General features: G+C 67.2%; 50 protein-coding genes and 1 pseudogene (2 of these 51 cut by a window edge). 12 read left to right on the top strand and 39 right to left on the bottom strand.

Going from position 1 to position 57,298, the window contains the following annotated elements:
* From BMX16_RS06825 to BMX16_RS17935, 21 genes and pseudogenes are all read right to left on the bottom strand, one after another.
* Positions 1–754: the start of an ABC transporter substrate-binding protein gene (locus BMX16_RS06825; protein ID WP_089900666.1), read on the bottom strand. Its footprint begins 863 nt before the window's first position; only the first 754 of its 1,617 coding nucleotides appear in the window; the start codon lies at positions 752–754; its stop codon lies beyond the left edge, outside the window.
* 21 nt (positions 755–775) lie between these two features.
* The gene (locus BMX16_RS06820; RefSeq protein WP_089900662.1) at positions 776–1,696 is read right to left on the bottom strand and encodes an ABC transporter permease; all 921 of its coding nucleotides are present in this window, start codon (positions 1,694–1,696) and stop codon (positions 776–778) included.
* Entirely contained in the window at positions 1,696–2,574 is an 879-nt protein-coding gene (locus BMX16_RS06815; RefSeq protein ID WP_089900659.1) for an ABC transporter permease, read from the bottom strand. The genes BMX16_RS06820 and BMX16_RS06815 overlap by 1 nt, the downstream gene beginning before the upstream one ends.
* Positions 2,571–3,164 carry an ANTAR domain-containing response regulator gene (locus tag BMX16_RS06810; protein ID WP_089900657.1) on the bottom strand — a complete coding sequence of 198 codons (594 nt, stop codon included), beginning with the start codon at positions 3,162–3,164 and terminating at the stop codon, positions 2,571–2,573. Before BMX16_RS06810 ends, BMX16_RS06815 begins: the two co-directional genes overlap by 4 nt.
* A complete protein-coding gene (locus BMX16_RS06805; protein WP_089900654.1) occupies positions 3,161–4,240 on the bottom strand; it encodes a transporter substrate-binding protein in 1,080 nt (359 codons plus the stop codon). Before BMX16_RS06805 ends, BMX16_RS06810 begins: the two co-directional genes overlap by 4 nt.
* Positions 4,241–4,988: 748 nt before the next feature.
* Positions 4,989–5,678: a phosphate regulon transcriptional regulator PhoB gene (phoB, locus tag BMX16_RS06800; protein ID WP_089900652.1), complete on the bottom strand. Its 690-nt coding sequence runs from the start codon at positions 5,676–5,678 to the stop codon at positions 4,989–4,991.
* Entirely contained in the window at positions 5,678–6,391 is a 714-nt protein-coding gene (phoU, locus tag BMX16_RS06795) for a phosphate signaling complex protein PhoU (RefSeq protein ID WP_089900747.1), read from the bottom strand. Before phoU ends, phoB begins: the two co-directional genes overlap by 1 nt.
* A gap of 5 nt (positions 6,392–6,396) precedes the next feature.
* Positions 6,397–7,191: a phosphate ABC transporter ATP-binding protein PstB gene (gene pstB / locus BMX16_RS06790; RefSeq protein WP_089900650.1), complete on the bottom strand. Its 795-nt coding sequence runs from the start codon at positions 7,189–7,191 to the stop codon at positions 6,397–6,399.
* Positions 7,192–7,203: 12 nt separating this feature from the next.
* Positions 7,204–8,559 carry a phosphate ABC transporter permease PstA gene (gene pstA, locus BMX16_RS06785; protein ID WP_089900647.1) on the bottom strand — a complete coding sequence of 452 codons (1,356 nt, stop codon included), beginning with the start codon at positions 8,557–8,559 and terminating at the stop codon, positions 7,204–7,206.
* Positions 8,556–10,016 (bottom strand): phosphate ABC transporter permease subunit PstC, encoded by a 1,461-nt coding sequence (gene pstC, locus BMX16_RS06780; RefSeq protein ID WP_089900644.1) that lies wholly within the window; start codon positions 10,014–10,016, stop codon positions 8,556–8,558. Before pstC ends, pstA begins: the two co-directional genes overlap by 4 nt.
* A 61-nt stretch (positions 10,017–10,077) precedes the next feature.
* Entirely contained in the window at positions 10,078–11,121 is a 1,044-nt protein-coding gene (locus BMX16_RS06775) for a PstS family phosphate ABC transporter substrate-binding protein (RefSeq protein ID WP_089900641.1), read from the bottom strand.
* Between the two features lie 280 nt (positions 11,122–11,401).
* Positions 11,402–12,963: pseudogene (locus tag BMX16_RS06770) on the bottom strand (GMC family oxidoreductase).
* Between the two features lie 12 nt (positions 12,964–12,975).
* Positions 12,976–13,200: a hypothetical protein gene (locus BMX16_RS18285; protein WP_342707812.1), complete on the bottom strand. Its 225-nt coding sequence runs from the start codon at positions 13,198–13,200 to the stop codon at positions 12,976–12,978.
* A 58-nt stretch (positions 13,201–13,258) separates the two neighbouring features.
* Entirely contained in the window at positions 13,259–13,471 is a 213-nt protein-coding gene (locus tag BMX16_RS18280) for a hypothetical protein (protein WP_342707811.1), read from the bottom strand.
* 123 nt (positions 13,472–13,594) lie between these two features.
* Positions 13,595–13,951, bottom strand: coding sequence for a VOC family protein (locus BMX16_RS06760; RefSeq protein ID WP_089900638.1), 357 nt, complete (start codon positions 13,949–13,951; stop codon positions 13,595–13,597).
* A gap of 140 nt (positions 13,952–14,091) precedes the next feature.
* Positions 14,092–14,337 (bottom strand): ribbon-helix-helix domain-containing protein, encoded by a 246-nt coding sequence (locus BMX16_RS06755; RefSeq protein WP_089900635.1) that lies wholly within the window; start codon positions 14,335–14,337, stop codon positions 14,092–14,094.
* A 195-nt stretch (positions 14,338–14,532) separates the two neighbouring features.
* A complete protein-coding gene (locus BMX16_RS06750) occupies positions 14,533–16,155 on the bottom strand; it encodes an ABC transporter ATP-binding protein (protein ID WP_089900632.1) in 1,623 nt (540 codons plus the stop codon).
* Positions 16,148–17,092, bottom strand: a complete 945-nt coding sequence (locus tag BMX16_RS06745; RefSeq protein WP_245731396.1) for an ABC transporter permease — start codon at positions 17,090–17,092, stop codon at positions 16,148–16,150. Before BMX16_RS06745 ends, BMX16_RS06750 begins: the two co-directional genes overlap by 8 nt.
* 11 nt (positions 17,093–17,103) lie before the next feature.
* Positions 17,104–18,009 (bottom strand): ABC transporter permease, encoded by a 906-nt coding sequence (locus BMX16_RS06740; protein ID WP_089900740.1) that lies wholly within the window; start codon positions 18,007–18,009, stop codon positions 17,104–17,106.
* Positions 18,010–18,089: 80 nt separating this feature from the next.
* The gene (locus BMX16_RS06735; protein WP_245731395.1) at positions 18,090–19,307 is read right to left on the bottom strand and encodes an ABC transporter substrate-binding protein; all 1,218 of its coding nucleotides are present in this window, start codon (positions 19,305–19,307) and stop codon (positions 18,090–18,092) included.
* Entirely contained in the window at positions 19,304–19,600 is a 297-nt protein-coding gene (locus BMX16_RS17935; protein WP_245731394.1) for a hypothetical protein, read from the bottom strand. Before BMX16_RS17935 ends, BMX16_RS06735 begins: the two co-directional genes overlap by 4 nt.
* A gap of 318 nt (positions 19,601–19,918) precedes the next feature.
* On the opposite strand from BMX16_RS17935, the gene BMX16_RS06730 reads away from it, so the two are divergent.
* Both BMX16_RS06730 and BMX16_RS06725 read left to right on the top strand, forming a co-directional pair.
* On the top strand, positions 19,919–21,121 hold the full coding sequence (locus BMX16_RS06730; RefSeq protein ID WP_089900629.1) for a sialidase family protein: 1,203 nt from the start codon (positions 19,919–19,921) through the stop codon (positions 21,119–21,121).
* Positions 21,118–22,239: an iron-containing alcohol dehydrogenase gene (locus tag BMX16_RS06725; RefSeq protein ID WP_089900624.1), complete on the top strand. Its 1,122-nt coding sequence runs from the start codon at positions 21,118–21,120 to the stop codon at positions 22,237–22,239. Before BMX16_RS06730 ends, BMX16_RS06725 begins: the two co-directional genes overlap by 4 nt.
* A gap of 12 nt (positions 22,240–22,251) precedes the next feature.
* Here BMX16_RS06725 and BMX16_RS06720 read toward each other — a convergent pair whose 3' ends face one another.
* Positions 22,252–22,992: a FadR/GntR family transcriptional regulator gene (locus tag BMX16_RS06720; RefSeq protein ID WP_089900620.1), complete on the bottom strand. Its 741-nt coding sequence runs from the start codon at positions 22,990–22,992 to the stop codon at positions 22,252–22,254.
* Positions 22,989–24,020: a four-carbon acid sugar kinase family protein gene (locus tag BMX16_RS06715; protein WP_089900617.1), complete on the bottom strand. Its 1,032-nt coding sequence runs from the start codon at positions 24,018–24,020 to the stop codon at positions 22,989–22,991. The genes BMX16_RS06720 and BMX16_RS06715 overlap by 4 nt, the downstream gene beginning before the upstream one ends.
* 175 nt (positions 24,021–24,195) lie before the next feature.
* Between BMX16_RS06715 and pdxA the strand changes: the two genes are divergently transcribed.
* The gene (gene pdxA / locus BMX16_RS06710; RefSeq protein ID WP_089900615.1) at positions 24,196–25,170 is read left to right on the top strand and encodes a 4-hydroxythreonine-4-phosphate dehydrogenase PdxA; all 975 of its coding nucleotides are present in this window, start codon (positions 24,196–24,198) and stop codon (positions 25,168–25,170) included.
* A gap of 5 nt (positions 25,171–25,175) precedes the next feature.
* On the top strand, positions 25,176–26,060 hold the full coding sequence (locus tag BMX16_RS06705; protein ID WP_089900737.1) for a dihydrodipicolinate synthase family protein: 885 nt from the start codon (positions 25,176–25,178) through the stop codon (positions 26,058–26,060).
* A 23-nt stretch (positions 26,061–26,083) separates the two neighbouring features.
* On the opposite strand, the gene BMX16_RS06700 is transcribed toward BMX16_RS06705, so the two are convergent.
* From BMX16_RS06700 to BMX16_RS06670, 7 genes are all read right to left on the bottom strand, one after another.
* Entirely contained in the window at positions 26,084–27,211 is a 1,128-nt protein-coding gene (locus BMX16_RS06700; RefSeq protein ID WP_089900613.1) for a hybrid sensor histidine kinase/response regulator, read from the bottom strand.
* A complete protein-coding gene (locus BMX16_RS06695) occupies positions 27,208–27,783 on the bottom strand; it encodes a chemotaxis protein CheB (RefSeq protein ID WP_089900610.1) in 576 nt (191 codons plus the stop codon). Before BMX16_RS06695 ends, BMX16_RS06700 begins: the two co-directional genes overlap by 4 nt.
* Entirely contained in the window at positions 27,780–28,613 is an 834-nt protein-coding gene (locus BMX16_RS06690; RefSeq protein WP_089900607.1) for a CheR family methyltransferase, read from the bottom strand. The genes BMX16_RS06695 and BMX16_RS06690 overlap by 4 nt, the downstream gene beginning before the upstream one ends.
* Positions 28,610–32,056 carry a response regulator gene (locus BMX16_RS06685; protein ID WP_218139842.1) on the bottom strand — a complete coding sequence of 1,149 codons (3,447 nt, stop codon included), beginning with the start codon at positions 32,054–32,056 and terminating at the stop codon, positions 28,610–28,612. The genes BMX16_RS06690 and BMX16_RS06685 overlap by 4 nt, the downstream gene beginning before the upstream one ends.
* Positions 32,057–32,190: 134 nt before the next feature.
* The gene (locus BMX16_RS06680; RefSeq protein WP_245731393.1) at positions 32,191–33,756 is read right to left on the bottom strand and encodes a CRTAC1 family protein; all 1,566 of its coding nucleotides are present in this window, start codon (positions 33,754–33,756) and stop codon (positions 32,191–32,193) included.
* Positions 33,757–33,764: 8 nt separating this feature from the next.
* Positions 33,765–35,108, bottom strand: a complete 1,344-nt coding sequence (locus BMX16_RS06675) for a vanadium-dependent haloperoxidase (protein ID WP_218139841.1) — start codon at positions 35,106–35,108, stop codon at positions 33,765–33,767.
* 137 nt (positions 35,109–35,245) lie between these two features.
* Positions 35,246–35,632 carry a metallopeptidase family protein gene (locus BMX16_RS06670; RefSeq protein ID WP_089900597.1) on the bottom strand — a complete coding sequence of 129 codons (387 nt, stop codon included), beginning with the start codon at positions 35,630–35,632 and terminating at the stop codon, positions 35,246–35,248.
* A 253-nt stretch (positions 35,633–35,885) separates the two neighbouring features.
* Between BMX16_RS06670 and BMX16_RS06665 the strand changes: the two genes are divergently transcribed.
* Complete coding sequence (locus tag BMX16_RS06665; protein ID WP_177174590.1) at positions 35,886–37,709, top strand: GMC family oxidoreductase; 1,824 nt, start codon at positions 35,886–35,888, stop codon at positions 37,707–37,709.
* A 133-nt stretch (positions 37,710–37,842) separates the two neighbouring features.
* On the opposite strand, the gene BMX16_RS06660 is transcribed toward BMX16_RS06665, so the two are convergent.
* A complete protein-coding gene (locus tag BMX16_RS06660) occupies positions 37,843–38,406 on the bottom strand; it encodes a TetR/AcrR family transcriptional regulator (RefSeq protein WP_089900591.1) in 564 nt (187 codons plus the stop codon).
* Positions 38,407–38,576: 170 nt separating this feature from the next.
* Here BMX16_RS06660 and BMX16_RS06655 point away from each other — a divergent pair, with 170 nt between their 5' ends.
* The 3 genes from BMX16_RS06655 to BMX16_RS06640 are packed head-to-tail and all read left to right on the top strand — an operon-like array spanning position 38,577 to position 44,392.
* Entirely contained in the window at positions 38,577–39,920 is a 1,344-nt protein-coding gene (locus tag BMX16_RS06655) for an efflux RND transporter periplasmic adaptor subunit (RefSeq protein WP_245731392.1), read from the top strand.
* Positions 39,921–39,926: 6 nt separating this feature from the next.
* Complete coding sequence (locus BMX16_RS06645) at positions 39,927–43,034, top strand: efflux RND transporter permease subunit (RefSeq protein WP_089900582.1); 3,108 nt, start codon at positions 39,927–39,929, stop codon at positions 43,032–43,034.
* Positions 43,031–44,392 carry an efflux transporter outer membrane subunit gene (locus tag BMX16_RS06640; RefSeq protein WP_089900579.1) on the top strand — a complete coding sequence of 454 codons (1,362 nt, stop codon included), beginning with the start codon at positions 43,031–43,033 and terminating at the stop codon, positions 44,390–44,392. The genes BMX16_RS06645 and BMX16_RS06640 overlap by 4 nt, the downstream gene beginning before the upstream one ends.
* A 59-nt stretch (positions 44,393–44,451) precedes the next feature.
* On the opposite strand, the gene iolB is transcribed toward BMX16_RS06640, so the two are convergent.
* The 8 genes from iolB to BMX16_RS06600 form a co-directional block, all read right to left on the bottom strand.
* Complete coding sequence (gene iolB, locus BMX16_RS06635) at positions 44,452–45,279, bottom strand: 5-deoxy-glucuronate isomerase (RefSeq protein WP_089900576.1); 828 nt, start codon at positions 45,277–45,279, stop codon at positions 44,452–44,454.
* Positions 45,280–45,338: 59 nt separating this feature from the next.
* The gene (gene iolE / locus BMX16_RS06630) at positions 45,339–46,241 is read right to left on the bottom strand and encodes a myo-inosose-2 dehydratase (RefSeq protein ID WP_089900573.1); all 903 of its coding nucleotides are present in this window, start codon (positions 46,239–46,241) and stop codon (positions 45,339–45,341) included.
* A 25-nt stretch (positions 46,242–46,266) separates the two neighbouring features.
* Positions 46,267–48,093 (bottom strand): 3D-(3,5/4)-trihydroxycyclohexane-1,2-dione acylhydrolase (decyclizing), encoded by a 1,827-nt coding sequence (iolD, locus tag BMX16_RS06625; RefSeq protein ID WP_089900570.1) that lies wholly within the window; start codon positions 48,091–48,093, stop codon positions 46,267–46,269.
* A complete protein-coding gene (locus BMX16_RS06620) occupies positions 48,090–50,015 on the bottom strand; it encodes a bifunctional 5-dehydro-2-deoxygluconokinase/5-dehydro-2-deoxyphosphogluconate aldolase (RefSeq protein ID WP_089900567.1) in 1,926 nt (641 codons plus the stop codon). The genes iolD and BMX16_RS06620 overlap by 4 nt, the downstream gene beginning before the upstream one ends.
* The gene (locus BMX16_RS06615) at positions 50,012–50,821 is read right to left on the bottom strand and encodes an ATP-binding cassette domain-containing protein (RefSeq protein WP_245731391.1); all 810 of its coding nucleotides are present in this window, start codon (positions 50,819–50,821) and stop codon (positions 50,012–50,014) included. The genes BMX16_RS06620 and BMX16_RS06615 overlap by 4 nt, the downstream gene beginning before the upstream one ends.
* Positions 50,821–51,927, bottom strand: a complete 1,107-nt coding sequence (locus tag BMX16_RS06610; protein ID WP_089900564.1) for an ABC transporter permease — start codon at positions 51,925–51,927, stop codon at positions 50,821–50,823. The genes BMX16_RS06615 and BMX16_RS06610 overlap by 1 nt, the downstream gene beginning before the upstream one ends.
* Before the next feature lie 85 nt (positions 51,928–52,012).
* Positions 52,013–52,939, bottom strand: a complete 927-nt coding sequence (locus BMX16_RS06605) for a sugar ABC transporter substrate-binding protein (protein WP_089900562.1) — start codon at positions 52,937–52,939, stop codon at positions 52,013–52,015.
* Positions 52,940–53,135: 196 nt separating this feature from the next.
* On the bottom strand, positions 53,136–53,996 hold the full coding sequence (locus BMX16_RS06600) for a MurR/RpiR family transcriptional regulator (RefSeq protein ID WP_089900558.1): 861 nt from the start codon (positions 53,994–53,996) through the stop codon (positions 53,136–53,138).
* Between the two features lie 90 nt (positions 53,997–54,086).
* Between BMX16_RS06600 and BMX16_RS06595 the strand changes: the two genes are divergently transcribed.
* The 4 genes from BMX16_RS06595 to BMX16_RS06580 all read left to right on the top strand — a co-directional run.
* Positions 54,087–55,244 (top strand): Gfo/Idh/MocA family protein, encoded by a 1,158-nt coding sequence (locus BMX16_RS06595; protein ID WP_089900555.1) that lies wholly within the window; start codon positions 54,087–54,089, stop codon positions 55,242–55,244.
* On the top strand, positions 55,241–56,245 hold the full coding sequence (gene iolG / locus BMX16_RS06590; RefSeq protein WP_177174589.1) for an inositol 2-dehydrogenase: 1,005 nt from the start codon (positions 55,241–55,243) through the stop codon (positions 56,243–56,245). Before BMX16_RS06595 ends, iolG begins: the two co-directional genes overlap by 4 nt.
* Before the next feature lie 4 nt (positions 56,246–56,249).
* Positions 56,250–57,050 carry a sugar phosphate isomerase/epimerase family protein gene (locus BMX16_RS06585; protein ID WP_089900552.1) on the top strand — a complete coding sequence of 267 codons (801 nt, stop codon included), beginning with the start codon at positions 56,250–56,252 and terminating at the stop codon, positions 57,048–57,050.
* An 82-nt stretch (positions 57,051–57,132) separates the two neighbouring features.
* Positions 57,133–57,298: the beginning of a beta-glucosidase gene (locus BMX16_RS06580; RefSeq protein ID WP_089900549.1), read on the top strand. 2,276 nt of this gene lie beyond the right edge of the window; the window shows 166 of its 2,442 coding nt (coding positions 1–166); the start codon lies at positions 57,133–57,135; its stop codon lies off the right edge, out of view.

Raw genomic sequence — 57,298 nt, 5'->3', positions numbered from 1 at the left:
GGCGCAGCAGGGCGACGATGGGCTCCTGACCGACCTCGAACGTCACGGTGTCAAGGTACGGCAGCCCCGCGCGCCAGTAATCGGCATTCTTCTCGAACAGCAGCGACTGGCCCACGGTCCAGTCCGCCAGCTTGAAGGCACCCGTGCCCACGGGCATGCGCCCGAAATCACCGGCCGCTTCCTCGACCGCTTCCTGCGGGACGACGGACGCGAAGTTCAGCGCCATGACGTGCAGGAACGTGGCATCGGGGCGCGACAGGGTGATCTGCACGGTCAGCGGGTCCACCACCGTGACGCCTTCCAGCGTCGTGGCCTCACCGCTCGCCATGGCGTCATAGCCAGCGATGGCGGCAAAGAATCCCGCCCCCGGCGATGCGGTTTCCGGCAGCGTCACGCGGTCGAGCGAGTATTTCACGTCCTCCGCCGTCATCTCGCGTCCGTTGTGGAACACGACACCGGGGCGCAGGGCAAAGGTAAAGGTGAGGCCGTCCTCGGACACCTCGTAGCTTTCGGCCAGACCGGGACGCAGCGTGGTGGTGCCGGGCTCATAGTCCATCAGCCCGTCGAACAGCGACTTGATCATCGACCAGTTCTGCCAGTCGTAACCGATGGCCGGGTCCAGTGTGGCCACGTCGTCCTTGTAGGTGACGGTGATGTTGCCGCCGGGCGTGGCGTTGGGATCCAGCGTCTCTTGCGCCATGGCGGGCAGCGACAGCGATGCGATCAGGGCGGTGGAGGCAAGCAGTTTCTTCATGGTTCAACTCTCCTGTTGGGGTTAGCGGATACGGATACGGGGGTCGATGAGGGGCGCCACCAGATCGGCCAGCAGGTTGCCGATCACGATGGCGCAGGCGGACACGAGTGTGACGCCCATGATGATTGGTATGTCGACGCGCTGGATCGCCTGCCATGCGAGCTGGCCGATCCCGGGCCAGCCGAACACGCTTTCGACCACCACGATGCCGCCCATGAAGATGCCGATGTCGATGCCGATCATGGCGATGACGGGCAGGATCGCGTTGGGCAGCGCATGGCGCAGGATGACGCGGCCACGGGTCAGCCCCTTGGCCCGCGCGGTGCGGACGAAATCGGCGCGCAGCACCTCGACCATGCTGGACCGCATCATGCGGGCATACCAGCCGGACCCAAGGATGCCGAGCGTCAGCGCAGGCAGCACCAGATGCGCGGGCGTGCCGTAGCCGCCGATGGGAAACCACCCCAGCTGCACCGCAAAGACGTAGAGGAGCAGCAGGGCGACCACGAACTGCGGGGCCGACACGGTGACGAAACTGGTCATCATCAGCCCGTTGTCGATCGTGCGCCCGCGCCACAGGGCGGCGACCACACCCATGGTCAGGCCGATCACCAGCTCTGCCCCGATGCCCGCCACCATCAGCAACAGCGATGCGGGCAGCCGCGCCCAGATCAGCGACGCCACATCGGTCCGCTGGAGGTAGCTACGCCCCATGTCGCCCTGCAGCAACGCCCACAGGTAGCGCCCGTATTGCACGAAGAAGGGCTGATCGAGGCCCAGTTGCGCGCGGATGCTGGCGATGTTCTGCGGCGTGGCGGACCGCCCCGCGATCTGCCGCACCGGATCGGCAGGCAGCACATAGAGCAGCAGGAACGTGATGAACGACACGCCCAACAGGATCAGGGCCGACTGGAACAGGCGGCGGATCAGATAAGCGGCCATCAGTCGGACCCCCGCAACGCCGGGTCCAGCACGTCGCGCAGCGCGTCGCCCACAAGGTTGAACGCCAGCGCCAGCACCACGATGGCAAGCCCCGGCCAGAACACCAGCCACGGGGCCGACTGGAAATAGGTCTGGTTCTCGAAGATGATGTTGCCCCAGCTTGGCATCGGGGGCTGCACGCCGACGCCGAGATAGCTCAAGGTTGCCTCCAGCAGCACGGTGGTGGAAATGCCCAACGTCCCCCAGACGATGATCATCGGCACCAAATGCGGCAGGATGTGGCGGAACAGGATGCGGCCCGTCCCCGCCCCCAGCGTGCGCTGTGCCGCAATGAAATCGCGTGCGGCGAGTGCCGTGGTTTCGGTATAGATCACCCGCGCGGTCTGCACCCAGTTCACCATGGCGATCACAAAAGCCACGATCCACAGCGACGGTTGCAGCACGGCAGCGAGACAGATCGCCAGCAGCAGCGCGGGAAACGCCATCATCAGATCGGTGAACCGCATCAACACGGTGCCGATCCAGCCTTGAAAAAACCCCGCCGTCAGCCCGATGACCGTGCCGATCAGCAGGGCCGCGCCATTCGCCACCACCCCGATGATCAGCGACGTGCGCGCGCCGTACAGCAGGCGGCTGAACAGGTCGCGGCCCAGCAGGTCAGTGCCCAGCAGGAACGCGCCCCCCGGCGGCAGCGGTTCACCATAAAGCGTCAGCCCGTCGAAATGCTGCTCGAACGGGTCATAGGGCGCGATCCACGGGGCCAGTAGTGCCGCCAGAACGATGGTTGCCACCAGCGCCATGCCAATCAGTGCCAGCGGCCTGCGCCGCAGCCTGCGCCAGACGCCATCGGTCACGCGGGTGGCGGTCATGGCGGTCATGCCGTGCCCCCTGTGGGGCGCAGGCCGCGGGCCAGCACGCGCTCTGCCGCCTCCTCGATCCCGATGCGGGCGTCCATCGCCATGCGGCGCAGGGCGGCATAGGCCGCATCCTCCGACCCTGCGGTGCGGGACAGCTGGATCACCGCCAGAACGACGCTTTGGCGCGCGTCCAGACGGCGGCGCAGATCATCCGCCTCTGCGGCCAACGCACGCCGCGTCGCGAACCCGTGGCGCGCGATCAGCAGCGCGGAATAGACGCCGCTGTCGCCCACGGGTTTCAGGATCTGCGCATCAGCGCCGGTGGACAGCGCCCAGTCGATGCGGCCCGGTGCCTCCGACCCGATCAAGGCGATCAGGGGCATGGGGGCCGCGCCCTTGGGCCACGGGAACTGCTCGTCGAACCCCATGTCCGCGTCGAAAAAGACGAAATCCGCGGCAAGCGCTGCAACGGGCAGATCCGGCCACTGCGTGTCCGCGCGCAGACCGACCGCCTGCAACTGCCGCGTCAGGGCCGTGACGGCGGGATGGGGGCGGTGCAGGATCACCGCCAGCATCCCGCCCAGATCCGCGTGGCGGACAGCCCCGCTCATGACACCACCCGCAGGGGGGGGCGCAGACGCGCATCCCGTGGCCCGGTCAGATACGGATCGCCCGCCCGCACACCCGCGTCGTGGGAGGTGACGAAACCGCCGTCCCGCACCTGCGCGATCAGCGCGGCTTGCATCATGTGATGGGTCTGCGCGTCGATCCCGCTGGCGCGCCCGGCGGGTGTCGCAAGCAAGGTGGCGATGCTGTCGTCGGCGGCGGACGGGGACTGTTCCAGCAGGCATGCCAGCGTCATCACCGCGCGGTGCGCCGCCGCCTCGTGGCTGCTGCCGAACCGGCTGTCGGCAGGGCTGCGGAAATAGGGACCGGCGGCGATCAGACCCTCTGACGCAGATCCGATGTCGGGCAGTTCGCATTCGGTCAGGTTGCACGACAGCACCGGACAGCGATCCGGCCGGAACCGCGCATCTGCGATGCCCAGCGCCGCAAACGCCCGCAGGAAGGCATAGGACGACGGCCCGATCAGCGAGTTGAGGACGAAATCGGGCGCGGTCGCGCGGATCTCCTCGATCATGCGGTCGATGTCGATGGAGCCGACAGGTAGATACCGTTCGCCCAGCACCTGACCATCCGCCGCCATGATCCGGTCGCGGGCGATGCGGTTCATCTCCCACCCCCAGATATAGTTCGATCCGACCAGATAGGCGCGTCCGCCATGGGTCGGGATCACCCAGTCCAGCAGCGGCAGCAGGTGCTGGTTCGGGCTGGCGTGCAGATAGACCACACGGTCGGACGCCTCGAACCCTTCGTAGGGCACCGGATACCACAGGGTGCCGTCGCACTTCTCCAGCGTCGGGATGACCTCCTTGCGGCTGGAGGACGTGACGCAACCGACGATGTGGCGGGCGGGGGTGTTGCGCAGGATTTCGGCGCACAGCGGGGCATAAAGGTCGACGTTGCCCGCGGGGTCGCGGTCGACGGCCGCCAACGTGATCGTGCGGTCCGGATCGGCATTGATCGCAGCGATGGCGTTCAACGCCCCGGTGCGGCAGGCCTGCCCGATGCGGGCATAGGCCCCGCTGCGCGAGAACAGGATTCCGATGGCGATGGTGCGTCTCACTGGGTTCCCAAAACGAAAAAGCCCCGCAACCGATCCAGCACTCGGGGTGATGGTCGGAACGGGGCGCGCATGCCGGTCGGCGTTCAGCCGGATTTGCACTCACGTTGTCCCGCGCCTTGCGCTACGTCAAGACGCTGACCGCGACGACAGGCGGCGCGGCGTGAAAACAGGCGTTTTGTAGGGGTATCCGACCCGCCTCGAACGGGTGGGGGTTCGCTGGCGCCTTGTATATGCTGAGTTTTTCAAAAAGGTGTCGGCGGTGAACGAAATTTAGGCAGATGATGCGCGGCCCCGTCTGAAACCGCCCGGCCCCGTCACGATACGGCGCAACGTCGGCTGCGTCGCCCGCACAGGCGTGTGCGCGGCGGTCTACCACGAGTCGACCGCACACATCGCACCCACGCCGGCGCATTGGGCGACACGGCGTGTCATGGCACAATCTGCGCGCTAAGGGGGGCCACCCCCCGCGTCCGCCCGGCGGACCCTGCCCGGTCAGCGACGATCCTGTCCAACCTGCGGGTCCCGATGCGATCAGCAGCACGGTCAGGACCGACGATTAAATGGTCTTTACCGAGCTGCAAGCCGCTATGTGACCACCCGCGTCCTGCGTAAACATTCCGGACGCGGATCACCACCAGACACGCCTGTCGCTGGCGCGATGTCAGCCATCCGGCACAACGTGCCCACCGTCGCCGCACACGCGCCTCCGCCCGGGCCGGGTCGTCATGACGCGCCCGCAGACGGTCCGTCAGCCCAACGCATACCCCGCGCCACGCACGGTGCGGATCGGATCGTCGCCGCCGTGGCTGGCCAGCGCCTTGCGCAGGCGACCGACATGGACATCGACGGTGCGGGTATCCACATAGATGTCGCGGCCCCAGACCCGGTCCAGCAGCTGTTCCCGGTTCCAGACCCGGCCCGGCTTTTCCATCAGGGTCGTCAGCAGACGAAACTCGGTCGGACCCAGCTTCACCTCCTTGTCGGACCGGAACACCCGGTGGGTTTCCGGGTCGAGGATCATGTCGTCGAACACCAGCCGCTCGCCCACGCTGGCAGGGCGCGAGCGGCGCAACTGACCCTTGGCGCGCGCGATCAGCTCTGCGACGGAATAGGGCTTGGAGATGTAGTCGTCCGCCCCGGTTTCCAGACCGCGCACCTTTTCGTCGTCCTCCGAGCGGGCCGAGATCATGATGATCGGGATGCCGCGCAAGCTGGGCTGCATCTTGACTTGACGGCAGATCTCGATGCCGCTGGTGCCCGGCAGCATCCAGTCCAGCAGGATCAAGTCCGGCATCTCTTCGGCGATCATCATCAACGCCTCGGACCCGTCGGCGGTGGACACCACGCGGAACCCCTGCGCCTCCAGGTTGAAGGTCAGGATCTCGCGCTGGGCAGGCTCATCCTCGACGATCAGGACGGTGGGCTGCAGATCGTTCATCAGCTCTGGGTGTCCTGCAGCAGTGTGGTGCGGTCCATCTTGGGCCGTTCGTCATCGGGGCGGCTGCCTGTCACGAGGTAGATCGTCTGTTCTGCGATCCCGGTGGCATGGTCACCGACGCGTTCGATGTTCTTGGCGATGAAATGCAACTGCATCCCCACGGTGATGTTGCGGTGATCCTCCATCATGTGGGTCAGCAGCGACCGGAAGACCGTGTTGTACATCTCGTCCGCCTCTTCGTCCCGGCGGATGATCTCGGCCGCGACGCCGGCGTCCCGCTTGATGAAGGCATCCAGCGCATCGCCAACCATGATCAGCACGAAATCCGCCATGCGCCGCAGTGATCCCAGCACGGCACCCGCCGCATCGCCTTCGGCAGTGGCCACGGTGCGCTTGGCGATGTTCTTGGCGTAGTCACCGCAGCGTTCCAGATGGGCGCTGATCTCCATCACGGCCAGCACCAGTCGCAGATCGGTCGCGGTGGGCGCGCGCAAGGCCAGCAGCCGGGCGGTGTCCGTCTTGATCTTCAACTCCAGCGCGTCGATGTCGTGGTCGCCAGCGACGACGCGGTGCGCCAGATCCGTATCACGCTCCACCAGCGCCTTGATGGCGGTCTTCAGCGCGGCCTCGACCATGCCGCCCATCTTGACAACGTCGATCTGCACGCCTTCCAGTTCCCGGTCGAAGGACGTGACGATGTGTTTGTCCTGCATGGCCATCATCCGATCCGTCCGCTGATATAGCTTTCAGTCCGCGGGTCCTGCGGGCTGGTAAAGATCTTGTCCGTGTCGTTGAACTCCACCAGATTGCCGAGGTGGAAGAACGCGGTCTTCTGGCTGACGCGCGCCGCCTGCTGCATGGAGTGCGTGACGATCACGACTGAAAAACGCGACCGCAGATCGTCGATCAGCTCTTCGACCTGTGCGGTGGCGATGGGATCGAGGGCCGAGCACGGCTCGTCCATCAACAACACCTCTGGCGAGGTGGCGACGGCGCGGGCGATGCACAGGCGTTGCTGCTGGCCGCCAGACAGGCCGGTGCCCGGTTCCGTCAGACGGTCCTTGACCTCGTTCCACAGGGCGGCCCCGCGCAGCGAGGTTTCCACGATCTCGTCCAGCTCCGCCTTGTTGCCCGCCATGCCGTGGATGCGCGGGCCGTAGGCCACGTTGTCGTAGATCGACTTGGGGAACGGGTTGGGCTTCTGGAACACCATGCCGACCTTGGCGCGCAACTGAACCGGATCGACCTTGGGGTCATAGATGTCCTCGCCTTCCAGCAGGATCTTGCCGGTGACGCGGGCGCTGGCGACGGTGTCGTTCATCCGGTTCAGACACCGCAGAAAGGTGGACTTGCCGCAGCCCGACGGACCGATGAAGGCCGTGACCATCTTGTCGCGGATGTCCACGTCCACATCCTTCAGCGCGTGGTTGGTGCCGTAATGCACCTGCACGCCGCGGGCGGTGATCTTGTTGTCGGTGGTCATCATGGTCTGATCTACTCGCATATCGTTCATGGCGGGGGCCCCTTACCAGCGGCGTTCGAAACGGCGGCGCAGGATGATCGCGACGGCGTTCATGACAACGAGGAAGGCCAGCAACACGATGATGGCCCCCGATGAGCGTTCGAGGAACGCGGGGTCGGACCGGGAGGCCCAGGAATACACCTGCACCGGCAGCGCCGTCGCCGGATCGAGGAACCCGCCGTCCAGCGGCGGCGCCGGATAGGAGTTGACGAAGGCCACCATGCCGATCAGCAGCAGCGGTGCGGTTTCCCCCAGCGCCGTGGCCAGACCCAGGATCGTGCCCGTCAGGATGCCGGGCATCGCCAGCGGCAGGACGTGGTGGAACACCGTCTGCATCTTCGACGCACCGACACCCAGTGCTGCATCGCGGATCGACGGCGGCACGGCGCGCAGGCTGGCCCGCGTCGCGATGATGATCGTCGGCAGCGTCATCAGCGTCAGCACCAGCGCACCCACCAGCGTCGAGGATGCGGGCATGCCCGCGAAGTTGATGAACAGCGCCAGCCCGAGGATGCCGAACACGATGGACGGCACGGCGGCGAGGTTCGAGATGTTCACCTCGATGATATCGGTGAACCAGTTCTTCGGCGCGAATTCCTCGAGGTAGATCGACGCGGCCACGCCGATCGGCAGCGTCATGATCAGCACGAGGAACATCATGTAGAGCGAGCCGATGATCGCCACGCCCAGTCCCGCCGCCTCTGGCCGCTGGTCGGAGGCGTCCGGCAGCGTCAGGAAACCCGGGTTGAAGGCGGTCGTCATGATGCCCGCCTCGCTCAGCCGGTCGGCCAGCTGCAGCTGTTCGGGCGAGATGTTGCTGTCCAGCAGCGCCGTCTCCATCGTCACCCGCCCCTTGAGATAGCCGTCCAGACGGCTGGTCGCGAGCGTCTGAAGCTCGATCGTCTGACCGATCAGGTCGGGGTCCGCCAGCACCTGATCGCGCAGCTGCGCCGGGCCGTCGCGGGAAATCAGCGCGCCCACGTCCGCCTCGCTGACACCGCCCAGATCGATGCCTTCGGCATTCAGGTGCTGGATCAGCGCGGCGCGCAGCAGGTTGCCGTAGCCGATGGTCGTGACACCGGCCAGTTCGGCCGGATCGCGGTTGCCGTTCTCGTCCAGTGCTTCGGCGTCCAGCGTGACCGGAAACGTCAGGCTGGCCTGAAAGAACGCGGTATAGCCGTCGCGAAAGATCGTGAACAGCATGACGAACAGCACCAGAAGGCTGATCGTGATCGCCCCCAGACCATACATCTTGAACCGCCGCTCGGACCGGTTGCGTTTGCGCGTCAGCGCATCCTCGATCAGGATCGAACGGCGCGGACCGGCCGCTGGAATGCCCGTGGCGATGGCGTCGGTCATTCGTATTGCTCCCGATAGCGGCGCACGATCAGCAGCGCCACGATGTTGAGGACGAGGGTAAAGGCGAACAGCGTCAGGCCCAGCGCGAAGGCCACCAGCGTCTCTGGCGAATTGAACTCGGTGTCGCCTGTCAGCTGGCTGACGATCTTGACGGTGATGGTTGTCATCGCCTCGAACGGATTAAGGTCCAGTCGTGCGGCGGCCCCGGCCCCCAGCGTCACGATCATCGTCTCCCCGATGGCGCGGCTCGTGGCCATCAGGATCGCGCCGACGATCCCCGGCAGGGCGGCGGGCAGCACGACCTGACGGATCGTCTCCGACTTCGTCGCACCCAGACCCAGGCTGCCGTCGCGCATCGACTGCGGCACGGCGTTGATGATGTCGTCGGACAATGACGAGATGAATGGGATGTTCAGGATACCAATCACGATGCCTGCGGTCATCACGGACGAACCTGAGTTGCCAAGCCCCAGCGGCTGCGCGAAGTAGTCGCGCAGGAACGGACCCACTGTCACCAGGGCGAACAGGCCGAATACCACCGTGGGGATGCCCGCGATGATCTCGATCAGCGGTTTCAGCACCGACCGCGCCCGGGGCGAGGCGTATTCAGCCAGATAGATCGCGGCGAACACACCCAGCGGCACCGCCACCAGCATGGCGATGAAGCTGATGTAGAGCGTGCCCCACAGCAGCGGCAGCAGGCCAAGCTGGCTGTTGCCGCGGAAATTGGGCGACCACGTCAGACCGAAGAAGAAGTCCCCGACCGGATAGAAGGTAAAGAAGCGCAGCGATTCGCTGAGCAGCGACGCGACGATGCCCACGGTGGTCATGATCGCAATGATCGATGCCAGCATCAGCAGGCCCAGCGTCACGCGTTCGACCCGGTTGCGGGCGCGGAAATCCTTGTGCGTCGCCCGCACCGCATAGGCAAATCCCGCCAGCGCCAGAACGAAGACGAGGATACTGCGCCCGATGGCGCCGGTCGCGGCAGAGGCACGGTAATCCTTGGCGGCGGCCAGCACCTGCGGCGTCACCTGCGACCCCAGCGCCACGCCGACGCTGCTGAGTTCCGCGCGGATGTCGGATCTGCCGCTGTCCAGCGCCGCCACCTCGGCCTCGGTCAGCGCACCCCGTGCGACCGCGACGTCGATGCCGCCGGCGACGCGGCGCACGTCGCCCATCAACAGCGTCATCGCGGCGGGGTTCTCGACCTCGGCCGCGGGAAAGTAGTTCTGCAACTGCCGCTCGATCAGCATCGGCTGCACCAGCAGCCAGATCGCCAGACCGAACATGGCCGGGACGGCTGCCATGATGGCGCCGTGCCAGCCGTAATAGGAGGGGAGGGAATGAAGGTTGCGGATGTTTCCGTCCGCCGAGGCCATGGCCCGCTGGCGGCAGATGACGTAACCGGCTGCGCCGATGACCGCGATGAAGGCTGACAGAAACAGAACGCTCATGGCCGGATCCCGACTAGGTGGTGAATGGGGGGCGGCGTTGCCGCCGCCCCCCGATCCGGATTTATTCCAGCGGACCCATCGGGGTGGCTGCGGCGACCATGTCCTGCGTCGCGGCCAGTTCCGGGTCGGACACCAGACCATAGGCGGCCAGCGGGCCGTCCGGGCCTGCCATGTCGTCCGACAGGAAGAACTCGACGTATTCGCGCAGACCCGGGATCACGTCCAGGTGGGCGTTCTTGACGTAGAAGTACAGCGGACGCGACACGGGGTACTCACCGCTTGCGACGGTCTCGGTGGACGGCGTGACGCCGCTCATCGTGGCGACCTGCAGGGTCTGGGTGTTGTTGGTGTAGAACGACAGACCGAACACGCCGACCGCATTGGTGTCGGCCTGCAGGCGCGACAGCGTCTCGGTGTAGTCGCCGTCGATGTCGACGGACACGCCGTCGGTGCGCAGGGTGGTGCACTGACCTTCGGCGGTATCCTCGTCGGCACCGGCCGCGATGAAGGCTTCCATGGCGCCGGTTTCTTCACAGCCCGCCAGGATCACGTTCTCGTCGAACACTTCGCGCGTGCCGTGACGGGTGCCGGGCACCAGTGCCAGGATCGGCTGGTCGGGCAGTTCCGGGTTCACTTCGGCCCAGCTGGTGAACGTGTTCGGCACGACGGCGCCGTCCACGACGACTTCGGCGGCAAGGGCCGTGAACATGTCAGCCGGGGTCAGGGCAAATGCCGGGCCGTTCACGTCCGTCGCGAACACGATACCGTCGTAGCCGAAGCGGACTTCCATGATCTCGGTCACGCCGTTGGCGGCGCAGGTGTCGATGTCGTTCTGGCTGATGCGCGAGGACGAGTTGGCGATGTCGATGGTGTTGTCGCCCACGCCCTCACAGAACCGCTGACGGCCGGCACCGGACCCACCACCTTCGACGACGGGGCTCGGGAAATCGAAGTTCTCGGCAAAGGACTCGGCCACGATCGTCGCATAGGGCAGCACGGTCGAGGAGCCAGAGATCTGGACCTGCTCGCGCGTCTGCGCGGCGGCACCGGTTGCGGTCAGGGCGATAATCGCCAGAGCCGAGGTCGAAAGCTTGGTGGGGGACATGTCATCTCCAGGTTTGCTAATGGCCCGGCAGCAGGGCCTGTGCGGCAACTATTGGTAACCTGTGAACGCTATACGAAGGTTTTGTGACAGTCTTGTAACAAGCCCCCGCCTTTGTAGCCATGGCTGTCATCTTTCTGCATACATTTGGGCCGAGCCCGCGCGGATTTTTCGGCGCGTCGCGGCGTCCGGTGCCCGCCGCGCAAAAAACCCTGCCGCACGATCGCGTGCGACGGGGTCGGGATTCGTGCAGGGCGTCGCGCGTGCGATGCCTTGCCAGTCGCTACAGCGTGCCCGCCGCGATCTGGGACGCAATGTGGTCGGCCTGACGGATCGCCAGCGCCACGATGGTCAGCGACGGATCCTCCGCGGCGCCAGACGTGAACTGGCTGCCGTCAGACACGAACCAGTTGGGGGATGTCGTGCGTCTTGCCCCACTTGTTCACCACGCCGTCGCGCGGGTTTTCGGACATGCGGTTGGTGCACAGATTGTGCCTGCTGGGATAGGGCGGCGTCGTGAATGACCGGGTCGCACCCACCGCATCGTAGATCGCCATGCCGCGCTCATAGGCATGGATGCGCATCGCCACGTCGTTGGGATGATCGCAGAAATGCACGGTGGGCGACGGCAGGCTGAACTGGTCGGGCTGATCCACGTTGACCGTGCTGCGATTCGTCTCCTGCGGCAGGTCCTCGCCCACAATCCACATGCCGGCCATATTTTCATAGCTGTCCAGCGCCCACGTGAACGCGCGTCCCCAACCGCCCGGATCAAGGAACGCCGCCATGACCGGCAGACCCGGCGACCGCGTCTCAAGCTCGAAGCCGCCGACGAGGCCGCGCGACGGGTCGTGCCGCGCCTCGTCCTGGATGATGCCGGCCGTCGTCGTGCCGCGCCCCATCCGCACCGGCTGCCCGAACACGCCATAGCCGGAGCCGGTGACGTGCCGCATGGAGTTGCGCCCGACCTGACCGGAAGAGACGGCCAGCCCGTCGGGGTAATCTCGGAGACCGAGTTCAGCAGCAGAGGCGGATTTTCGATCGTGTTGCCGGCCACGCAGACGATGCGCGCCATCTGGGTCTGTTCGACCCCGTCGGCGTGGAAACAGGTCACACCCGTGACCTTACCGGTATCGTCGTGCAGGAGGCGCGCCGCGCGGGCCCGTTCGCACACCTCGAGGTTGCCGGTCGCCTCGCCCGCCGGGATTTCCGGATCGGCGTGGGCCACTTTGCCCCCCGCTTGCAGCCCTGAAGGCAGTAGCCCGTCTGCTGGCACGGCACCCGGTCGCCATCGTCGCGGGTCTGGATCGCCATGCGGCCTGTGTGGACTTCGGTATAGCCGACGGCCTTTGCGCCCGCTTCCAGCACCTTGTAGTTGTTGCTGCCGGGCAGCGCCGGGCGGTCGCCGGTCCGGATGACGCCCGGCTTTTCCTCGGCCAGATCGTACCACGGCGCCATTTTCGCGCCGTCGATGGGCCAGTCCAGCAGGTTCGCGCCATCGACGCGGCCATAATCCGTCAGCGGCTTCCAGTCGTGGTCCCGAAACCGCAGCGACGCGCCCGCCCAATGGGTCAAGGTGCCGCTCACCGCCTTGACGATCCACGCAGGCAGGCCGCAGAGATCGCGGGCCACGCGCCAGTCGCCGCTGGTCGAGCGCTTGTCCAGCCACGCCAGCTGACCGAAGGATTCCCATTCGTCGTCGATGTCGTCCGGCGGCAGGTCACGCCCGCCCGCCTCCAGCGCCACGACCTTCTGCGCCAGCTCGTTGGCCAGCGTGCAGCCGCCAGCGCCGGTGCCGATGATCACCACGACGGGGTTGGTCAGCTCAAATTTCGCAACCGTGATCCCGTCCCTCCCTCAGAGCCAGTCGATCTCGTCGACGCCGCGCTCGATGCAGGGGCCGAGGCTGGCGGATTCACCCTCGTAGCCGAACAGCGGCCAGATCGCCGTCCGGTTGTAGAGGCCGGTCATGCGCCCGCCCCGGATCGTCTGGACAAAGGCGCTCTCCTCCATCCCGCGCAGGATCTCGCCCCGGTCCTTTTTCCAGCCGACGGACAGATAATCGGCATGACCCTTGCCCACGGCGGCGGCGTTTAGGGCGGCGATGCCCGCCTCGCTGTCGGCGGCACCTTCGGTGGTGTCAGCCCTTGACGGCGATGACGTGATAGTCGGTCGCCACCTTGTCGTGCGGAGAGATGTCGCGTGCCATCGGCACGAGGGTCGCCATCGTCTCTGGCTTCCACGTCGTGACAGTGGCGGCATAAGCGCCGTTCGATGCGGCAATGAAACCTGCGCCGACGACGAATGTGGCCGCTGCCGCAATGGACCGCGACAGCGGTTGGCGCCGGGTCAATCCGGGCCGTGCGTGATGTGTCCTATGCCCCTCCCTCAAGGCGTGTGTATCGTGGACCACCCCCTCCCAAGGGGCGGGACGCGCTCACTTGTGGCGACCGCCGCGTTGCAGCACCTCGATCTGCTAGTCGTCCGGGTCGGCGATGAAGAAGAAGCGCGCGATGACGTCGCCGCCGGGGGCGAAATCCACCAGCTTGCGCGGGGCCAGCCCCGCAGCCCTCAGACGCGCATGTTCGGCGTTCACGTCATCCACGGAAACCGCGAGGTGCCCGTAACCATCGCCCAGATCGTAGGGATCAGTGCGGTCCTTGTTCACGGTCAGCTCAACCTCGAACCCGGACTGACCGTTCGACAGATAGATCAGGGTGAAGTCGTCGAAATCCAGCCGGTCGGCCACGGTCAGGCCGAAGGCCGTCTCGTAGAGTGCAACCGAACGCGCCTCCTCCAGTACGCGGATCATCGCATGTATCGCCTTGGCCATCACCACTCCCGTCAGCCGTCGTTCCAGATCGGACCCCAAGGGTGCAACGGATCAGGCGAGAGTGGGCGAGAGCCGCTTGCTACGCTGCGGAATTTCTGGCGGAGGGCCTATTACGCGGCGACCGGTGCCGCCCGGCCCTGTTAGATCAGGCAGGTGCAGCGCAGCACGGACGAGAAGTGGGCGTCCTCGCCATGTAGTTCGACGACTTCGCTGTGCAGTTTCGACATGAACTCCGGTGTCGTCATCCCCTCGCCCGCGGCAATCTCGTCGAGGATCTGCCGGAAGGTGTGTTCCAGCCGGGTCGACGTACTTTGCCCGATCAGACGCACCCGGCGGGTCGTCGACGCAGAGCGCAGCGGGTCCCGCTCGGCATGAAAACAGCACATGGCGACCCCTCGCAGACTGATCATCGCGCATTATGGCCGCAGGTGCAGAGTGTCGCGACGACGCGAGCGGCGACGGAGCGCCGCACGGCGGTCGCGCCTGACGTGCACGCCATCCGCACAGGGACACAGGCACGTGGTCCGCTCAGCGATCCGGCAGACGCCGCGGACGTGCCGTGACTGCGACCTATGCGCCGCTCAGCCGCGCGCCATGGCAAGACGTGCGCTGCGTCGTGTCGCGTGAATGTCGGGATCGGCGTCCAGGCCAGCGAACAGCAGGCGCTGGGTATAGGCCTGCTGCGGCGCATCAAAGATCTGGCGCACGGTGCCCTGTTCCACGATCTCTCCCGCCTGCATGACCAGCACGCGGTCCGCGAAATCGCCCACAAGGGGCAGGTCGTGCGCAATGAAGATGAAGGCGATGCCCAGCCGGTTGCGCAGTTCGCCCAGCAGGTCGATCACCTGCTTCTGGATCGCCACGTCGAGGGCGGACACCGCCTCGTCGCAGATGATGACCTCGGGCTCCAAGGCAAGTGCGCGTGCGATGGCGATGCGCTGCCGCTGGCCGCCGGAAAACTGGTGCGGCACACGCAGGGCGTGGCCGGGTTCCAGCCCGACCTGTTGCAGCAGCTCGGCCACGCGGGCCTTCCACTGCACCTTCGGCACGATGTCGCGGTGGATCGCCCATCCTTCGGAAATGATCTGGAACACGCTCATGTGCGGGTTCAGCGATTGCGTGGGGTCCTGAAACACCATCTGCAACTGGCGGCGCACGCGGGCCATCTGGCGCGGGGATTTCGTCAGCAGGTCGTCGCCCTGCCACAGCACGCAGCCTGCCGTCGCCTCCTCCAGCCGCAGGATCAGGCGGGCGATGGTGGATTTGCCGGACCCGCTTTCGCCCACCACGGCCAGCGTCTCTCCCGCGTGCAGGTCGAACGTCGCCCCTTTCAGCGCCTGAAAGCCGCCGTAGGATTTGCGCAGGTCCTGCACCCGCAGGATGGGGGCGGCTGCGGCGGGCGTGGACCGCATCTCGCCCTTTCCGGGGGCCGCCGCCAGCAGCTTGCGCGTGTAGGGGTGCTGGGGGTTGTAGTACAATTCGTGCGGCGTGCCGGTTTCCACGATGCGGCCGCGTTCCATGACCACGGCGCGATCCGCCGCCTCTGCCACCACGCCAAGGTCGTGGGTGATCATCAGCAGACCCATGCCCGTCTCGGCCTTCAGTTCTTCCAGCAGGGACAGCACCTCGGCCTGCACCGTCACGTCGAGGGCGGTGGTCGGCTCGTCCGCGATCAGGATTTCGGGCTTCAGCACCAGCGCCATGGCGATCATCAGACGCTGCCGCTGCCCGCCGGAAAACTGGTGCGGATATTTCGCCATCGCCGCACGGGCGTTGGGGATGCCGACCCGTTCCATCAGCGCCAGCGCGCGATCGTACGCCTCGGCCTTGCCGCGCCCGTGCGCCATGGCGGTTTCGGCGATCTGCCAGCCCACCGGATAGACCGGGTTCAGGTGGCTCAGCGGGTGCTGAAAGATCATCGCGATGCGCTTGCCGTTCAGGCGGCGACGGTCCTCCACGCTTGCCTTCAACAGGTCGATGCCGTCGAACAGGATTTCACCGCAGGTGATCTCGCCCGGTGGCATGTCGATCAGGTTCATGATGGCAGAGGCGGACACCGACTTGCCGGACCCGCTTTCGCCAAGGATCGCCAGCGTCTCGCCCTTGTCCAGATGCCACGAGATGCCGTTGACCGCGTTCACCACGCCCTGCGCCGTGTGGAACCGGACCGAGAGGTTGCGCACCTCGAGCAGATGGTCAGCCATTGGATTTGCCCCCCTTCGACGTGGCCGATGTTTCCAGCCGCCAGCGTTGCGTCGGGTTCAGCGCCACCCGCATCCACGACGACAGCAGGTTCAGCGACATGGTGGTCAGGATGATCGCCAGACCCGGCCAGAACGCCAGCCACCATGCATTCGTCAGATACTGCCGCCCCTGGCTGACCATCAGGCCCCACGTGATTTCCGGCGCCTGAATGCCGATCCCGAGGAACGACAGTGCCGATTCCGCCAGCATGACGAACGCGAAGTCGAGCGTGGCGATGGTCAGGAGCGTCGGCAGGATCACCGGCAGGATGTGCCGCACCACGATCCGCAGATGCGACGCGCCCATCATCGTGGCCGCCTGCACGAACATGCGCTCGCGGACCTCCAGCACCTTGGCCCGCGTGGTGCGCAGGTAGATCGGGATGCGCGTGATCGCCAGCACGAGGATCAGGTTCGTGATCGAGGCGTCGAGCATGTAGAGCACGATCACCGCCAGCAAGAGCGAGGGGAACGACATGATGACGTCCGCCAGCCGCATGATGACCTCTCCCGTCCAGCGTCCGACATAGCCCGCGATCAGGCCCAGCGTGCCGCCGATCAGGAACGACGCCAGCACCGCACCGCCGGCGATCATCATGGTGTTCTGCGCGGCCACCACGATGCGCGGCAGCAGCGGGCGGCCCAGCGCGTCGCCGCCGAGGATATAGGCGAAGCCCTGTTCCATGTTGAACGGTGGCGCGTTGCGCAGGCGCAGGTTGGTGTCGTCCGCCACCTCGAACAGCAGCCACGGACCAAAGGTGGCGCAGGCGACGATGACCAAGAGGAACAGGGCGGCGGCAAAGGGCAGCTTGTCGGCCCACAGCATCGACAGGATGCGCAGCGTCCCGGTGCGGGGCGGGCTGTCCATGGGGACCGTGGCCGTGGCGGGCGTTGACATGGCGGGACCCCTCAGGTGCGGATGCACGGATCGAGGAGCGCATAGGCCACGTCGATCAGGATGTTCATCAGAAAGATCGCGATGGCCGTGACCATGATCGCGGCCAGGATCACGTTGAAGTCGCGCTGCAGGATCGAATCGATCATCAGCTTGCCCACCCCCGGAAAGCCGAAGATGGACTCCACCACCACAGCCCCGTTCAGCAGCGCCGCCGCCTGATCGCCAATCACGGTGATGACCGGCAGCATGGCGTTGCGCAGGGTGTGCACGAAGATGATGGGGCTGCTTTTCACGCCCTTGGCGCGGGCCGTCTTGACGTAAGCCGACCCCAGCGCGTTGATCATCGATCCGCGCACGATCTGCAGGATCAGGCCGAAAGGCCGTATGAACAGCACCGCGATGGGCAGCACCCAGTGCCAGACGGTCCCAGTGCCCGACGTGGGCAACCAGCCCAGCGTGACGGAAAACAGCACGATGCCGACGATGGCGATCCAGAAATCGGGCGCCGACGCGCCGATCAATGAGAAGACCGACGCGATCCGGTCAAAGGGTTTGCCCACGTTGAACGCCGCGATGGACCCCACCACGATGGCCGCCACGACCACGAGGACCATTGTGATCGCCGCCAGCCACAGGGTCCAGACGAACGCCTCCAGCACCACGTCCATGGCGGGCCGCGCCTTGCGCAGGCTGTCGCCGAAGTCGAGGCGGACCAGATCGGACAGGTAGTTCCCGAACTGCACCAGAACCGGATCATTGAGCCCGTTGATCTCGCGGAAATTCTCTCGCATCGCCTCGGACGCGTCCACCGGCAGATAGAGCGAGGCCGGGTCGCCCGTCAGGCGCGACAGGAAGAACACCAGCACGATCAGCACGAGGAGCGAGACGAAGCTCGACACCGCTCTTTTCGACAGCATCGCAAACACGGGGTTCGTACTTTCGACAATGGGCGACACACGCGACCCGCCGGGCCGCGCGTGTCCGTGGTGGACAGGCTTTACTTGAAGCCGATGTCGGCCAGCTGCAACTGGCTGTTGGTGGCGATGGACGGGGTGAAGTCCACACGCGGCCCGACGCGGGCGTGGCCCACCATGTGGAACAGCAGCACATCGGCGATCAGCTCGTCATGGACATAGGCGAAGGCCTCGGACCACAGGGCGGCCCGCTCCTCGCCCACGGCGCCGGTCGCACGGGCGATCAGATCGTCGAGTGCCGGATCGGCGACGCCGGACTGACGGCCCTCGCTGTCGTACTTGAAGTACATCGAGAACACCGGATCGCCGCGCGAGTTGTCGTGCTGCGCGCCCACCAGGATCGGACCGCGCCCCTCTGCGTAAGGCTTGGAGTAGTACTGCTCGTGCTCGGCCACTTCGACCATCTGCAGACGTACGTTGAAGCCAGCGTCGGCCAGCATGGACTGGATCGCCTCATAGGTTTCCGTCGCACCGGGGAAATTGCCGGTGCGGCCGACCAGCAGGATTTCCGTGTCGACCACCACGCCGTCGGCGCGCGCTTCCTCCAGCAGGGCGGTGGCGCGTTCCGGATCATAGGGGAACGCCGCGATGTCGGGGTTCCAACCCAGCGTGGTCGGCGGGTTGATCGCCACGGCGACCTCGGTGCCTTCCGCCAGAATGGTGCCGATGAACGCCTCGCGGTCGATGGCGAGGTTCAGCGCCTCGCGCACGCGCTTGTCGTCCATGGGTGCGATCGAGGTGTCGATCCGAAGATAGGTAGTTTCCGAGTTCGGATAGGCCACGTCCATGTCGGTCGTCGCATCGGTCGCAGAGATCGTCGGCGCGATGTCGGCCTCTCCCGCCTGGATCATCGCGGCGGCGACGGCGGGATCGGTGCGGAAGACGTAGTTCGCCGTTTTGACCCGCGGGGAGTCGCCCCAGTAGTCGTCGCGCCGTTCCAGCACGATCTGCTGGCCGGGTTCCCAGCTGGCAAGCGTATAGGGGCCGGTGCCGACGGGTTCGCGGGTGAATTCGATCGGCGTTTCCGACGGCACGATGGTCAAGAGCGACATCAGCAGGGGCAGGATGGGCTGCGCGGGTTCGGTCTTGAACTCGATGGTCTGCGCATCGACCACGGTCGGTGTGATCGCGATCCCCTCGAAATAGCGCGACACTTCGCAGGCGATCTCTGGCGACTGCGACCGCTCGAACGAATGCTTCACGTCCTCGGCGTCGAAGGCCGTGCCGTCCGAGAAGGTCACGCCTTCGCGCAGGCAAAGCGCCAGGTCGTGTCGTCGACCATCTCCCACCCCGTCGCCAGACGGCCAGAGACGCCCTCGGCGGCTTCGGTATCGAGCTCGGTCAGCGTTTCGCTGACGTTCTGCATCACGATGCGGCCGATGTTGGACCGGGTCGCCATGCAGGGCTCCATCAGGTCGGGTTCTTCGCCCAACACGATGGTGACCGCGTCGGCGGCGGCGTCGGTCTGGGCCAAGGCCGGCGTCATCACGGTGGTCGCCAGCAGGACCCCCGTCAGAAATATGGATTGTCTCATCGTTTCCCTCCCGTGAAGCGTGTGTCGTGGCAAGACGCGGACCCCGGCTGTCGGTAGCCGGACAAGACGCATCCCGTGCATTGTCTGTCGCGTCGCCGCCTCCTGCGGTGCGCGACTCCACATCATATTGGTAAAGTTGCGCAGACAAGTCAAATGCGAATATGACAGGTCAATTTCCGTCCTATATTACTGTTAATGCTGTATTTACCGCAGGAAAGCGGTCTGCAGCCCGACCAAACGAGCAAAATAAAAGCATAACTTGACAACTTTTGACTCCCGCTGTTTCATCCCGACGCAAACGACAGGGAAGGTGTGACGATGACCCCAGAGGAGATTTCCGCGCAGATGGACGGGCAGTTGGCGCCACGGGACGGCGGCGCATGGGCGATCCTGCCCGCCGACACGGTGCAGAATCACGCGGCCTTCCTTGCGCTGCTGCCGGACGGTGCGCTGGTCTGCGCGTGGTTCGGCGGAACACTGGAAGGAAAGTCGGACATTTCGATCCATGCCACCCTGCTTGATGAAGGGTCCGCCACATGGGGTCCCGTCGCACGGCTGACCGACGACCCGCAGCGGTCCGAACAGAACCCGGTGATCCTGATAGCCCCCGACGACCGCATCTGGCTGTTCAACACTGCCCAGCCTGCCGGCAATCAGGACGAGGCGCAGGTGTTCATGCGACCCCTGACCCGCGACGGCGACCGGCTGGTGTCCGGTCCCGCCCACGACATCGGCCTGCCGCCGGGCACCTTCATCCGGGCGCGCCCGGTGGTGCGTGACGACGGCGCGTGGCTGCTGCCGCTGTTCTGCTGCAACGCCCGCCCCGGCATCCGGTGGACCGGCGCCTTCGATACCGCCGCCATCGCGACCAGCACCGACGATGGCGCGACGTGGGTGGTGACGCAGGTCCCCGACTCGCCCGGTGCCGTCCACATGACGCCAGTGGCGCTTCCCGACGGGCAGATGGCCGCCTTCTATCGCCGGCGTCAGGCCGATTGGGTGCACCGGTCGGACAGCGCCGACGGCGGGCGCACATGGTCCGCCCCCGCCCCCACGGACGTGCCCAACAACAACAGTTCCATCGCCGTGGCCACCTTGCCCGGCGGCATCGTGGCGCTGGTCTGCAACCCGGTGTCCGCCGCCATGTCCGCGTCGCGGCGCGCATCCCTTTATGACGAGCTGGACGAGGGCGACGACCGCGCCGAGGCGACGGACGGCTGCCAGCCCATCTGGGGCGTCGAACGCGGTCCGCTGACCCTGTGTCTGTCGGCGGACGGCGGTCACACCTTTCCGATCCGCCACGTGGTCGAGGGCAGCCCCGGCACCTGCCTGTCGAACGACAGCCTCGATGGTCGCAACAAGGAATTGTCCTATCCGGCCATGCTGCCGCGGGAAGACGGCGGACTGGACATTGCCTATACGCTCTACCGCCGCGCAATCCGGCACGTCCGTCTGGACGCAACCACGGTCGCAGCCCTGATCCGACAGCTCGACACCCAAACCGCAGGGGCCCCGGCATGACCACGATGGACAGACCGATCACCATCCACCAGCCCCGGCGGCTCGAGATCGGCGCAGGCAGCGCGGCGCGGGTCGGCGAGTGGGCCACATTTGCAGCGCGCCCCCTGATCGTCGCCAGCGGCCCGACCGCGCAATATGCGGACCAGCTGGGGCTGCGCGGCGACATCCTGATCATCGACGACGTGCCGCCGGAACCTGACTTGCCCGCGCTTGCCCGCGTGCTGGACCGCGCCCGGGCGCACAGGCCGGACCTGATCGTCGGGCTGGGCGGGGGGTCCGTCCTCGACGTGGCGAAATTGGTGGCCGCGATGTGTGACGGCACGCAGACGCTGCACGACGTGGCCGGGCCCAATCGCGTCGCCGGCCGCAACACGCCGCTGGTGCAGGTCGCCACCACCGCAGGCACCGGGTCGGAGGCGGGCATCCGCGCGCTCATCACCGACCCCGCGACCAAGTCGAAGATCGCGGTCGAAAGCCCGCATCTGATCGCAGACCTCGCGGTGCTGGACGCGGAACTGACCTACAGCGTGCCGCCCGCCGTCACCGCCGCCACCGGCATCGACGCGATGGCGCATTGCGTGGAGGCGTTCACCAACCGCGGCGCCCACGACCTGATCGACGGCTATGCCCGCATGGGCATCCGGCTGGTCGGCCAGTACCTGCGCCGCGCGGTCGAGGATGGCCGCGATGCAGAGGCGCGGACAGGCATGATGCTGGCGTCCTACTATGGCGGCATCTGCCTTGGCCCTGTGAACACGGCGGCGGGTCATGCGCTGGCCTATCCGCTGGGCACGCGGCTGTCGCTGCCGCATGGGCTGGCCAATGCCATCATCTTTCCGCATGTGCTGGCCTTCAACCACAGTGCCGCGACCTCCAAGACCGCCGAGGTGGCACAGGCGCTGGGGCTGCAGGGCGACACCGAGGATGCGCTGAAAGCCGCCGCCGTCACCTTCTGCACCGATCTTGGCATCGAGATGCGCCTGTCCGCCCATGGCGGCACCGCGACGGATCTGGACCACTGGGCGCAGGAGGCGCACGCCATCCGCCGCCTGATGGACAACAACCCGCGCGACATGACCGTGGATCAGGTCGCGGCGATCTACCGGGCGGCCCTCTAGGGGGTCGCTCGCCTACATCGACAGGTCGAACAGCCCAGCCCCGAACAGGCGTTCGCGCGAATGGATGATGTGGCGGCGCATCACGCTGCGGGCCAGATCCTCGTCGCGCGCGCGGATCGCGTCATGGATGGCGCGGTGTTCCTCCAGCACGCGGACCAGCGCCGCCGCCCCGTCCGACATCAGCGCATCGCCGTGCATCTTCATGCCGACATAGATGTGGTCGCGCAGCGCCTTGAGCGTTTCGGCGTAATACTGGTTGTTGGACGCCCGCGCGATGGCAAGGTGGAAGCTGAAATCCGCATCCTCGCGGTGCAGGCGCGATCCGGTCGCGTCCGACAGCAGCAGCAGGGCGCGCTCCATCTCCTCCAGCATGGCGTCGTTGCGGCGGCGCGCGGCGAGGCCCGCCGCGTCCACCTCGACCGTCAGGCGGAACTCGTAGCAGCGCTGGATGTCGGCGATCGTCTCGACCGGGGTATAGCCCAGCGCCGGTTCGCGCTTCACCCGGACAAAATTTCCAGCCCCTTGGCGGGAAAAGATCAGCCCCTCCTTCCGCAGCCGCTCGAGGGCCACGCGCAGGACCGGCCGCGACACGCCGAACTGCACCGACAGATCCTTTTCGGCGGGCAGCTTCTCGTTCGGGCCGTAGTCGCCGCGCATGATGCGGGTGAACAGCGCGGTGTGGACCTTGTCGGCCAGCGGCACCTGCGGCGCGCGGGCGGTGGCGGTCTGCGTGATCTTGCCGTTCTCGTTCATGTCCGCCCTGCCGTCCCCAGAATCTCCGCCAGAAGCCCCGCCGCGCCGAACCCGCCGGATTTCGTCACGATGCGCACCCGTCCCCAATCCGTGTCGATCAGGCACAATGGCAGGCCGGGGCGCACCTCTGCCATGACATGTAAACTGCGGACCCCCAGACGGTCCAGCGTGGCATCTGCGCTTTCGCCGCCGCACAACAGCAGGGTCGCTGGCCGCATTCGCCGGGCCACTGCCACGGTCGTCGCGGCAAAGGCCGCCGCCGCCTGCGCCCCGGTCAGCCCACCGCCGCCGTCGGTCATCGACAGGACCAGCGGGCCGTCAGTGCGGGCATCGCCAGATGCGGACCCGTCAGGCGCCGCCACGAAGAATGCACTGCCACGCGTCCCTGCGACCTGCGCCAGCGTGATCGGGTCGCGCGATCCGTTCGCGATCATGACCGGGGCCGCGACATCCGCCGCGTCGCCCTGTGTGATGCCGGCATAGCGCGCCAGCGCAAAGGCCAATCCCCGCGCTCCGACCCACAGGGTCCGCTCATCTGCGTCTGTCACGATGGCGTCCAGATCCGCGTCGCTGACTGCGTTGGGGGCCAAGGTGCCCGCGCCGCAGATGTCCGCGACCTGCACGGGTGTCGCGACGCCGGTGCCCTGCAGCAGCCCGTTGCGCACCACACGGCCCATCTGCGGGATCGCGGGGCAGGCGATGACCTGCGCCGCACCCATCCAGTCGCGGACCACCTGCGACTCGGCGGCGATATGCCCCTTCAGGCGCGAATCGACCTTTTTCAACACAACGGCAAAGGCGGCAGGGTCGAGCGTGGCCAGCGCCTGTCGCACGCGGGCCGCTGCATCCGTCACGTCCCGGTCGCGGCTGCCGGTGTTCACTGCCAGCACGCAGGCCCCCTGCCCCTCCACTGCCACGTCGCCCGGCGTGCGGACGACCACCACGCGCCGCCCGGCACCCGCAAAGGCCACGGCGGAATCGAGTGCGCCGGTCAGGTCGTCGGCGATGATGAGGATGCGAAGTGTCATACTTTAATTTACCAATTCACGGCGACTTGTAAACCAGACTTTCCAACACCCCGCGCATATTCGCCATGAATCGGTGATATTTGGACACAAACTCCGGCGCGATTGCGATCCCCTGTTGAAACCTATTTACCTATAGGTTAAATTCGAAACCAGTCAGCGCCCGAAGGAGAGCCCCATGAGCACACCCATCGTCATCACCATGGGCGATCCGTCCGGTGTGGGTGCCGAAGTCACCGTCAAGGCGCTGGCCGAACGGGGCGCTGAGCTACGCGCACGCACGATCGTCATCGGCGACCGCGCCACGCTGGACCGGGCGATGGCCGCCAGCCGCATCGACCTGCCCCTCATCGCACCACAGGACGCTGGCGACGGCATCCGCGTGGACCACGTCCCCGTGGACGGCCTGCCGGGCACCTTCGGCGTCCTGTCGCCCGCCTGCGGCGAGGCGTCGTTCCGTTACATCGAACGCGCCGTGGCACTGACCACCGCGGGTGCTGCGTCCTGCATCGTGACGGCCCCCATCAACAAGGAAGCGTTGAACGCCGCAGGCCACCATTACGACGGTCACACCGGGATGCTGGCGCATCTGACCGGGTCGAAATCGTCGTGGATGCTGCTCGCCTCCGAACGGCTGAGCGTGGTGCACGTCTCCACCCACGTGTCGCTGAAGGATGCCATCGGCCGCGCCACGACGGCACGGGTGCTGGAGACCATCCGCACCGGCCACCGCCACCTGCTGCGCATGGGAATCGCCGCCCCGCGCATCGCGGTGGCGGGCATCAACCCCCATTGCGGCGAAAACGGGCTGTTCGGAACCGAGGACGACGATCAGGTCGCCCCCGCGGTGGCTGCCGCCCGCGCCGAGGGGATCGACGTGCAGGGTCCGATTTCCGCCGACACCGTCTATCACCGCGCCTATCAGGGCGGCTTCGACCTGGTCGTGGCGCAGTATCACGATCAGGGTCACATCCCGATCAAGCTGGTGGCGTTCGACACCGCCGTGAACGTCTCTCTCGGGTTGCCGATCGACCGCTGTTCGGTGGATCACGGCACCGCTTTCGACATCGCGGGCACGGGCCGCGCCAACCACGCCAACATGATCTGCGCGCTGGACTATGCCGCAGGCATGACGCGCGCCACACGGGGATGACCGACATGCCGGACAAGAAAGAGGCGTTCGTCGCCCTCGTCACCTGCTTTCACGACGACGAGACGATCAACTATGACGCCACGTGGCGACAGGTCGCCCGGCAGGTGGCGGCTGGCAACAACATCATGTGCGCCGGCACCAACGGCGACTTTTCCGCGCTGACCTTCGACGAAAAGGTGCGCCTGTGCGGCGAGGTGGTGGACGAGGTCGCAGGCCGCGCGAAAGTCATCGTCAACGCAGGCATGCCAGCGACGTTCGAGACGATCCTGCTGGCGCGTGCGTTCGACCGCGTCGGCGTCGACGGCATCGCCGTCATCACGCCGTTCTTCATCGCCTGCACGCAAGATGCGCTGATCCGGCACTTCACGTCCGTCGCTGATGCGGTGACGACGCCGGTCTATCTCTATGACATTCCGGCGCGGACACAGAACCACATCGAACCCGCCACCGCGCGCATCCTGTCCGGCCACGGCAACATCGCGGGCATCAAGGATTCGGGCGGTGCGCAGGACACGCTGGAGGCCTACATGGCCATCGGCGCGGAGGTGGACGGGTTCGACGTCTATTCCGGCCCCGATCAGCTGGTGCACTGGGCGCTGGAACACGGTGCGAAGGGCTGCATTTCCGGCCTCGGCAACGTGATGCCCGACGTGCTGGCCCGGATCGTCGCCTGCGTGAACGCGGGCGACGCGGCGGGCGCTGCGGCGGCGCAGGCGACCTATACGGCGTTCCGCACCGATCTTTACAAGCTGGGATACCCCCCCGCCCTCGTGAAACGGGCCCTGTTCCTGCGCGATCCGTCCGTCGGTGCGTCGCGCCAGCCCGCGCTGACGCCCGATGCGGCACAGGATGCGGCGATCGAGGTCATCCTCGGGCGCTACGGCCTGTAGGGACCGACCACAGGCCCTGCCGGTTAGCCGAACGGGAACGCGAGGGTGAAGACGCTGCCACGGTCAGGTCCGTCGCTGTGCCCCGTGACGTGCCCGCCGTGCAGGTCCATCAGCTGCTTGACCAGCGCCAGACCGATGCCCATGCCGCCATGCGCATGGCCGAGATGATCCTCGACCTGCGCGAACAGATCGAAGATCGACCGTAGTGCCTCGGGTGACAGCCCAAAGCCGTTGTCCGTGACCGAGACGCGGCAGACCGGACCGTCCACCGTCACAGCGACGGCAATGCGCCCGCCATCGGGCGTGTATTTGGCCGCATTGTTCAGCAGATTGACGACGCACTGCGTGATGCGGACCTGATCGGCGGTGACCATGACCGGCGTATCGGGGACCTGCACCGCGACGACATGGCCCTTCTCGTCTATCAGCGGCTGCGACATCTCCAGCGCCATCGTGACGGCCCCGGCCACGTCGAAGGTGGTCCTGCGCAGTTCGATCTTGCCCTGACTGATCCGCGAGATGTCGAGCAGGTCGTCCACCAGCCGCACCACATGGGTCATCTGTCGGTGCATCAGATCGCCGATCCGTTCCGCACGCACCGGATCGTCGTCGCGCCGCAGCAGGCGCAAGCCACCCTGAAGGGCGGCCAGCGGATTGCGCAACTCATGCACGAGCACCGCCAGAAACTCGTTCTTGCGCCGGTCGGCCTGCTGCAACGCCTCGGCCTGCGCCTGCAACTGGTCACGCTGTCCGGCGATCAACTGCCGCTGGCGCCAGATCTCGGCAAAGACGTCTGCCTTGCTGCGCAGCACGTCGGGCTCGATCGGCTTCTGGATGAAATCGACCGCACCCGCCTCGTAGCCGCGAAAGCGGCGTTCGTTGCTGTGGCTGCCGGCGGTGACGAAGATGATCGGCACGCGCCGCGTCCGCTCGGCGCCGCGCATCAGCTCCGCCAGCTCGAACCCGTCCAGACCGGGCATCTGCACGTCGAGCAGCGCCAGCGCCACGTCGTGGTGCAAGAGCAGTTCCAGCGCCTCGTCGCCGGATCGCGCCTTCAGCACGATCACGTCGTCGCGCTGCCACAGCGCCTCGAGCGCCAGCAGGTTTTCCGGCAGATCGTCGACGAGAAGGAATTTGACAGGGGCGCTCATCGTGCATGTTCCTGCAGATGCCGGGCAATTTCCGGCAGTGTCATGATTTTCGCCTGCGGGCAGGCGGCAATGGCTGCCTCCGGCATGGCCCGCGCATAGGCGCTTGTCGGGTTCTGCACAATCACCGTGCCACCGGCGCTTGCGATCATCCGGGCGCCCCGCGCCCCGTCCTGGTTCGCGCCGGTCAGCACGATGCAGGTCAGCCGGTCGCCCCAGATGTCGCAGGCGCTCTCGAACGACACGTCGATCGAGGGGCGGGAAAACAGCACTTCCGCCTCGCCCGACAGGGCGAAGTGGCCCTCGTCCTCGATCAGCATGTGATAGTTCGGCGGGGCGACATGGATCACGCCGGGCACGACCGGGTCCTTGTCGCCGACCTCGACCGCCGGCAACCGGCACTTTGCATCCAGGATCTGTGCCAACGCACTGGGTTTATCCGGCGGGATGTGCACGATCACGAGGATCGGGCGCGCGAAATCAGCGGGCAACGCCGGCAGGATCAGCGACAGCGCATCCAGCGCCCCGGCAGATGCACCGATGATGACGGCCCCGCCGGTTGCAGCGACCGTCATGCGCCCGTCCTTTGATAGATCTTCTCGGCGGGCACGAAATCGCGGAACGCCGCCGCGTGACCCGAAAAGCGCAATGTCTCCTTCGCCCCCAGCCCCAGGAACGCGTTGCGCGGCAGCGCATCGCGGAACAGACCGATGGCCCGGTCCTGCAGGGCGCGGTCGAAATAGATCATCACGTTGCGGCACGAGACGAACTGCATTTCCCCAAAGACCTGATCCGAGACAAGGCTGTGATCGGAAAACACGACGTTCCGGCGCAGGCTCTTGTCCAGCACGCAACGGTCATAGCCGGTGTGGTAATAGTCCGACAGCGACGTGTCCCCCCCCGACAGCCGGTGGTTTTCCGTGAACTTGCGCACCCGTTCCAGATCATAGACCCCGGCCTGCGCACGGGCCAGCGCGTCGGGATTGATGTCGGTCGCATAGAACAGCGTGCGCTCTTCCAGCCCTGCCTCGCGGAACAGGATGACCAGCGAATACAGCTCTTCCCCGGTGCTGCACCCGGCGACCCAGACCTTCAGCGACGGATAGGTGCGCAGGTGCGGCACCACATGCTCGCGGATGGCCTTGAAATAGCCGGGATCGCGGAACATCTCGCTGACCTGCACCGTCAGATAGCGCAGCATCTGCGGCAGCATGTCCGCGTCGTGCAGCACCTTTTCCTGCAGGGCCGAGATCGTGGCGCAGCCCATGTCCACACGGGCCTGACGCAACCGGCGGCGGATCGACGACATGGCATAATTGCGGAAGTCGTAGTGGAAGCGGTAGTAGAGCGCATCCAGCAGCAGACGGATCTCCAGATCCTCGACCTTGACCTGCGCGTCGGTCATTGCGGCATCCAGACCCGCACCAGCGACAGCAGCTTGTCCACGTCCAGCGGCTTGGCCATGTAGTCGTTGGCGCCCGCCTCGATGCAGCGGCGCTGATCGTCCGGCATCGCCTTGGCGGTCAGCATGATGATCGGCAGCTTGCGCAGGGCCGACATCTCCCGGATGCGGCGGGTGGCCGTCAGGCCGTCCATCACGGGCATCATCACGTCCATCAGCACCAGATCGATCCGCGTCTCCGCGTCCGTCTGCGCCGCAGTCAGCCGCGACACGGCCTCCTCTCCGTTGCGGGCGATCTCGATGACCACGCCGCGCGGCTCGAAGATGTTGGTCAGCGCATAGATGTTGCGCACGTCGTCCTCGACGATCAGGATGCGACGTCCCTCCAGCAGGGCATCGCGGTTGCGGGCCTTGCGGATCATCTGCTGCTGCGCGTCGGGCAGGTCGGACACGACCTGATGCAGGAACAGCGTCACCTCGTCCAGCAGGCGTTCGGGGGATTTCGCCCCCTTGATGATGATCGACCGCGAATAGCGCCGCAGGTCCTGTTCCTCGGCCGCACTCAGCACGCGGCCGGTATAGACGATGACCGGCGGCACCGCCTGCGTGTCGTTCTGGCTGATCGTCTCCAGCAGGGCGAACCCTGACGCGTCCGGCAGCGACAGGTCCAGCACGATGCAGTCGAACGTCTGATCCTCCAGCAGGGCCAGACATTCCGCCGCCGTGCCCGCACCGACGGTTTCCACGTCGTCGGACGCGATCAGTTGCGACACCGCATCGCGCTGCACGGCGTTGTCCTCGACGATCAGGACGCGGCGGACGGTCCGGCTGACCTTCGCCTCGAGGGTGCGGAACACGTCCACCAACTCGTCGCGCAGGACGGGTTTCATCGCATAACCCACAGCGCCCAGCGACATGGCGCGCTCGGCGTAATCCTCGCCCGAGATGATGTGCACGGGGATGTGGCGGGTGCGCACGTCCCGCTTCAACCGGTCGAGGACCGACAGACCCGACTGATCCGGCAGCCCCACGTCCAGCACGATCGCGCTGGGCAGATGCTGCCGCGCCAGATCGAGCGCCTCTTGCGCCGTGCCTGCGACCAGCGTGGCGAAATCCATCTCGCGCGCCAGATCGCGCAGGATCGTGGCAAAGGTCTGGTCGTCCTCGATGATGAGAAGCTTGCGCGACGCGGCACCGGGGCGCTGGCGGTCGTCTTCGATCACGTGGGGCGCGATGCTGGGCGCGGCGGTGTAGGGTGCTGCGGTGTCGGGCGCAGGGGTGTCCACGGCGTCAGCGACCGGGACGTGTCGCGGCAGATCGTCGACGGCACCGCCATCCGCAGCAGGCAGACCTGGCGGGTCGTAGGTCTGCGGCAGCACGATGCTGAACGTGCTGCCTTGCCCGGGGTTGCTTTCGACGTGCAGCGTGCCGCCCAGCAGCCGCACGAGCTCGCGCGAGATCGACAGGCCCAGACCGGTCCCGCCGAACTTGCGGCTGATGGTGCTGTCGGCCTGATGGAACGCCTCGAAGATGTGGCGCTGCTGATCCTCTGGGATGCCGATCCCGGTGTCGGTGACGGACAGCATGATGCGCCGGTCGCTGACGGGTTTCACACGCAGCGTCACGCCACCACGGGCCGTGAACTTGACCGCGTTCGCCAACAGGTTGCGCAAGACCTGTTCCAGCCGCTGGGCATCGGTCTGGATCACCGGCACCGCATCCGCCGCAACCTCCACTGTCAGCGTCAGCCCCTTGTCCTGTGCGAGGGGGTCGAACATCCGCCGCAGACTGCCCACAAGCCGTTCGAGAGACACCGGTTCGGGGTGGATTTCGACGTGACCGGCCTCAATCTTGGACAGATCGAGGATGTCGTTGATCAGGCTCAACAGGTCGTTACCGGACGACTGGATCGTCTGGGCGTATTTCACCTGTTCCGGCGTAAGGTTGTCGTCGGGATTGTCCGCCAGCAGTTTCGACAGGATCAGGGACGAGTTCAGCGGCGTGCGCAATTCGTGCGACATGTTGGCGAGGAAGTCGGACTTGTAGCGGCTGGCCCGCGCGACCTCCTGCGCCTTGTGCTGGATGTCGCCGTTGGCGCGTTCCAGATCGTCGCGCTGGCGGGCCAGTTCCTGCGCCTGTTCCTCCAGTTGCGCATTGGTCTGCTCCAGCTCGATCTGTTGCTCCTCCAACCGGGTGGCGGATTCCTTCAGCGCACGGCCCTGCTCCTCCAGCTCCTCGTTCGAGACGCGCAACTCCTCGCCTTGCATCTGCAGTTCGTCGGACTGGCGCTGCGTGGCGTCCAGCAGGTCGCGCAGCCGTGTCCGGTAATCTGCCGACCGGATGGCGGCGGCGACGATGCCGGACACCTTTTCCAGCAGGATCAGCGTTTGATCTGGAATGGGGTTCAGGAACCCCAGTTCGAACACCGCCTTGATCTCGCCGTCGACATGGGCGGGGCCCAGCGCCAGATAACGCGGCCTGTCTTGACCCAGACCCGATCCAAAGGCCACGTAACCATCGGGCACCTCGCCCACGGCGATGGGGTGGTGATCCTGCAGGACATGGCTGTACAGGCTGTCGTCCTGCCCGAACGTCTCACGCAGAGAGGTCCCCTCCGGCACCCCGTGCACCGCGGCCAGCGCGAACGTATCGCCGCGCGCGACATAGAGTGCGCCCGCCACCGCGCCCAGATATTGCGACAGGTACCGCAGGATGTTCTGACCGACCTCGGCGGTGGACAACTCGCCCATGACGGCGCCGCCCAGACCCAGCTCCGCCGCCTGCAGCCACGCGGTCTGCCGACCGGCCAGTGCAGCCCGGCGCAGCAGCACGCCGATCACCAGGGTCAGGGCGATCCCCAGCAGCCCCGTCACCAGACCCACCGCGACGGCGACGGTGTAGGCACGGCCCATCTCGGCCACGCGCTGTTCGCGCACGTCGGCTTCCGCGTCGCGGATCTGAGCGGTCAGGGCGCGGATCGTGTCCATGACGGCTTTGCCGTCGCCATCGGCAACCTGCGCCACCGCCGCGGACTGGCCCTGCGTGCGATAGAGGGCGATGACCTCTGCGATGATGCGAAAGCGCGCATCGACGAACCCCTGCAGGTCGCGGAACCGCGCTGTCTGAGAGCTGTCGCCAGCGATCAGGTCCGAGACGCGCCTGAGCCGGTTGGGCATGCGTGCCAGCGCGGCGTTGTAGGGTTCCAGATACCGCTCTTCTCCGGTCAGCAGAAAGCCGCGCTGACCCGTTTCGGCGTTCTGGACGTCCAGCAGGAGCTGATCCACGGCCACGATGACCTCGTGGGTCTGGATGACCCTTTCGTTGCTGGCCCGCAATTGCCCGACGATATAAACCGAGACAGCCGCACTGACGACAAAGAACGCCAGTGCCGCGACAAGGCCAAGCGCTGCCGCCTGACCCAGACCAAGGTGGTTGCGACGCATCATCGCGCTGTTCTTGCGGTGCATAATTCTCACTGTCGGGACGGGACTGGCGCGGAACGCGATAAAGCCCTCAGATCGTGGTGGGTGTCAATTCCGGCACGACATCCGGCGCGCAGGCGTGGCAAGCGCACCCTGCCTCAGCGCGCGGGCGCCCAAAGCGTCGGGGCCGCATCGGGACCCAGCACATAGAACCTGCCGGGTGCGACGGGTGCCCAGTCACCTTGGGTGCCGTCGGGCCACAGGACACGCACCTCTGCCCCCGCATCCGGGCCGGTGCCGAAATGCCACCACCCCAGATGACCGCTGGCATGGCCACCACCCAGCGTGACTTCGCGGCTTTGCACGCCTGCGGCGGTGCGCAGTTCGATCCACGCGTTGATGCCGTCGCGGTTGCCGCCCGGCATCTCCAGCCGCAGGGCGACGAAACCTGCGTCGGCGGCGGCACCAGCGTTGCGCCACAGCTCCGGCGCGGTGCGGCGGTTGACGACGATCATGTCGAGCCAGCCGTCGAGGTTGAAATCGACCAGTTGCCCGCCGCGCCCGATGCCGGTGCTCGCGACACCGGCCGCCACCGCAGATTCCGCGAACGTGCCATCGGCGCGTTGCAGCAGCAGGTTGTTGGGATCCTCCTGCGCAAAGTCGGGCATGCGGTCCACGTTGCCCTTCACGATCCAGATGTCGGGAAGGGCGTCGTTGTTCACATCCTCGATCTGCGTGTGCCACGCGGTCGAGGGGCGCTCGTCCCCGCCGGTGTGGGGCCGGTGCGCGGTGACGCCGCGGGCCAGCGCCTCGTCCCGGTATTGCGGCAGTGCGCCGGCGGCGGGGGCGGTCAGCGTCTGCAGCTTGTTGTCGGCCATGGAGGTGAGCATGTATTCGGGAAAGCCGTCGGCGTTCAGATCGCGGCTGGCGATGCCCATGCCCCAGATGCGCAGGCGCTGCCAGCCTTCGTCGGCGGTCCACAGACGGGGGGCGTCGCCGGGCGGAATGTGCCACAACTGCTCTTCACCGCCCTTGTAGTATTCGCGGTCGTTCGACACCCGCAGGTCAGGCGTGCCGGTCCGCGCCCAGTCGGTGAACAGCATCGCCAGCGGGCAGTGCGACGGCGCAAGCGCGAGGGGGGCCGCAAAGCCCGCATCACCGGGCCGATACAGCCGGTTTTCCGTGCAGGAGCCCCATGGAAACGCCTCCTCCGCACGGTCGATGTAACCGCCGAGCGCGAGGGTCGGCCAGGATTGCCCCTCCTCCCACGTGGCGGCGAAGGCGGACCACCACGCGTCGCCACCGTCGAAGCCCCACTCTTCGTTCGCGCGGGCGAACTTGCAACCGCCGAGGCCGCGCATCAGCACGGCCTCTCCGCTGCGCAACAGGGCGATGTCGGTGAGGCCGTCGGCGTCCACATCCAGTGGATAGGTCTGCGCGACGGCGGTCAGTTCGAGGCCGGAGACCTCCTCCTGAAACGCCAGCCCGCCGCCCTGCGTGGCGATGTTGCGATAGAACCGCGCGGGGTCGCTGCCACCGGACAGCAGCAGGTCGGGATGGCCGTCCGCGTCACAGTCAAAGGTTGCGGCACCGCCGCCGACCATGTAGTCCCAATCGCCCGCATAGGTGCCGCCGAGGCCCGCCGCCGCGGTTTCGTCCACGAACACCGGCACCACCGGGTCCTGTGCCGCGACGGGCGTGGCGGCGAGCAGAAAGGCTGTCACGGCGCGCTTCATGGCCGGGTCACCAGCGCATTGGTCCAGCCCGCCACGCAGCGGCCCTGTTCCAGCCCCCGTGCGATCGCAGAGGGGAAGTGGATGCCGCCATAGAGGCGCGAAATCCCCGCCTCCTCTGCCGCGTCCCAAAAGCTGGAGAAGCTGCGATCGGGCAGGCCGTCGTCCGCGTGGGTCGTATCGACGAAGGCGGTGTCGGGGCCGAAAACAGCCGCCAGCACGGTGGCAGAGGTGCCGGACAGGGTCGAATGCCCCGACGGGTATTCCGGGAACGGCGGCGTGATCAGAAGCGGTTGCCACGCGGGGTCGATGTGCGCCTTGATGTAGGTCACCGGGCGCAGCAGGTCGTATTCGAACTTGGCGTGCCAGCAGGCGATCAACGCGTCGGCCAGCCCGATGCCGACCCGCGCCAGCGCATCCGCGCGGGTCACGGCGTCCGCGTCGCGGTCGTCCAGCACGATCCGGGCGATGGTGATCCAGTGGCCGGGCGGCGTGGGCGACAGCATGGGATCGTCGGACCAGAACCGCGCGATGGCCAACTGATCCGGCGTCAGCGACGTGGTGGTGTCATAGACGGCACGCGCCTCGGCATAAAAGGCGCTGTCGGGTGCGGTGGACCAGTCGGGCGGCGGCGGCAGTCCACAGTCGGCCCCGGTCGGCATGGCGAACGTCCGGTTCTGACCCCATTCGGGCAACAGCGGCATCTGCTGCTGGCGCACCAGCGACGTGGGCACCCAGTCCGCAGGACCGCCTACCGCCGGATAGGTCATCGGAAAGCCCATGTTGGCGACCACGGCGCCGCCGTCCGTGTCGGACCACGCCAGCACGTGCGCCGCGATGGCCGCACCATGTGCGGCGGATGCGGACACCACGGCGGGACCTACCCCCTCGGCTACGCGGGTGGCCAGACGGTCGGTCATCGCCGCCATGGCGCGCTGTCCGGTCGGGCCGGTATTGGCGAACAGGACCGGCACCGCCGCCGCGAGTGCCGCGTTCAGGATCACGCCGTGATCGGGCGCTGTGCCGTCACCTGCGGGCAGGGACGTCAGGCCGCTCAACTGTCCCGCCAGCGACCGCAGGCCGGGGTGTGCGGCCACCGTCGCCTCCCACGCAGTGACGCCGAGATAGCCGAAGGCGCGGGCCGCGACCGGGGGCGAATAGGTCGGCGTGTGCCGCACGAGTTCGAGGATCAGGCGATACCAGCCGTCGATGGCGTCGCGCGCGCGCGCCTCGCTGTCCGGTGGCATAGCGGCGGGGGCGGTCAGGGGCGTTTGCGCAAAGGCAGCACCCGGGCAGGCCGAGGCCAGCAACAAGGCCATCGTCTGGCGACGTGTGATGCGCATCGGTTCCCCCCCATGGCTGCAACAGGGGTGTTGATAGGGGGCGCGTCGTCATGGGGCAAGCCGGCATCGCACCGGGCCGAGGCGGTCCGCGTTAGGCGTGGCGGCCTCATCGCAACGCCCGGCGGATCACGCAGTCGCTAGAGCCACCATTCGTCAACGGCGGCGATCTGATCGTCGCTCCACCCGAAGTGATGGGCGAATTCGTGGATCACCACATGGGCGATCAGATCGTCGAGGTCCACGTCGCCGCGCTCGCGCCATTCGAGCAGGATCGGCTGGCGAAAGAGCCAGACCGTATCGGGCTGGATGGGCACATCCATCACCGATTTCTCGGTCATGGGGATCCCGTCGTAGAGGCCCGTGAGCTCTGCCCGGTCGGTCATGTCGAGGTCGGCCAGCATCTGCGCGTCGGGCCAGTCCACGATCCGCAGGGCGACCTGTTCGGCGGCGGCGCGGAACGCGTCCGGCAACTCTGCCACGGTGGCGCGGGCGACGCGGTCGAAATGGTCAAGGTCGTGGGACATGCTGTTCCTGTCGGATGGCGGTGAACGCATCCTTGCACGATGCGCCGGCCGTGTAACGGCCACCGGGCCAAGTATGTTCCGGCACCCCGCCCCCTGCGACATGAGCGCACGACCAACGGGCTTGATCGGATACCCGTGCCCGCGCAAGCTGATGGCAGGAGGAGCGCGTCCCGACCGCGGGGCGCATCATGCAACGGTGCCACGTCGGCCAAACCGGCTGGCACGCGACATATCCCGGGGAGGGGAAATGCCGATGACCAAGGACTTCGATTACATCGTCGTGGGGGGCGGGTCCGCCGGGGCGGTGATCGCCGCACGGTTGAGCGAGGATGCCACCTGCCGCGTGGCGCTGGTCGAGGCGGGCGGGACGCCACCGGCGCGAGAGGCGATGCCCGCCGCTGTGGCGAGCCTGCAGCTCGACCCCGACTGCGACTGGATGTTCACCGCCGATCCGGGCAATGCGGGCCTTGGCCTGCGCGACCGCATCATGCCGGTGCCGCGCGGCAAGATGCTGGGTGGGTCGTCCGGCATCAACTACATGGCCTATGTGCGCGGCCATCCGGGCGATTACGACAAGTGGTCCGGCATGGGGGCGACCGGCTGGTCTTACGCGGACGTGCTGCCCTATTTCAAGAAATCCGAGGATCTGGCCCCCAGCAACGAGATCGTGGTGGACGGTGCCGCCCACGGCACCGGCGGCCCGCTGGGCGTCAGCGTGCGGTCGCCCGTGATCCCCGCCGCCCGCGATTTCGTCACCGCCGCCGGGGCCACGGGCATCCCGGCGGGCGATTACAACGGGCGCGACCGGGGCGGACCCGCTGGCGTTGCCTCGCTGTTCCAGACGTCGACCCGCAAGGGGCAGCGGTCCAGCACCTACCGCGCGTTCCTGCAGGGCGAGGCGGAGGCGCGGCCCAACCTGACCATCATCACGCACGCCCATGTGACGCAGGTGACGCTGAGCGAAGGCAGCAGCGATCTGGCCGCCACGGGCATCGCATACCGTGATGTGGACGGCACGGAGCACCGCATCACCGCCACGCGCGAGGTGATCCTGAGCGCGGGTGCGGTGGGGTCGCCGCAGATCCTGATGCTGTCCGGCATCGGGCCACGGCGCGAGCTGGAGGCGGTGGACATCCCCTGCCGCCACCCCCTGCCCGGCGTCGGCAAGCATCTGAAGGACCATCTGCACTGCATGATGTTCTTTCCCGCCCCCGGCATCGGTGTGCCGGTCGCGGAAATCGGCGTCTCGGCGGGGCCCGATGCCCTGCGCGCGCCCGCAGGCCCCCTGCCCGCCGATCCCGCCGACGACGCCACCCTGCCACCGGAGCTTGCGGGGCTGAAGGCGGAAGCTGAACGGCGTGTGACCGAATGGGCCACGACCGGCAACGGTCTGGTGTCGTCATCCCTCTATGACGCGGTGGCGTTCTATTCCACCGGGCTGGGCGACGATCACAGCCACGACGCGCAGATCGGCTTCGTGCCATGCGGCTATGATGCGGGTCTGTTGGGAGAGCGGTTCCGACTGGATCTGGATGCGTTCTTCGACGATCCGGCCAAGACGCTGGCGGTGGATGCACAGAACATCATCCTGCTGGCCAACCCGGTCCTGCCCCGCAGCACGGGCGAGATCGTGCTGGCCAGCAACGATCCGTTCGATGCCCCCGTGATCCGCATGAACTACCTCACCGATCCGCATGACCTGAAGGTGATGGTGGCGGTGATGCGCAAGATCCTCGACATCGTGGACAACTGGCCCGGCCCGGTGAAGCCCGGCCCCCTGACCGTACCCCGTGCGCTGGCGAAGAAGCACGGCTACGTCCCCGGCCAGCCGCCCAGCGATGCGCTGCTGGAGAACATGGCGCTGCACTATGCCACGACGGTCTATCACCTCGTGTCCACGTGCCGGATCGGGGACGTGGTCGATGCGGACCTGCGGGTGAAGGGGGTGGCGCAGCTGCGGGTGGCGGATGCCAGCGTGATGCCCGACATCATCAGCGGCAACACGAACGCGGCGTCCATCATGATCGGCGAAAAGGCGGCAGACCTGATCGCCGCCCACGCGCCCATCCCGGCCTGACGCGGCACGACACTGTCCGGGGGGGCCGCCCATGCGGCGGTCCCTTCGCGGCGCGACATGACGCTGCCGTTTGTGGATCGCATCACGGGTAACCATGAGGAGGCGCGGGTCTTGGCTGGCGCGGTCTTGCGCCCTATCGGCCGTCCGTCGCGACCATGTCGCCCACGGCCGGCTGCAACAGCCGCCCCACGCCCAGCAGCGATCGGCGCAGCAGAGCCGTGATGTCGTCGATCGTCATGTTGTCGTCCACCGCCCAGCGCGACACGGCATCCGTCAGCGCAAGCGTCGCCAGATCGCCCAACAGCCGCGATTCGGTCGCGAAATCCGCGCCCAGACGCGCCACCAGCAGCCCGGTCAGTGCGGATGCCACATCGTCCATCTTGGTGCGGAACAGATCGTGCAGGGCGGGGTGGCTGTCGATCATGGCCATGATCTTGTTCAGCATCCGCCGATCCGGCTCGTCGTCGCGCAGGGCCTGATCCAGCAGGTCCACGACATCGTCGATCACCGGGCGATGCGACGCGGTGAACCAGATCGGGTCGTCCGGCAGCAGCATGATCCGCTCACCCAGGATCGCCGCCTGCTTGTTGGGATAGTAGTTGAAGAACGTGCGCGTGCTGATCCCGGCCTCGGCCGCGATCGCTTCCGTCGTCACGGCGTCATAACCGTTTCGCAAACTGACCTCGACCGCGGCCATCTGAATATCGCAGGCAGTCTGCCTGCGACGCCGCTCACGCAAAGTTATGGTCAATTTTCAAGCAGCCTTAAATTTCATTCCAAGTAAACATTGCACAGTCCGCAATCTCGTGCAATCCAGCGAGGCAACTGCTGTCGCCCGTCGGGGGCGAAAAACCGGAACCCATGACAATGAAAACCACATTTTTCCCCGCGTCTGCAACTGCCGTCGCGATGCTGCTGACCTTGACCGGCCCGCTCGCGGCTCAGGCCCCCGGAGGCATGCCACCCAAGCAGGTCGGCGTGGTGGAGGCGACCGTGCAGAACGTGCCGCGCATCGTGACCCTGCCGGGCCGTGCGGTCGCCGAATCGTCCACCCACATCCGCCCCCGCGTCAGCGGCATCGTGACCGAGATCAGCTATGAACCCGGTCAGCCGATCGACGCAGATGCACCGATGTTCCGCATCGACGACACCACCTATCGCGCCAACCTCGCCAGTGCCACGGCGCAGGTTGCCAGCGCACAGGCGCAGGTGACCGAAGCCGACGCCGCCTTTTCCCGCGCCGAACGGCTTGTCGGGTCCGGCAGCACGCAGGCGCAGGTCGATACCGCTCGCGCCGCCCGCGATCAGGCCCGCGCCGCGCTGGCCGCGGCGCAAGCCGACCTGACGCTGAGCGAGGCGCAGCTGGGCTGGACCACCGTCACCAGCCCGATCGCCGGCGTCGCCAGCGTCGCCGCCATTTCGGTCGGCGATCTGGTGACCGAAGGGCAGGCCGATCCGATGGCCACGGTGATCCAGCTCGACCCGATCGAGGTGGACATGTATGCCCCCTCGTCCCGGTTCATGACCTTGATGGACGATGTCGGGGACGGCGTCTTGCAACTGAACGACGCCCTCAGCGCCACACTGACGCTGGAAAATGGCCGCGTCTATCAGACGACCGGCACACTGGTCGCCCCCGGCGTCACCGTGTCGACCAGCACCGGGTCCATCGACACGCGGTTCCGCTTTGAAAACCCCGACAACACGATCCTGCCGGGCATGTTCCTGCGCGGGCAGATCGACCTTGGCACGACGCAGGCGTTCCTCGTGTCCCAGCAGGCCACGACACGCGACAAGCTGGGCGACCTGTCCGTCTGGATCGTGGCCGACGGCAAGGTCGCCAACCGCGCCCTGACCGAGGATGGCACCTATGAGCAGCAGTGGATCGTGACCGACGGTCTGGCGGACGGCGACATGGTCGTCGTGGACGGCCTCGCAGGACTGGTCGAAGGCGCAGAGGTCGTGAGCGTCCCCGTCACCTTCGACGAAAACGGCGTGATCCGCGATCCGGTCCCTGCGGAAGGTGCCGGTCAGCCACCGGCAGAGGGCGCCGCAGCCCCCGCAGAGGGTGCAGCGCCAGCCGATGCAGCCGCGCCCGAGGCAGCAACCCCCGCGGCTCCGGCCGATGCGCCTGCCGAATCAGTCCCTGCAACGCCCGCAGATGCAGCCGCGCCCACCGACGCGCCGGCAGACGCAAGCGCGACGGAGTAACCCTGCATGGCCCGTTTCTTCATCCACCGCCCGGTCTTCGCCTGGGTAATTGCCCTCGTCACCATGCTGATCGGGGCGATCGGCCTCAATTCGCTGGCGATCGAACAGTATCCCCAGATCGCGCCCACCTCGATCAGCATCAATGCAGGCTATCCCGGCGCGTCGGCGGAAATCGTCGGATCGTCGGTCACCTCGGTGATCGAGGACGGGATGACCGGCCTCGACGGCCTGATCTACCTCACCTCGAACTCGTCCGCCGGATCGGCGTCCATTTCACTCACCTTCGACGACACGGTCGATGCCGACATCGCGCAGGTGCAGGTGCAGAACAACCTGCAGCTGGTGAACTCGCAGCTTCCCGACATCGTGCAGCAGCAGGGCGTCAGCGTCACGCGCTCCACCAGCTCGATCCTGCTGGTGGGGGCACTGACCTCTCCCGACGACAGCCTGACCACGGTGGAACTGGGCGACCTGATCTCTGAACTGATCGAGGAACCGGTCCAGCGGACGCCGGGCGTGGGATCGATCAGCACCTTCGGGTCGGGCTATGCGATGCGCGTGTGGCTGGACCCGATAAAGATGGTCCAGTATCAGGTGACCCCCGCCGACGTGACCGCCGCCGTGGCGGCGCAGAACACCAACGTCACCGTGGGCGATCTGGGCGCACAGCCCAGTGCGGTCGGCCAACGCCTGACCGTGCCGATTTCTGCACAATCTCAACTGTCCACGGTCGAGGAATTCGAAGGCATCCTGCTGCGCGTCGATCCCGATGGATCGACGGTGTTCCTCGGCGACGTCGCCCGGATCGAGATCGGTCAGGAAAGCTATGGCGGCAACGCGCGTTTCAATGGCAACGCCGCCGCCGGTTTCGCGGTGAACCTTGCCACCGGGGCAAACGCCGTCGATACCGCTGCCGCCGTGCGCGACACGGTCGCGGGCGTGCAGGACGCGCTGCCTGCGGGTGTCGAGGTGGTCTATCCCTATGACACCTCGCCGTTCGTGCAGGAATCCATCACGCAGGTCTACAAGACGCTGGCCGAGGCCGTGCTGCTCGTGTTCCTCGTGATCCTCGTCTTTCTGCAAAGCTGGCGGGCGACGCTGATCCCGGTGATCGCCATTCCCGTCGTCCTGCTGGGCACCTTCGCGGTGCTGGCCTTCGCGGGCTACACCATCAACACGCTGACGATGTTCGCCCTCGTGCTCGCCATTGGCTTGCTGGTCGACGACGCCATCGTCGTGGTCGAGAACGTCGAACGCGTGATGGAGGAAGAGGGCCTCGACGCGGTCGCGGCCACGGAAAAGAGCATGGACGAGATCACGTCCGCGCTGGTCGGCATCGTGCTGGTGCTGTCGGCAGTGTTCCTGCCGATGGCGTTCATCACCGGGGCCACGGGCGTGATCTATCGCCAGTTCTCGGTCACGATCATCACGGCGATGGTCCTGTCGCTGGGCGTCGCGGTCATCCTGACGCCCGCCATGTGCGCCAGCCTGCTGAAACCACGCGCGCACGGCGGCGGCATCGCCCCCGCCCGCTGGTTCAACCGCAACCTCGACCGGCTGAACGACGGCTATGTCGGCAGCGTCACGCTGCTGGTCAAGCGGCCCGTGCGGATGCTGCTGGTGCTGGGTATCGTCGGCGCAGGCATCTTCGTGCTGTTCGACCGACTGCCCGGATCGTTCCTGCCGGACGAGGATCAGGGCGTTGCCATCGCCATCATCCAGGGCCCCGACGGATCGACCACCGACCAGACCCGCGCACTGGTGGAAAAGGTCGAAAGCTACCTGCTGCAGCAGGAATCCGACACGGTGGAATCGGTCTTCGCCGCCCTCGGTTTCAGCTTTGGCGGATCGGGACAGAGCAACGCCATCGTCTTCGTCAAGCTGCGCGATTATGCGGAGCGTGACGGCTTTGCCATCGGCGATCTGGTGAACCGGGCCAACGGCTATTTCTTCACCACCAACCGGCAGGGCAACATCTTCGTGCTGCAACCGCCCGCCATTCAGGGTCTGGGCAGTTCGTCGGGCTTTACCATGTATCTGACCGACCAGTCCGGTCAGGGGCAAGAGGCGCTGGCCGCCGCCGCAGACCAGCTGGTGGCGAACGCACAGGCCGACGGTCGCGTGACCGGCCTGCGCGGCAACGAGGCGGCGAGCCAGACGGCGCTGAGCCTCGACATCGACCAGCAGAAGGCCGAGGCCTTCGGCCTGTCGGTGCCGGACATCAACGGGATGCTGTCGGTGATCTTCGCCGGGCGCGAGGTGAACGATTTCGCCCTTGGCAACGACCTGCGGCCCGTCATCGTGCAGGGCGAGGCATTCGCGCGGTCAGACCCGTCGGACATCAACCGCTGGTATGCGCGCAACGATCAGGGCGAAATGGTCAGCTTCGGCGCATTCTCGGCCCAACGCTGGACGCAGGAACCGCAGGCCGTGGTCCGCTATGGCGGCACCCGCGGGCTGGAAATCAGCGGGTCCGCGGCCCCCGGCCTGTCGTCCACCGAAGGCATGGACGTGATGGAGGAACTGGTCGCGGGCCTCGACGGCAACTTCGGCACCGCGTGGACGGGCCTGTCCTATCAGGAACGGCTGTCGGGCAATCAGGCGCCCCTGCTGTTCGCCCTGTCGGGACTGGTCGTGTTCCTTGCGCTGGCCGCCCTATACGAAAGCTGGTCGGTACCGCTGGCGGTCATGCTGACGGTGCCGATCGGCATCCTCGGCGCGCTCGCCGCCGCCTACTTCCTCGGGCAGTCGAACGACGTGTACTTCAAGGTCGGCCTGCTGACAACCATCGGACTGGCGGCCAGGAATGCCATCCTGATCGTGGAGTTCGCGGAGGCGCAGGTCACGATGGGCAAATCGGCGGTCGAGGCGGCAATCGTGGCGTCAAAACAGCGTCTGCGTCCGATCCTGATGACGACCTTCGCCTTCATGCTGGGCGTGTTGCCGCTGGCGACGGCGTCGGGTGCGGGGGCGGGGGCGCAGAACTCCATCGGGATCGGCGTGCTGGGGGGTATGGCCGCCGCTGCGGTGTTCGGCATCTTCCTCGTGCCGGTGTTCTACGTCGCGGTGCTGAAGCTGCGCAGCATGATTACAGCCTCGGAGAAAGCGGCATGAGCCCGTTCAAGACCCTCTCGCTGACCGCCCTGCTGCTGACCACGGCCTGCACCGCCGTCGGACCGGACCCGCTGACCCCGCCTGTCGGTGCCGTGCCGGCGGCCTTTGCCGAGGGGCAGACGTCGCTCGCCCAGCCCACAGGCACCCTCGCCTTCTGGCAGGGGTATCAGGACGCAACCCTGTCGCGGCTGATCGCGGGCGGGCTGACCAACAGCCTTGATATCATCGCGGCGAACGAACGCATCCGCGCGGCGCAGGCGGACGTGGCGGCGACGCAACCGCTGGCGGCACAGGTCGGCGGCGACTCCGCCATCAGCCGGACCCGCAGCGGCGGCGAAGGGATGCCCACCGCAACGACCACGAGCGCCAACCTGTCGGCGTCCTTCGTGTTCGACCTGTTTGGCGGCGCCACGCGCGCCCGTCAGGGGGCCGCAGCCGCAGAGGCCGCCGCCATCGCACAGGTCGAGGTCACGCGCCTCGCCTTCCTCGCCGAAGTGATCGCGGCCTACGCCGATGCCCGCTACTACCAGCAGGCGCTGGCCCTGACGCGCGACACGATCGCCGCGCGCGAAGCGACGCTGTCCATCACCAACGAACAGCGGTCTGCTGGCGGTGCGACGGATTTCGACGTGGCCGAGACCGAGGCGCTGGTGCAGACCGCCCGCGCCGATCTGCCGAACTTTCAGGCGTTGTTCGACGCGCAGGTCTATCGCCTGTCAACCCTGTTGAACCGGCAGGCCGCACCGCTGCTGGCAGAGATGCGCAACGGCGCGCCGCAACTGCGCATCCCCACAGGTCCCGGCACCGGGGTGCCTGCCGACCTGCTGCGCAACCGTCCCGACATCCGGTCGGCACAGGCCGATGTGGTGGCCTCGCTGGCGGCGGTGGGGGTCGCGACGGCCGACATGCTGCCGTCGCTGTCCCTGACCGGCACGGTCAGCGATACGGGCGGGGCGGACGCGTGGGGCTTCGGTCCGCGCCTGTCCCTGCCCATCACCAATCAAGGCGTGCTGCGCGCCACCCGCGACCGCAGGTCGAGCGAGGCGCGGCAGGCCGATCTGGCGTGGCGCAGTCAGGTCGTCGCCGCGATCGAGGACGTGCAGACCGGCCAGTCCAACCTGCGCCGCGCACGCGAGCGGGTCGCGGCACTGGAACAGGCGTCCGCGTCCTACGACCGGGTCTATGCACTGGCGCGGACCAACTTCGACGCGGGCGCCCTGCCCCTTGTCGATCTGCTGGAACAGGACCGGCAGCGGGCCGCGGCGCGGCTGGCGGTGGCGTCGGCGCGCAACGATGCGGCCAAGGCGTGGGCCGTGCTGCAGATCGCAACCGGCGCAGGGGCGGCTGTCGTGCAGTAGCCATGCGATGGGGGGCACAGGTTTGCCCCCCACCCACGCGCACAGCGACAAAGCTGCGATCAGCCCGCGTCCCGCTCCGCGATCCACGCGTGGTCGGGGTGGTTCACGAACCGCCAGTTGCGGCGCGGCCCGGCCATGACGTTGAGGTAATACATCTCGTATCCGTAGGGGGCGGCGCAGGGGTGATGCCCGCGCGGCACCAGCGTCACGTCGTGGTCGGACACCGACAGGGTTTCATCCAGCGTCCCATCCTCGGTAAAGATCCGCTGGTGGCCGTAACCCTGCGCGGGGTTCAGGCGGTGGTAATACGTCTCTTCCAGATAGGTGATGGTGGGGAAGTCGTCGTGGTCGTGGCGGTGCGGCGGGTAGGACGACCAGTGACCGGCGGGGGTGAACACCTCGGTCACCAGCAGGCTGTCGGCCACGTCGCGATCCTCCATCGCGATGTTGTTGATGTGGCGGGTGTTGGTGCCGCGTCCGCGCGGGGTCAGCGTGATGCCGTCGGGGCCGAGGCGGCGGGCGGCGTGGCCGGACCGCCCCGGCGCGGTGCAGACCGCCAGCGTGCAGGCGGTCGTCGCCACAGCCTGCCAATCGCTGGCGTTCGGCACATAAAGGGCATGCGGCGGCGATTTTTCGAAGACGTTCATCCGCTCGCCCATCTCTCCGAACTCCGTACCGCCTGCGGTGATCCGCGCGCGACCTTCGACGAGCACGAGGATCGCTTCGCGGTCACCCGTCTGCGCCACGACCCGGTCACCGGGCGACAGGCGGTGCAGGTCGAACCCGACATAGGCCCAGCCCGGCGACAAGGGGCCGCGGGCGCTGTCGGGGGTGATTGCATGGACATGGCCGGTGGTGCCGGTGGGGCGGCGCAGCAGGTCTGACATGGGTTCGGGGTCCTTTCAGAGGGCGCGGCCCGGCCCGCAAGGCGGGCGGGGCGGGCGCGTCAGTGGGTCAGGCCGACGCTGGCGGCGATGTCCTTGAGCGTCTTCAGACCCAGCGACTGGTAGGTGAACGGGTCGCGCACGTCGGGGTCCTGTTCCGCCTCGATCACGATCCAGCCGTCGTAGCCGGCTTCGGCCAGTACGGTCAGGCAGTCGGTGTAGTCCACCCCGCCCTCGGCGTCGCCGGGGACGGTGAAGACGCCGCGCCGCACCCCTTCGAGGAAGCTGAGGCCCTGCGTGCGGACCTGTTCCATCACCGCCGGGCGCACGTTCTTGGCGTGGAAATGCCCGACGCGCGCAATGTGGCGGCGCAGGACGGGGGCCGGGTCGGCACCGTTCGCGCCGAAATAGAAGTGTCCCGCATCGAACAGCAGCCGCGTGGCAGGCCCGGTGACGGCCATGAAGCGGTCGATCTGCGCGGGCGTTTCCACCACGGTGCCCATGTGGTGATGATAGACCAGCGGCAATCCTTCTGCGGCGCAATGGGACGCCACCGCCTCGACCTTGGCGCCGAACTCCGCCCAGTCGTCGTCCGCCAGCACCGGCGTCTGCGCCAGTGACGCCCCGTCGTCACCGTGGATCGCGTTGGACGTCTCACAGGCGATGCAGACGGTGCAGCCCATCGCCTTGAGCCGGTCCAGATGTGGCTGAATGGCGGCGATCTCCTCCTCGACCGAGCGGGTAAGCAGGTGCAGCGAATACCACGCCGAGACGAAGGCGAGGCCGTGCGGGGCGAGCACGGCCCGCAACTCGCCCGCATCCCACGGCATCTTGTGCCCGTTCTCGATCCCGTCGAACCCGATGCGGGCGGCGTCGGTCAGGCATTGCTCGAGGGTGATGTGCGCGCCGAGCGTCTGGTCGTCGTCGTTGGACCAGGCGATGGGGTTGGTACCGAAGCGGATCATGTGCAGTCCTGTTGTGTGGTGGCCATCAGCCGGAAATACGTGTGCCGAGCATCGCGGCATAGGCCCGGTGCGCGTCCGTGACCTCTGCCCTGTCGGACACCTGCGGCACCGCCACGTCCCACCAATACCCGCCGTCGGGCGTGCTGGGATAGGGGTCGGTGTCGATGACGACGACGCGGGGGCGGTCGGTGGGTTTGACGGCCAAGGCCGCCTCCAGCGCGGCGATCCCCGTCACATGCAGGCTGTCTGCGCCGAGGGCCGCCGCATGGGCGGCAAAGTCGATCCGCGACGGTGTCGTGTGATGCGAGGTGGCGAGCAGGTTGTTGAACTCTGCCCCGCCGGTGGCCATCTGGAGCCGGTTGATGCAGCCGTAGCCGCGGTTGTCGGTCAGCACGAGGGTGAAGGGGATGCCCATCATCGCCGCCGTGGCGAGTTCGGAGTTCGCCATCAGATAGCTGCCGTCGCCCACCATGCAGACCACATCGCGAGAAGGCTGCGCCATGGCGATCCCCATGGCCCCCGCCACCTCGTAACCCATGCAACTGAAGCCGTATTCCATGTGGTAGCCGCCCGCGCGCGGGGCTTTCCACAGCTTGTGCAACTCTCCGGGCATGGTGCCTGCGGCAGACATGACCACCGTGTCGGAGCCGGACGCGCGTTGCACCGCGCCGATCACCTGCGCGTCGGTGGGCAGGGCGTTGCCGTCCTCTGGCGCTGCCGTCTGCGGATCGACGGCGGCGAACCATGCGGTGCGCAGGCCCGCGTCAGGGGCGGGGGCGGTGTGGTCGCCCAGCGCTGCCGACAGGTCGGCCAGCCCGCGCCGCGCGTCGGTCTGCAAGGGTTCCGCGCCATGCTTCATCGCGTCGTAGGCGGCGACGTTCAGGCTGACCAGCCGCCTGTCGGGGTTGCGGAACAGCGCCCACGATCCGGTGGTGAAATCCTGAAACCGGGTGCCGACGCCCAGCACCACATCGGCCACCTCGCACAGCGCGTTGGCGCTGCTGGCGCCTGTGACGCCCACGGGGCCGAAGTTCAGCGGATGATCCCATGGCAGCGCGGACTTGCCCGCCTGCGTTTCCACCACCGGGATGCCGTGCTTTTCCGCAAAGGCGCGCAGCGCGTCGCTGGCCTGCGCGTAATGCACGCCGCCGCCCGCCACGATCACCGGGGCGGTGGCCCCGCGCAGCAGGTGGGCCACGCGCGACAGCTCGTCCACGTCGGCGCCGATGCGGCGCTGGCCCCATGTGCGCGGGGCAAAGAAGGCGGCGGGCCAGTCATAGGCCTCGGCCTGCACGTCCTGACACAGCGCCAGACACACCGGCCCGCAATCGGCGGGATCGGTCATCGCGGCAAAGGCGCGGGGGAGCGCGGTCAGCAACTGCTCCGGCCGGGTGATCCGGTCGAAGTAGCGCACGACGGGGCGGAAGCAGTCGTTGGCAGTCACCGTGCCGTCGCCGAAATCCTCGATTTGTTGCAGCACAGGATCGGGGCCACGGTTCGCGAACACGTCGCCGGGCAGCAGCAGCAGCGGCAGGCGGTTGACGTGCGCCAGTGCCGCCGCCGTCACCATGTTCGTGGCCCCCGGCCCGATCGAGGAGGTGACCGCCATGGCACGCCTGCGGCCCGACTGTTTCGCATAGGCGATGGCCGCATGGCACATCGTCTGCTCATTATGGCCGCGCCATGTGCGGATGCTGTCGCGGTGGGCGTGGAGTGCTTCGCCCATGCCGGCCACGTTGCCGTGGCCGAAGATCGCCCAGACGCCCGCGATGAACAGATCGCCCGCATCGTTGGTCTGCGCCGTCAGATAGCGCACCAACGCCTGTGCGGCGGTCAGTCGAATCGTGGTCATGCGGCAGTCCTCTTGCTGGTGGCCCGGGCCGTGTCCCACAGGGCGCACAGGCGGGCGTATCGGTTGGCCATGTCGCGCACGGCGTCCGCGTCTGTCATCCCGCCCGCCATATACTGCGCAGCGGCGGCGCCGAAGATGGTGCGCCCCACGGCGAACCCCTTGACCAGCGGATGGCGGGCGGCGACGGCGAAACTGTCGGCCAAGGCCGCCTCGTCGGACGCCAGCCCCAGCACGACGATGCCGCGCACATAGGGATCATTGTCGGTGATGGCGTCGCAGGCGGCGGTCCATGCGGCGTGCGACGTCATCGGCTCCAGCTTCCACCAGTCGGGGTAGATGCCCAAGGCATAGAAGCGGCGGATGATCGCGGCGTTGGTGGCGTCGTTCACGGGGCCGACCTTGGAGGGAATGACCTCCAGCAGAAACTCCAGCCGGTTGCGGCGGGCGGCGTGGAACAGGCGCAGGACGGTCGCCTCCTGTTCGGCGCGCATCTCCTCTGGGTCGTCGGGGTGGTAGAAGCACAGGCATTTCACCACGTGGTTCAGCGGCCATGCGGACAGGCCGCCGCAGTCGGGGCCGATTTCCGGCTCCAGCGTCAAAGGACGGGAGCCGGGCCATTCCACGGGTCGTCCGATCCACAGCCCCATGTCCGCCGCCCGGTGCAGCGCCGTGCGCCCCAGCCGGTCGTCGCACAGCAGGCCATGACCGGGCCGCCCATTCGCCACCTGCGCGCACGCCGTCAGGCACAGGTCCTTGAACGCGGCGATGCGGGCGGGTGTGGCACCCTCCAACCCCTCCAACTGCATCCGGTGGTCGAAGGCGAAGACGCGCATGGTGGACCAGTCGTCGTGGCGGTTGGTGGCCCAGTGGACCTGCTCGAGCTCCGCGTCCAGCCTCAGGGCGGGTTGCGTCAGCGGGCGGGACAGGAAGAACTGCAACTCCTCCCAACTCGGGTAGGCGGGCGTGCAGCCGTGGCGCGACACGGCGAAGGCCCCGCAGGCATTGGCGTATTTCAGCGCGGTGGGCCAGTCGGCGTCGTCGAGCCAGCCTTTCAGCAGTCCCGACATGAACCCGTCGCCAGCCCCCAGCACGTTGAACACCTCGATCGGGAACCCCTGCCCCGTCATGCCGTCGTCCAGCGTGTCGGGGATCGCGGCGGTGAACGCGACCGCGCCATCGGCCCCGCGCTTGCACACCAGCACCGCAGCCGACACCGCGCGGACGGCACGCAGTGCCGCGATGGTGTCGGTCGTGCCACCGGCGATGTGGAACTCCTCCTCCGTGCCCACGATCAGGTCGAAGTGGTGCAGCGTCGCCTGCAGCGCCTGCGTCACGGCGTCGGAGGCGATGAAGCGGTTTTCGCCGTCGCCATGCCCGGAGAGGCCCCACAGGTTGGGGCGGTAGTCGATGTCGAGCGCGGTGCGCGCACCGTGCTGCCGGGCGAGTGTCAGCGCCTTCAGCACCGCCGCGCGGGTGCGCGGATGGCTCAGGTGTGTGCCGGTCGCCACGACACTGCGCGAGCGGGCGATCAGGTCGGGAGAAATGTCATCCTCGCACAGGGCCATGTCGGCGCAGTTTTCACGGTAGAAGATCAGCGGGAAACGCTGCTGGTCGCGGATGCCCAAGAGCACCAGCGCCGTCAGGCGGTCCGGGTCGGTGACGATGCCGCTGGTGTCCACGCCTTCGCGCGCCAACTCCGCCTTGATGAAACGGCCCATGTGTTCGTCGCCCACGCGGGTGATGAGGGCGGAGCGCAGGCCCAGACGCGCGGTGCCTGAGGCCATGTTGGTGGGGCTGCCGCCGATGTACTTCTGAAAACTCGCCATCTCCTCCAGCCGACCGCCGATCTGTGCACCGTAAAGGTCCACCGAGGATCGTCCGATGGTGATGAGGTCGAGCGTTTTTCCTGTGTCGCCGGTCATACGGTGCCCCCGAGCGATCCTTCCAGCAGGGCCATGTCCTGACCGCCCGCCATCATGTCCTGCAACGCCTCTGCCGTGATGTCGCCCCGCGCGGCGGTGCCCAGCGTGCGGCCCCGGTTCAGCACGGTGAAACGGTCGCCCACGGCCATCGCGTGTCGCACGTTGTGGGTGATGAACACGACGCCCACCCCCTGCTTGCGCACCCGGTCGATGGTCGCCAGCACGTTGCTGGTCTGGCGCACGCCAAGGGCCGAGGTCGGCTCGTCGAGGATCAGCACCTTTGCGCCGAAATGCACGGCGCGGGCGATGGCGACGGTCTGGCGTTCGCCCCCCGACAGGGTGCCCACGGCCTGATCGGGTCCGCGCAGGTTGATTCCCATCGACCGCATGGCGGCCACACAGGTCGCGTTCGCCGCCTTGATGTCCATGCGTCTGAACGGGCCGCGCCCCTTCGTCGGCTCGCGCCCCATGAAGAAGTTGCGCGTCACGCTCATCAGCGGGATCATCGCGAGGTCCTGGAACACGGTGGCGATCCCCGCCTCCATCGCGTCGCGCGGGCTGCCAAAGGTGACAGGCGCGCCGTTGACGCGGATCGTGCCCTTGGTCGGTTTGTGGACGCCGGACATGGTCTTGATGAAGGTGGACTTGCCCGCGCCGTTGTCGCCCAGCAGACAGTGGCATTCCCCCGCCCGCACGTCGAAGCTGACGCCCGCCAGTGCGATGATGTTGCCGAAGTGCTTTTCGATGTCCGACATCTCGATGATCGGTGGCACATCGGTCATGCCGATGATCGGTGCGGTGGTCATCAGCGCTCTCCCGTCACGCGTTTGCGGATGTAGTTGTTGAACAGCACCGCGATCAGCAGCATGCCGCCGAGGAACACCTGAAACCAGTCCTGATCGAAGTCGGTGTAGCTGAGCCCGATCACCACCATGCCGAAGATGATGGACCCGAAGAACGCCCCTATGGCCGACCCATAGCCACCGGTCAGCAGGCAACCCCCGATGACGGCGGCGATGATCGCCTCGAATTCCTTCATGAAGCCGCGCCGCGCGTCGGTCGATCCCGCGTCCAGCACGGTGATGATGGCGACGAGGGTGGCGCAGCAGGCGGTCAGCACGAAAAGGCTGATCTTGACCCGCCGGACCGGCACGCCGGAGTTGGATGCGGCCGCCCTGTCGCCGCCCGACGCAAAGATCCAGTTGCCGTAGGGCGTGCGCAGCAGCACCCAGGTCGCGGCCAACGTGAGGGCGATGAACCACAGGATCTCCACCGGGATGCCGGGCACCTTGGGTGATCCGTTGGCGAACGTCTCGACGATGCCGACCTGTGCGCCCCAGGCGAAAAGCCCAGGGAACGCATCACCGGAGAAGAGCGGCCGGAGAAAGTCGCCCTCGACCGCGTCGCGTACGCCGCGCAACTGGGTGGAGCCGTCCGTCGCCAGCTTCAACCCGACGAGGCTGATGCCACGCAGGATGAACAGGAACGCCAGCGTCACGATGAAGGACGGCAGGCCGGTTTTCAGCACGATGGCCCCGTTGAGGGTGCCCGCGAGGGCGGCCAGCGCGAAGGTGGCGGGAATTGCGATGATCAGCGGCAGCCCCAGCGTGACCACGCAGGCGGCAAAGATCAGGCCCGCAAAGGCGATCATCGACCCGATGGACAGATCGAATTCGCCGCCGATCATCAGCAGTGCCGCGCCGATGGCGAGGATGCCCAACTGGGCTGCAGGCGTCATGAAGTTCATCACGCCGGACAGGGTGAACATCGCCCCGTCCGCGGTGAACAGAAAGAACAGCGTCACAAGGATGGCCCCTGCGATGGCGCCCAGCTCGGGGCGCTTCATCAGGCGGCTGACGAAGGATTCGGTGCCGATCCGTTCGTCCTTGGCGATATGGGTCGTATCGGCCATGGCCGGGTCCCTTTCGTGCGGAGCTTTGGGGATTGGGGGCGTCGCGGCACCGCCGGTGCGGGCCGCGACGCAGACGGTCAGGCGATCAGCGGATACCCTGTGCGGACAACTCGACCACCATCGCCGCTTCGTCCTGCGTGACGAGGTTCGGACCCGACGGCACGTTGCCACCCGGCACGAGGCCAAAGTTCGCGTTCATTGCCAGGAACACGACCGGCAGGTAGCCCTGCAGATACTGCTGCTGGTCGATGCCAAAGGCGGCAGTGCCGGCCGACACGGCCTCGAGAAAGCCCGGCGACAAATCGAAGGTTCCGATCATGACTTCACCGGCGCGGCCCACGGCCTCGACTGCGGCGATGGACGGCTCGCCCACCAGTGCGGCGCCCAGACCCATGATCGTGTCGATCTCGGGATTGGACTGCAGGGCGGCGGTCACCGTCGCCTCAACCTGTGCGGGATCGTTGGCGGTGGGGACGACCTCGACCGTGCCACCGAAGCCTTCGGTGAAGCCTTCGCAGCGCAGGTCGAGAGAGACGTTGCCGACCTCCTGGTTGACGCAGATCGCGGTGGTGCCGCCCATTTCGGCCAGCGCCTCTCCGGCGATGCGGCCTGCGTCGAATTCATCCTGACCGACGTGCAGCAGCGCACCGAAATCGGCGGAGACGTCGGAGCCGGAGTTCATCGAGATGACCGGGATGCCTGCGGCGACGGCGCGTTCGATGGCCGGGCGCAGCGCGTCCGCATCGGGGATCGACACCACGAGGCCATCGGGTTCCTGGTTCACGGCGGCGTCGATCAGCTGGCTCATCGCCACCATGTCGAAGGTTTCCGGCGCGCGGTATTCCACGGTCGCACCGGTATCGGCTGCGGCCTTGTCCACGCCGTTCTTGACCACGGACCAGAACGGGTCATTGGCCTGACCGTGGGTCACGACGACGATGTTCTGCGCCATGGCGGGGGCGGCAGCGGCGAATGCGATGGCGGCGACTGCCGCCTTGACGAAGTGGGTCATGGATCCTCCCTGGATCGTTGGGGCGGTGCGTGCGCCCGACGTCCGGCACGGGGCCGGTGCTGTGATTGGCCGGCTGGCGCCGGTTCGGGATGCATCTGGCCGGGGGTCGGACCGCTCCCCTCCTCGGGGCGGGCGACTCGATGTCCGGTTCGATTTGGAATTTATGTTCCAAAAAATGCGGGCGCGCAACCCTGTTTCAGTCGGATGCGCCGCGCGCGCCACCCAGCGCCACCGCGATGCTGGTAACGAGGGTCATGGCGGCGGTCGGCACGCGGAACGCGCCCACGTCCACTTCGCGTGCGATCAGGTTGGCGGTGGCGATGCCTGCCAGCGGGCAATCAGCGGCGTCAGTCAGCAGGAACACCGGGGCGCCCGCCGCATGGGCCGCCGTGGCGATGCGGCGCGTTTCCGGCGCGTAGGGCGCGAAGGTGACGGCAAAGAGCGCGTCCGCAGGCCGGATCGCGGCGGTGAAATCGACCCCTGCGGTCCCGGTGTGCAGGATGCAGGGAATCTCCATCTTTTGCAGCATGTAGCCCATGTAGCTGACGACGGGATAGGCGCGGCGCGTGCCGACCAGATGCAGCACGTCGGCTTGGCCCAGCCGGTCGACCACATGGGCCACCAGCGCCAGATCGACGTGCGCCGACAGGGCGGTCAGTGATTGCTGGCCCGCCTCGACGAAATCGGCCAGCAGGCGGGCGCTGCCGTGCTGGCCCCGCGCCCGCAGCAGACCCAGCCGTTCGGCATAGTCGGGGCGCTGCTGGGCATAGTCACGACGGAACAGCGCCTGCATGTCCGAATAGCCGCGGAACCCCAGCGCCTGACAGAACCGCATATAGGCGGAGGGCGCCACATCTGCCGCCGCCGCCATGTCGGCCACCGTGGACACCGCCACCAGATCCAGATTGCCGCGCAACTGGTCGGCACATTGGCGCAACCGCTTGGGCAGGGTCGCCGACAAGTGGTCGAGGCGGGCCAGCACATCGGCCACGGTGGCGGGCGGCGTCGGCGTGTCGGACGTGGTGTCAGTCGTGGTGTCGGTCGTGGCGTCGGTCATCTGGTGCTCCCCCTTGACAGGATACCGCAATGCCCCGATGAAGCAAATGGAACAAATATTCTGATTTGACCTTTGGGAGGGGGGACGGCGATGCCAGATTCAAAGGCGGCGAGGACCCTTGGGATCGGCCTGATCGGCACCGGCTACATGGGCAAGGCCCATGCGCTGGCCTATCGCGCTGCCCCTGCCGTGTTCGGCGATCTGGCCCCGGTGCGGCTGGCGATGCTGTGCGACGCGACCGACGCAGCCGCCGACCGGATGGCCACCCAGTTCGGCTTTGCGCGGGCCACGTCGGACTGGCGCGCGCTGGTCGCATCGCCGGACGTGGACATCGTGGCGATCACCACGCCCAACGCCCTGCATCACGACATGGCGCTGGCGGCCATCGCGGCGGGCAAGCATGTGCATTGCGAAAAACCCCTCGCCCTGACGCTGGATCAGGCCCGCGCGATGGAGGGTGCGGCGCGGGGCGCGGACGTGCAGACGATGGTTGGCTACAATTACACCCACAACCCGGCGTTCCAGCATGCCCGCCGCCTGATCGCCGACGGTGCCATCGGGACGCCCGTGCATTTCCGGGGCTGGGTGGACGAGGATTATCAGGCCGACGCGACCCTGCCGTGGACGTGGCGGGCGACCCGTGCGCAGGCGGGTCTGGGGGCGCTGGGCGATCTGGGATGCCACCTCGTGTCGCTGGCCTACGGCCTGATGGGGCCGATCGACAGCCTGATCGCGGACACGCAGGTCATCCATGCCACCCGCCCCCTGCCCGACGGCATCGGCCATGCTGCGGTCGAGAACGAGGATACGGCCTCCGCCGTCGTCCGCTTTGCCAGCGGCGCGCAGGGGACGCTGTGCACCTCGCGCGCTGCATGGGGCCGCAAGAGCCGCCTCGACTGGGAGGTGCACGGCACCACCGGCATGCTGACGTATCAGCAAGAGCGGATGAACGAGCTGCACCTGTTCCAGTCGACCGGGCCTGCGGCGATGCAGGGGTTCCGTACCATCCTGACCGGCCCCGCGCACCCGCCCTATGGCGACTTCGTGCCGGCGGCGGGGCATCAGCTCGGCTTCCTCGACCTCAAGACGATCGAAGTCGCGGCGTTCCTGCGCGGCATCGCTGGCGGGCCACGCCATGCGCCGACATTCACCGACGCGCTCGCCTTCGAGGCCGTCATCCACGCCATCGACAGCGCCGCCCGCAGCGGGCAGCGTGTCACCGTCACACAAGCCGGAGATCATCCATGACCCTGAACATCGCCCTTTTCGGGGCTGGCCGCATCGGCAAGGTGCACGCCGCGTCCATCGCCAGCGATCCGCGCGCCAAGCTGGTCGCCGTGACCGACGTGATGGCGGAGGCCGCAACCGCGCTGGCCGACGCCCACGGCATCGCGGTGCGCAGCGCCGACGACATCCTGTCAGACCCGGCCATCGACGCGGTGCTGATCGCATCGTCCACCGACACCCACGCCGACCTGATCGAACGCGCCATCGCGGCAGGCAAGGCGGTGTTCTGCGAAAAGCCCATCGACCTGAACCTCGACCGTGCGCGCCGGGTGCAGGCCAGCGTCGCGGCGGCGGGACGGCCCGCCATGATGGGCTTCAACCGCCGGTTCGATCCCAACTTCGCCGCCGTGAAGACGGCCTTTGATGCGGGCGAGATCGGCAAGGGTGAATTGCTCGCCGTCACGTCCTACGACCCGGCCCCGCCGCCGGTGTCCTACGTGAAGGTGTCGGGCGGGCTGTTCCGCGACATGATGATCCACGACTTCGACATGTGCGCATGGCTGTTCGGGATGCCGGAAGCGGTCTTCGCCACCGGATCGAGCCTGATCGACCCGGAAATCGGTGCGGCGGGCGACGTCGACACCGCCGTGGTGATCCTGACCTATGCGGACGGGCGCATCGCCACGATCCGCAACTCGCGCCGCGCCGTGTTCGGTTACGACCAGCGGCTGGAACTGCTGGGGTCCGAGGGGCTGTTGTCCGTGGGCAACCAGCTCGAATCCACGGTGGTCAAATCGACGGCGGGCGGTGTGACGGGGGCAAAGCCGCAGCTGTTCTTCCTCGAGCGGTACATGAAGGCCTACCAGACAGAATGGGCCGCGTTCCTCGATGCGGTGCTGGACGGCACTCCGCCGCCCGCCACGGTGCAGGACGGCGTCAACGCGCTGGCGCTGGCAGAGGCGGCGAACATCTCGCTCCGCGAAGGTCGTCCGGTGCGGCTGGCCGATCTGCCGGGGGCGTGAGGCGATGCAGATCGGATGCTGCACGTGGATCTTTGGCGGAGAGCCGCTGGCCGACACCGCTGCCCGGCTGAGGGCCGCCGGGCTGGACGGTGTGGAGTTGTTCGGCGACGTGACGCAGGATGCGGACGACGTGCGCCGCACGCTGGACGCGCAGGGGTTGGAGGTGTTCTGCCTGACGCCCGGTGACGCCGACATCGCGCACCCCGACGCAGGCGTCCGCGCGGCGGGGCTGGATTACTACCGCCGCCTCGTGGACTTCGCGGCAGCCGTGGGCAGCCCGCTGCTGTCCTGCCACGGGCAGGTCGGGCGGATCGCGCCCATCGGCACGCAAGCCGAGGAGGACGCGCATCTGATCGCCAGCGTCACAGAGATCTGCGCGATGGCGGACAGGCGCGGCTTGCGCGTCGTGTTCGAAATCCTCAACCGCTACGAGACGCATCAGGTGCGCACCGTGGCGCAGGGGCTGGCGCTGTGCCGCGCGGTGGGGGCGGACAACCTGTCGCTGCTGGCCGACGCCTATCACATGAACATTGAGGAGGCGGACCCGGCGGGAGCCCTGCGGCAGGCGGGATCGCACCTCGGCCTCTATCACGTGGCGGACAGCAACCGCGAAGGGGTGAGGTCGGGGCACACCGACTTTGCCGCCCACATCGCCGCGCTGCGCGACGTCGGCTATGCGGGTCCGGTGATACTCGAAACGAATGCCCCCGGACCGAACCCGTTCCGCACCGACAAGGGCGCAGGGTTCCGCGACGTGCTGACGGACCAGCTGCGCACCAGCGCGGCGGCCCTGCGGGCGATGTAGGCGCACCGCCTTGCACCACGGCAGGGCCTGTCGCTAGGGTCGCGGCAACCGCTGCCGCGCCCCAACCACAGGACACAGCCCGATGACCGACCGCCTTGCCACCCTCGTCGATGCCCTGACGTTGGAGGAGCAGGTCTCGCTTCTGTCGGGCGCCGACTTCTGGTCGCTGCCCGCCATCGCGCGCCTCGACATCGGCAAGCTGCGCGTGACAGACGGGCCGAACGGCGCGCGGGGGTCGGGGTCGCTGA

It is taken from the genome of Loktanella fryxellensis (assembly GCF_900110065.1).
GTDB lineage: Bacteria > Pseudomonadota > Alphaproteobacteria > Rhodobacterales > Rhodobacteraceae > Loktanella > Loktanella fryxellensis.
Note: the sequence above shows the minus strand (reverse complement) of the source record. Positions and strands in the feature narration are given on the sequence as shown.

Excerpts from the sequence above, each read along its gene's own strand:
- BMX16_RS06820 (WP_089900662.1), bottom strand. The coding sequence starts at position 1,696 with ATGGCCGCTTATCTGATCCGCCGCCTGTTCCAGTCGGCCCTGATCCTG.
- BMX16_RS06815 (WP_089900659.1), bottom strand. The coding sequence starts at position 2,574 with ATGACCGCCATGACCGCCACCCGCGTGACCGATGGCGTCTGGCGCAGG.
- BMX16_RS06810 (WP_089900657.1), bottom strand. The coding sequence starts at position 3,164 with ATGAGCGGGGCTGTCCGCCACGCGGATCTGGGCGGGATGCTGGCGGTG.
- phoB (WP_089900652.1), bottom strand. The coding sequence starts at position 5,678 with ATGAACGATCTGCAGCCCACCGTCCTGATCGTCGAGGATGAGCCTGCC.
- phoU (WP_089900747.1), bottom strand. The coding sequence starts at position 6,391 with ATGCAGGACAAACACATCGTCACGTCCTTCGACCGGGAACTGGAAGGC.
- pstB (WP_089900650.1), bottom strand. The coding sequence starts at position 7,191 with ATGAACGATATGCGAGTAGATCAGACCATGATGACCACCGACAACAAG.
- pstA (WP_089900647.1), bottom strand. The coding sequence starts at position 8,559 with ATGACCGACGCCATCGCCACGGGCATTCCAGCGGCCGGTCCGCGCCGT.
- pstC (WP_089900644.1), bottom strand. The coding sequence starts at position 10,016 with ATGAGCGTTCTGTTTCTGTCAGCCTTCATCGCGGTCATCGGCGCAGCC.
- BMX16_RS06775 (WP_089900641.1), bottom strand. The coding sequence starts at position 11,121 with ATGTCCCCCACCAAGCTTTCGACCTCGGCTCTGGCGATTATCGCCCTG.
- BMX16_RS06760 (WP_089900638.1), bottom strand. The coding sequence starts at position 13,951 with ATGGCCAAGGCGATACATGCGATGATCCGCGTACTGGAGGAGGCGCGT.
- BMX16_RS06755 (WP_089900635.1), bottom strand. The coding sequence starts at position 14,337 with ATGTGCTGTTTTCATGCCGAGCGGGACCCGCTGCGCTCTGCGTCGACG.
- BMX16_RS06750 (WP_089900632.1), bottom strand. The coding sequence starts at position 16,155 with ATGGCTGACCATCTGCTCGAGGTGCGCAACCTCTCGGTCCGGTTCCAC.
- BMX16_RS06745 (WP_245731396.1), bottom strand. The coding sequence starts at position 17,092 with ATGTCAACGCCCGCCACGGCCACGGTCCCCATGGACAGCCCGCCCCGC.
- BMX16_RS06740 (WP_089900740.1), bottom strand. The coding sequence starts at position 18,009 with ATGCTGTCGAAAAGAGCGGTGTCGAGCTTCGTCTCGCTCCTCGTGCTG.
- BMX16_RS17935 (WP_245731394.1), bottom strand. The coding sequence starts at position 19,600 with ATGAGACAATCCATATTTCTGACGGGGGTCCTGCTGGCGACCACCGTG.
- BMX16_RS06730 (WP_089900629.1), top strand. The coding sequence starts at position 19,919 with ATGACCCCAGAGGAGATTTCCGCGCAGATGGACGGGCAGTTGGCGCCA.
- BMX16_RS06725 (WP_089900624.1), top strand. The coding sequence starts at position 21,118 with ATGACCACGATGGACAGACCGATCACCATCCACCAGCCCCGGCGGCTC.
- BMX16_RS06720 (WP_089900620.1), bottom strand. The coding sequence starts at position 22,992 with ATGAACGAGAACGGCAAGATCACGCAGACCGCCACCGCCCGCGCGCCG.
- BMX16_RS06715 (WP_089900617.1), bottom strand. The coding sequence starts at position 24,020 with ATGACACTTCGCATCCTCATCATCGCCGACGACCTGACCGGCGCACTC.
- pdxA (WP_089900615.1), top strand. The coding sequence starts at position 24,196 with ATGAGCACACCCATCGTCATCACCATGGGCGATCCGTCCGGTGTGGGT.
- BMX16_RS06705 (WP_089900737.1), top strand. The coding sequence starts at position 25,176 with ATGCCGGACAAGAAAGAGGCGTTCGTCGCCCTCGTCACCTGCTTTCAC.
- BMX16_RS06700 (WP_089900613.1), bottom strand. The coding sequence starts at position 27,211 with ATGAGCGCCCCTGTCAAATTCCTTCTCGTCGACGATCTGCCGGAAAAC.
- BMX16_RS06695 (WP_089900610.1), bottom strand. The coding sequence starts at position 27,783 with ATGACGGTCGCTGCAACCGGCGGGGCCGTCATCATCGGTGCATCTGCC.
- BMX16_RS06690 (WP_089900607.1), bottom strand. The coding sequence starts at position 28,613 with ATGACCGACGCGCAGGTCAAGGTCGAGGATCTGGAGATCCGTCTGCTG.
- BMX16_RS06685 (WP_218139842.1), bottom strand. The coding sequence starts at position 32,056 with ATGATGCGTCGCAACCACCTTGGTCTGGGTCAGGCGGCAGCGCTTGGC.
- BMX16_RS06675 (WP_218139841.1), bottom strand. The coding sequence starts at position 35,108 with ATGCGCATCACACGTCGCCAGACGATGGCCTTGTTGCTGGCCTCGGCC.
- BMX16_RS06670 (WP_089900597.1), bottom strand. The coding sequence starts at position 35,632 with ATGTCCCACGACCTTGACCATTTCGACCGCGTCGCCCGCGCCACCGTG.
- BMX16_RS06665 (WP_177174590.1), top strand. The coding sequence starts at position 35,886 with ATGACCAAGGACTTCGATTACATCGTCGTGGGGGGCGGGTCCGCCGGG.
- BMX16_RS06660 (WP_089900591.1), bottom strand. The coding sequence starts at position 38,406 with ATGGCCGCGGTCGAGGTCAGTTTGCGAAACGGTTATGACGCCGTGACG.
- BMX16_RS06655 (WP_245731392.1), top strand. The coding sequence starts at position 38,577 with ATGAAAACCACATTTTTCCCCGCGTCTGCAACTGCCGTCGCGATGCTG.
- BMX16_RS06645 (WP_089900582.1), top strand. The coding sequence starts at position 39,927 with ATGGCCCGTTTCTTCATCCACCGCCCGGTCTTCGCCTGGGTAATTGCC.
- BMX16_RS06640 (WP_089900579.1), top strand. The coding sequence starts at position 43,031 with ATGAGCCCGTTCAAGACCCTCTCGCTGACCGCCCTGCTGCTGACCACG.
- iolB (WP_089900576.1), bottom strand. The coding sequence starts at position 45,279 with ATGTCAGACCTGCTGCGCCGCCCCACCGGCACCACCGGCCATGTCCAT.
- iolE (WP_089900573.1), bottom strand. The coding sequence starts at position 46,241 with ATGATCCGCTTCGGTACCAACCCCATCGCCTGGTCCAACGACGACGAC.
- iolD (WP_089900570.1), bottom strand. The coding sequence starts at position 48,093 with ATGACCACGATTCGACTGACCGCCGCACAGGCGTTGGTGCGCTATCTG.
- BMX16_RS06620 (WP_089900567.1), bottom strand. The coding sequence starts at position 50,015 with ATGACCGGCGACACAGGAAAAACGCTCGACCTCATCACCATCGGACGA.
- BMX16_RS06615 (WP_245731391.1), bottom strand. The coding sequence starts at position 50,821 with ATGACCACCGCACCGATCATCGGCATGACCGATGTGCCACCGATCATC.
- BMX16_RS06610 (WP_089900564.1), bottom strand. The coding sequence starts at position 51,927 with ATGGCCGATACGACCCATATCGCCAAGGACGAACGGATCGGCACCGAA.
- BMX16_RS06605 (WP_089900562.1), bottom strand. The coding sequence starts at position 52,939 with ATGACCCACTTCGTCAAGGCGGCAGTCGCCGCCATCGCATTCGCCGCT.
- BMX16_RS06600 (WP_089900558.1), bottom strand. The coding sequence starts at position 53,996 with ATGACCGACGCCACGACCGACACCACGACTGACACCACGTCCGACACG.
- BMX16_RS06595 (WP_089900555.1), top strand. The coding sequence starts at position 54,087 with ATGCCAGATTCAAAGGCGGCGAGGACCCTTGGGATCGGCCTGATCGGC.
- iolG (WP_177174589.1), top strand. The coding sequence starts at position 55,241 with ATGACCCTGAACATCGCCCTTTTCGGGGCTGGCCGCATCGGCAAGGTG.
- BMX16_RS06585 (WP_089900552.1), top strand. The coding sequence starts at position 56,250 with ATGCAGATCGGATGCTGCACGTGGATCTTTGGCGGAGAGCCGCTGGCC.